This is a genomic window from Kitasatospora sp. NPDC049285 (assembly GCF_040678815.1).
In the GTDB taxonomy this organism is placed as follows: Bacteria; Actinomycetota; Actinomycetes; order Streptomycetales; family Streptomycetaceae; genus Kitasatospora.
In genome coordinates, this window is sequence record NZ_JBFAQR010000042.1 from 1 (window position 1) to 57,671 (window position 57,671).

Below are 57,671 nucleotides of genomic sequence, written 5' to 3' on the forward strand. Positions count from 1 at the left end.
ATTCACCCTCAAGACGACTACCGATATTGTTGTGTGGGTGTATGTATTTCTTTGGGGTGCTCTTCCGGGCCCTTTAGGGCCCTCCCCCCGGCCTCCGGCCGGGGCGGAGCCTCCGGCTCCGCAGGTGCGGGGTGACGGCTCCGCCGTCACTGTGGGTGGTGGCCGAGGGCCCCGGGCTCCGCCCGGGGGTGGGGGTGGCTGGAATGCGGCTCCGCCGCATTCGTGGGCGGGTGCGGCGTGGTGGGCGGGGGGTGCGTTGACGATTTCCCGCGTTTCCTTGGTTGGGTGCCTTCCCGGTCGGGGCTCCGCCCTCGAAGCGGAGAGCGTTGACGATTTCCCGGAATTCCTTGGACGGGTGCCCTGCCGTGAAATTCGGAAAAGGGCCGGAGGCCCGGGGCGCAGCGGGGCGGGGGCGGAAGCCGGCCCGGGCCCGTGACGGGCCTGGACGGGGGCAGCGCGGCCCGTACGTGGACGCGGGCACCACAGGGACCGGGCCGGGCCCGGGGGCGCGGCTTGGCCCCCTTGCGGCCCCGGGGGCGAGGGGCGGCCGGGCTCCGCCCAGGCCGGACCGGACACCACCCCGGGGGCGGGGCACGGGCCGAGCGGCACGAGGGGCGCAGGGACCGCCGGGGCGGGCACGGGCAGCCTCCGGCCACCCGCACCGCCAGGAGCCCGGAGAGCACCCTCCCCCGCCCGCACAGGAGCGCCACCGCGCCACGGCGGACACACGGGCCCGGAGAGAACACCAGGGCTCCGCCCCCGCCCAGCACCGGCCACCAGGGAGCAGCACCCGGCCACCGGGGAGCGGCGCACAGCGCGGGAAGCCGAGGGGGCCGCGCCCGAGCCGGACCCGGCCCCCCGGCCGGGACGGAGACCAGGCTCCGCCCCGCCCAGCCACCCGACGCCCCGCCACCAGGGAGCAGCTGACGGCCACCCGCCAGACACACCGTCACCCGCCACCGGCCACCGGCCGGACGCACCGGGCCGCCGAGCTGGACGCCCGCCACCAGGGACCGCCGCCGAGCAGCACCAGGCACACCGACAGGAACGGGCTCCGCCCGCCCAGCGAGCCGGACACCCGGCAGACGGGCCGACGCACCATCACCACCCGCAGGACGACCACCAGGCGCAGCAGGCACCGCCCGACCCGCACCACCACCGAGCAGCCCCACCGGGGAGCAGCAACACCAGGGCCGGACCGGACCCGGCCACCAGCGGGCACCGGCAACACCGGACCACCGAGCAGACGCACCGGGCTCCGCCCCGGCCACCCGACCCGACAGCACCAAGGCCAGCACCACAACACCCAACCCACACACAGCAGTTCACTCATAGACAGCCCAACAACCAACCCAGACAACCAAGTTCACCACCACCCGAAACAACACCGGTCGACAGACCGCCCACCAACCCCCACCCCCACCACCACCCGCCACCCCACCAAGGGGGGCGCAACCAACAACCAACAGCACGCCGCAGGCGCTGGTGAGAGATCCGCCAAGGCATTTTTACTGGACCTCCACTTTTAAATTCAAGCCCCTAACTACCCCGGGTAAATGGCGACCCGCTGGCAATTCGTGCCATTTATTCGAATAGGTAAATCGAGCTCATTTTTATGCACGGCGATTCAGCTTGATACCGAGGAGCGCGAAAAGGGCCCCCAGGGGCCCGGTTCCGGCGGCAGCCGGAATTTCGTGATCGGCGCTTTGAGTGGCAGTCAGACGAGTATGCAGATTTCAGCACTGCCTCAGCCCGGGCGGCGGAAGCGGCAAAGGAGAAAGGTTTATGACGCCCAACCCTCCTGCTTTGTCCTGCCAGTACCAAGCGGCAGACATTACAACGCCGGGCTCCAACCCACTGGAAAGGCGGGATTCGCCATCGGCGACGGCGCGGAGGGAGCCGATGCTCACAGGGGGACCGCGGACGGTGTGTGGCTGGCGGCCGGGGACGCTGGTGACCGCCCGACTGGCCCAGCTTCGGCGCCTGACCCTGACCGTGAGAGCTCGGGGGCAGCCTACGTAGAGCGTCTGTCCTAGGTCAGCCCTAGAGGGTGCAAGGGCGAATAGACCCTCTGACCTGCATAGATGCTGTTTTCTGATCCGATCCTGCGATCGGGTGACCCGTTCCTGGGCTCGGATAATATGCATGTTCAGTACATGTACTAGACACGAATGTGATCCGACCCCGAGAACGGATCGCATTGCCGTTCAGTACATGTAGGGTCAGTGCAGGCGATCCGATCCTCGGGTCGGATCATCTGCATGCATAGGCCATGCGCGTGAGGAACGGAGCGTGTCGACATGGGCCACCGGCGACCAACCGGGCTCTTCTACACCGACACCATGGAGCCGGCTCCTCATGCGGAGTTCGGCTACGGGGGCGCCTTCGGCACCTTCTCCCTGGTGAGGTTCATCGCCCTGTGCAACCGGGCGTCGAAGCGGACCGATGCCGAGATCCGCGTCATCATGTGGTACTGCGGCGCCACGCTGCTGGACCCCGGCAAGGTGAACCGCACGCTCGCCGACATCGGCGCCGAACTGGGCTTCTCGCCGGATGCCCTGTCCAGGATGATCAAGAAGCTGGTCAAGGACCGGCTGCTGCGAAAGTCCGGGTCCGTCGGTCGTAGCCCCTTCTACGCGATCACGCCGTACCTCGTGTACCGCGGGAGCGGCTACGACCACCGCGAGGCCATCAAGGGCTGGAACCCCCCGCACATCCTGGGCCTGACCCAGGAGCCGGAGTCCTACCTCCTCGTCCGGCCTGCCGAGGACGAGTCCCTCGAGGAGAACTTCCTGACCCACATCCACCGTGCGGCCCGTGAAGCGCGCACTGCACAGAGCGCCTGATCCCAGGGAGAATGGACCCGTGAGCGACAACGAACTCCGCGGCCTGCTTCGGCGCTCCAACGCCATGGGCCCGAACCAGCGGCTGCTCCTGGCCTTCTACAGCGCTCTGCCGCCGGGCGAGGACGGCACTCAGCGGACGGCCCAGAAGCTGGCTGAGGAGATGGGCTGGGCCCCCACGTTCTTCTCTCGAATCCGGAAGGAGCTCGTCGAGGCGGGCCTGCTGGAGGAGTACAGCAAGTTCAACAACATCCCGTACTACCGCCTGAGCAGCCGGGCGCTCGGCCGCAAGGGCAAGGTCGTACAGCTGCGACCGGTGGGGTAGCCCGGTCTCGACACGACCCTCGCTCTGGCCCCCATTGATCTCGATCGGCCCTCTGGACGTTGGCTCCAGGGGGCCGATCTGCTTGCCGGCGAGTCCACCAGCGCGAGCCCGGATCCGGCCTCGCTCGGTCCACGGCCTGGGCCCGCGGGTCGGTCAGGACCCGTCCACCTTCGCCAGCTAGCGGGCCCCTGGCCAAGAGCCAATCCCGAGCCCAGCAAATTGGAGGGAAGGGGCCGGTTGAGTTTCTGGGGGGAATTAAGTTGTTGGGTTCGAAGTTTTTCGGTGGACGTTCTGGAATTTCGAAGCAGAGATTTTGGTGACCGTTATGAGTTGAAACGGCTGCGGCTGGACGCTCCACGGCCGCGCTTGGGCCAAAGTCTTCACTAACTGTAACGAGCCTGCCCGTCAGCCCGCCCTGGGCGGTGAGGTGATGTTGGTCTAAACAAGGCTGGTTTTGCGGCTCTTCTCAACGTGTGGTCATGGCTAGCCCCGGCCGCAGGTCTCCGCTCGTCATTGGGTCACCGTGCTGGTGTGCGCGGCTGTCGACGGGCAGTGGCCACGGCGGCGGGGGCGACCGCGCCGATCCCGTAGCGGGCGGCGGCCTTGTCCAGTACGGGTTCGAGGGTGCGGGCTGCCTCGGTGGCCGCGTCAAAGGTCAGTTGAACCCCGTGGGTGGCGCCGACAGTGGCTAGGCCGCCGGCCCGGGCGGTGACCGCGCGGATCCGAGCCCGCTCCAGCCCCAGCGCGCCGAAGATCAAGTAGAGCACCTTGCGCAGGGCCGGGCTGTGGCCGGTCGCCTCCGACAGCGTCCTGGACCTGGTGGTGGCGGAGCGGTCGGCGTACGTGACCTGCAACTCAACGGTGCGGGCGCTCTGCCCGGCCGCGCGCAGCCGGGCTCCGAGGTCAAGGGCGAGGTCGAGGAGGGCTCGACGGACTTCGGCGGGGTCGAGGACATCGTGGTCGAAGCGGCGGATGGAGGTGATGGTGGCTGGCGGGCCGGTCGGGGTGACTATGCGGCGGTCGGTGCCGTTGGCCCGCTCGGCCAGGAGTCGTCCGGTGCTGGCTCCGGCGATGCGCTGCACGGTGGCCACTGGGACCGCGGCGAGCTCGCCGATGGTGTCGATCCCGTACCGGCGGAACTTCTTCTCCAGGGCCGGTCCGATGCCGGGGAGTAGCCGGACGTCCTGGGCGTGGAGGAAGGCCCGGGCGGCGGCCGGGTCGTCGGGCAGGACCTGGACGGTGCCGGGGCGGGCGGTGTCGGCCGCGATGGTGGCCATGAGCCGGCTGTCGCCTAGGCCTCCGGTGGTGACGAGGCCGAAGCGGGCGGCGAGCCGGGTCTGCAGCAGGTCGGCCAGCTCGGCCGGGGACTGTCCGAAGTAGCGGACCGCGCCCGCGAGCTCCAGCAGGGCGCTGTCGGGTGGGAGGGCCTGGACGACGGGGGTGATGTCACCGAGCACCCCGAAGAGCTGCCGGTAGACCTCGAAGCCGGGCCGGTGGCAGCGCAGGTGAAGGACCGTCACCGCGGCTTGGTGCGTGATCATCCTGCCGCTCCCTGGGAGGCGTGCCACATCCGGCCGGCGCCACCCGGGCCGCCGCCGGTACGGCGGTCCTGGTGGCCGCCGTCCTGCTGCGCGGGGTCGGCCGGGCCGGGGGCGGCGAGGAGCGCGCGGACGGCGGCGGTGCCGCCTTCGGCGCGTGCCCGGGCGAGCTCGGCGAGGTCCCAGGCGCGGTGGCCGACCACGGAGAGGGAGCGCCCTCGGTGCTGGAGCTGACCTCGCACCAGCAGCAGCCAGGAGTGGAACAGCGTGTGCGCGGCGGCCTCGGCGTCCGGGCCGGAGAAGAACGCCAGGTCGACCGGCAGGCCTCCGGCACCGTCGTCGAGCGTGACGAAGATGGTGCGTCGGCCGGACTTCTGCGGCGGGGTCTGGATCGCCACCTTCGCTCCGGCCACCAGCACCACCTCCCCGGCCTCGACGTCGCGCAGCTGGGTGGAGGGGGTGACGCCGAGCTCGGCGAGCAGCGCGTGGTGCTCGGCCATCAGGTGCTTGCTGGCGTCGAGGCCGATGACCTCCAGCTCGGCGTCGAGTTCCTGACGGGGGGTCATAGTGGGCAGGCCGGTCGGGGCGGGGGACTCGGCGGGGGCGGGCAGGGCGAGCTGGTCCGGGACGGCGGCCGAGCGGCGGCCGTGGTGGAGCTCGTCCAGGAGCAGCAGCAGGTCCCGGCGCGGGCGGGTGCCGCCGGGCACGGCGGCCAGGGCGCCGATCCGGGCGAGGTTCTGGGCGGTGGGCAGGGACGGGCGGGCCCGCTCCCACAGGTCCGGGACGGAGGTGAAGGGGCGGGCGGCGGTGATCCGGGCGATCTCCTCCGTCGTGATGCCCTTCACCGCGGCGAGGGCGATCCGCAGGCCGTGGCGGCCGTCCGGGCCGGTCTCGACCCGGTAACCGGCATCGGAGGCCTCGACGCACACCGGCAGCACGGGCACGCCGTGGCGCCGGGCGTCGGCCAGAAGCAGGCGCAGCGGGTACATGCCCGGCTCCGCCTCCATGATCCCGGCGTAGAAGGCCGGCCCGTGGTGCGCCTTCAGCCATGCGCTCTGGAGGGTGATGACGGCGAAGGCCGCGGAGTGCGAGGCCGGGAAGCCGTAGGCGCCCATGCCCTTGAGCTGCTCGAAGACGGAGTCGATGACCCGCTGGTCGTAGCCGGCGGCGGCTGCACGGGTGCGGAACCACGTCTCGAGTGCGGGCAGCCGCTCGGGTCGGCTGAGGGCGCGGCGGGCCTCCTCCCCCAGCGCCAGGTCGGTCTGGGTCAGGACCGAGAACGTCTTGGCGACCTGCTCGTTGAAGACGAGCACGCCGAGCGTCGGGGACAGGGCGGGGATCAGGTCGGGGTGGGGGTAGCGCACCGGCCGGCGGCCGTGCCGGGCGTCCAGCCACGGACGGATCATGTCAGCGGCCACCGGCCCGGGGCGGAACAGGGCCAGCTGCACGATCAAGTCGACGAACGCGCGCGGCTGGGCGCGGCCGAGCAGGTCCCGCTGGCCCGGGCTGTCGATCGAGAAGACCCCGAGGGACTCGCCCTCGCGCAGCAGGGCGAAGGCGGCCTCGTCGTCCAGCGGCACCTGCTCGGGGTCGTCCAGGTCGACGGTGCGGCCGGTGGTGCGCTCGATCTCGGACAGCGCGTACGACATCGCCTGCATCGTCCGATTGCCCAAAATGTCCAATTTCAAGCAGCCGAGATCCTCGACATCGTCCTTGTCGAACACCGACATCGGCAGGCCGTCCCCGGGGGTGGGGAGCACCGGGGTGCGGGCCAGCAGGGAGTCGTCGGACAGCAGCAGACCGCACGGGTGCATCGCCAGACCGCGGGGCAGCGCGTCCAGGCCCTCGACCAGGTCCCAGAACCGGGCGCCGTACCGGTCGGCCTCGGCGGCAACCTGGCGCAGCTCGGGCAGCTCGGCCATCGCCGAGCGCGCGTCCCGTGCGCGGATGTGCGGGAACGCCTTGGCGAGGGGGCCGGCCTCGTCCGGGGACAGGCCGGTGGCCAGCGCGACGTCGCGGATCGCCCAACGCACCCGGTAGGTCTCCGGCATCGCGACCGCCGCGACCCGGGAGGCGCCGAAGCGCTCCAGGACCAGGCGGTAGCAGTCGATTCGGCGGTCCGCGGGGACGTCGACGTCGATATCGGGCAGGGAGCGGCGCCGGAAGCTGAGGAACCGCTCCATGATCATGAGGCCGTGCTCGAGCGGGTTGACCGCCGAGATGCCCAGCAAGTGCACGACCAAGGAACCGGCGCCGGAGCCGCGCGCCGACACCCGCACCCCGGCCTCCTTGAAGTCGGCGACAATCTGAGCGACCGTCAGGAAGAACGTGGACCAGCCCAGGCCGGTCGCCACCTCCAGCTCTTCCCGGAGCCTCCGGACGGCCTCCGGGTCGCGGTCCATGCCGCGCTTGGCCAACGCCGCCTCGCACCGTTCGCGCAGCACCCGGGCAGAGGAGCCCGGCGCCAGGCCGAGCCGGTCCTCCTCCGGGAAGCGCACCGTGCCGATCCCCAGGTCCGACTTCGGATCCAGGCGACACTCGGCCGCCGTCCGGGCCGTCACCGCCAGCAGCCGTCGGGCGCCGCCCGGCCCCTGCCCGGCCGCCTCGGCGACCTCCTGCGCCAGCTCCGCCATCGCGGCCGGCGGCTTCAGCCACCGCTCGCCGTTGCACGTGGCGCCGGGCTGGATGGGGCGCAGGAGGCGGGCGGCATCCAGGACGTCCGCGATCGGGCCCTGGCCGGGGTCGGCGTAGCGGACGGCGTTGGTGAGCACCGCCTCCAGGTCGAGGTCCGCGGCCAAGCCCACCGTGCGGGCGGCCAGCCGCAAGCTGCCCGGGCCGGTGCCGGTGCGGCGCAGGTTCACCGCCTCCAGGCGCAGCGCCGGGCCGAACCACTGTCGCCAGGGGATGAGCAGCCGGGCAGCGCGGTCCGGGCGGCCGGCAGCCAGGGCGCGTAGCGGTTCGGAGCCGGGGCCGAGCAGCACGGTCAGGCCCTCGGCGTGGGCGGCCAGCACCTCCAGCGGCACCACCGGCTGGCCACCGCCGCGCTCGGCGCGGCCCGCCCAGGCGGCACTGATCAACGCGCACAGGTTGGCCCAGCCCTGCTTGTCGCGGGCCAGCACCGTGATCCGGGGCGCTGACTCGTCCACGAAGGCCCCGCCGCGCGCCGGGGTCCGGCGCCGCCCTGACGGGGCTGGCGGCTCGGCCAGGCCGACGGCGAGGTCCGCGCCGAACAGGGGCCGCACCCCGGCGGTGGCGCACGCCTTGGCGTGCCGCACCACCCCAGAGACGGTGTCCCGGTCGGTCAGCGCCAGTTCGGCGATGCCGCGCTCGGCGGCCCGCTCGGCCAGCGCGGCAGGAAGCGAGGCGCCGTAGCGGATCGAGTAGCCCGACGCGGAGTGGAGGTGCGCGAACACCTCGATCACCTCCGGTCAGTCAGCCCCTTCTCGTTGTCACCCGGACTCCCCTTCCGGCATCTCCAGTAGCTCATATGTTCGAATAACAGCGCAAGCCGCATTACCGCAGGTGGGGCCATCGGGACAACGCGCAACTTAGTCTCCGACCGGTCGGACCGCGGCTTGCCGCGGCCCGACGGCGTCCGAAAGAATCTTGAAATCAGCCGTGGGGTGACCCCGGGAGGGCGACCTACAAGCGGCACACCGAGCGGGGCGTACAACCCAGGCCACGGCCGGACGCAGGGTGCCGACACACAGTGCCCAGGCCGGGCCACGACCGCCGGCGGCGTGCGAGGCTGGGCCCATGTGCGGTAGGTACGTCTCCACGACAGGCCCGGTCGACCTGGCCCGGCTGTTCGATGCGAACTCGGCGGTCCCCGACGACCGGTTCGCGCCGAGCTGGAATGTGGCGCCGACCCGCGACGTCCTCGTGGTGCTGGAACGCCTGGACAAGGAGAGCGGAGAGATCGCCCGGCAGGTCCGGGCGCTGCGCTGGGGACTCGTGCCGTCCTGGGCCAAGGACCCATCCGGCGGCGCGAGGATGATCAACGCCCGGGTCGAGACCGTCCACGAGAAGCCCAGCTTCAAGCGCGCCTTCGCCGCGCGGCGGTGCATCGTCCCCGGCGACGGCTACTACGAGTGGCGCCAGGCCCCTGGCGGTCCGGACGGCAAGCCCTACAAGCAGCCCTACTACCTGGCTCCGGCCGACGGGACGCTGCTGGGGATGGCCGGGCTGTACGAGTTCTGGAAGGACAAGACCCGACCTGACGACGACCCGTTGGCCTGGCTGGCCACCTGCACCATCATCACCACCGAGGCCACCGACGCCGCGGGCCGCATCCACGACCGCATGCCGCTGACCATCACCGCGGCCAACCGCGATGCCTGGCTCGACCCCGACCACACCGACCCCGACAGCCTGCGCGCACTCCTTCACACCCCCTCCGGCACCGAGCTCACCGTCACGGCCGTCAGCACCGACGTCAACAACGTCCGCAACGACCGGGCCGACCTCCTGACCGAGGTGGAAGACCCCCTACCCGTCTGAGCACATCGGGCCACCCAGCGGGCGGGCCATAGCCCCCCGAAACCGATCGCCAAGCCAGCCGACGCGCCGCTACCGTGCCGCACGTGACCATCTTCGAGGCTGACCAGAGCCGGCCATCGGCGCACGACGTGGCGCTGCTGGCCGACGGCTCTTCCTTCGCCCAGCGTCTGCAGGACTTCGGGCCCCAGAAGGAAGGCGCGGTCGCGCTGGGCCTGCTGCGCGACATCTGCGACATGCTGTGCGAGCCGGACGGCCACCGGGAGCCGTACGTGACCGCGCAGGCGATGTGCCGGGTGGCGATCGAACGCCTGATGGAGATCGGCGGCAACGACTACAAGGCGCTGGAGGCGGCGCGGAATGCTGTCTCCAAGTCCCTCAAGGCGATCTTCGACACGGACGGCTCGCTCAAGGCCCCGACCCCCGTGGACGGCCTGCTGGACGCCCTGGACTCCCTTGCCGCCTTCCCGCCCAAGGTGGACCCGGGCAGTGATCTCGGGAAGGCCATCGTCAAGGTGCTCCGCTCCCGATCCGCGGCCACGAAAGCCGGGCACCCGCCGGTGCTGGCGTTCGGCGCGACCCAGACGGTGCTGGACGCCGTCGACGAACTCGGGGCCACAGTGCCCGAGACGCTGACCGCCGGGCACCCCCTGATGGTCGCGCTGCGTGAGCTTCACAAGATCCGGTCGAGCAAGGAGTTCCACCGTCAGGCGGTCCTCGATCGGCGGCTCGACGAGGTCGGCGCGGCCTACGCGCGGTTGTGCGAGATGGAGGCCGAGAAGGGGGTCCACCGGGTCATGCAGCTGACCACGGTGGTCCACAAGGAGACCGGACGCCTGCCGGGCAAGGCGGAGAAGGAAGCGTTCCGGCGTTGGACAGACCAGTACAAGATCGGGTCAGGGGTCGTACACCCAGGCACCGAGGCGACCGCGGTGACGGCGGTCGCGATGCTGCACGACTGCCTCGCCCTGATCCAGGAGCTCGTCGCCACCGTCGTCGACCAGGCCCCCGAGTGGGTCGCCCTCGGCGCGGTCGCCTCCCCGACCCCCGAGCAGATCCAGAAGGTCAACAACCTGCACCACCCCTCAGCCTCCCTCTACCTGTTCGAACACTTCCCCGGCTGGGAGTGGCTGGAAAAGCTGGACGCCGTCCGGCTCCTGCCGGAGGAGGACCGGTGGCCGGCTAGGCCCTACTTCGAGCGCCTCGCCGCCGAGGACCCGGCCCGCCTGGTGCGGTGGCTGGACAGGCACCTGGACACGATCTGGCGGACCGGCCCCGAAGCCACCGCCAAACTGGTCCTGCTGTGCCGACACCTCGGCGGCCACAGCGCGGCCCTCGTCACCCGGGCGCTCAAGGCACACTCCACCGACGGCGTACGGACCATGGCGGTCTACTGGGCGCAGGAGACCCTGCCGGCCCACCGGGACGCCGCGTGGGTGGATGCGACGGTCAAGGCCCTGTCGGTCGGGTCGGACGGCTCCGCTGCTGACTCCTGGAACGTCCGAACCGTGCTGGCCCAGCTGCTGGAGACCGGCCGAACGGGCGGTCCGCAGTTGGCCCAGCGGGTCCGTACCGGCCTCGCGGCCGTGCTGGCCTCTCACCTCGCGGTCGAAGGCGTCCGGGAGCAGCTGCAGATCAGCGATGACCTGCGTGCGCCGAGCCTGGCCGGGGACCGGGCGCTGACCGGGGCCCGGCTCGCGGCGGCGGCCTGCATCGAGTTCGCTCGCCTCGAGCTCAGCGAAGCGGGCACTGACCTGGCAGCGCGGACCGGTGCCTGGACGGCCAAGGCCTTGGGTGGCTGGGAGCGCGAGCGGCTGATCGCCGTCCACCTGGTGGATGCCGCGGGGATCGCTCCGGCGGACGTCTCGTGGTGGAGGGCTGCCTTCGAGGTGCTGGCCCGCCTGGGTGCCATGCCCTACCTCACCCCGGATGTCGGCCGGTTCGTCCAGGTGGCCATCGGCACCTGCGCACCGGCGGACCAGGCCGACCTCGTGGCGGCCCTGTCTACCGGCTTCGGCCCGGTCCCGGGCCAGGATGCGCTGCAGGCAGCCCGCGCCGAGCTGGCTGATGAAGACGGTCGCCTCGCCCGCACGCTCGCCTCCATGCTCGGCGGCACGGAGGCGCTGGCCGAGCTCCTCGGCGAGGATGAGGCCGACATGCCGGAGCTGGAGTGGGAGTCCGCTCTCCCTCCCGTCTGGCGGACCGTCTACTGCCTCTCCGAGGTGGCGCCCGCATCGGTGCTGGCACCCTGGCGCCCGGTGGTGGACCTGCTGGCCGAGTTCACCGGGCCGCCGCCGGCGCTCACCGAGCCGCTGATCAAGATGGTGCCGTACCCCGACCACGGCGAGGGCGCGGTGAAGGACTTCGTCACCCGGTGCGAGGAGCACGGTGTTCTTCAGGGTGCCGCTGAGCTCGCGGCCCGCATTCCCTCGCAGGGGGACTACTACAAGCGCACCGACCTGCGGATGCTGGAGACCGCCGTCCACGCAGCCCCCGCGGCCTGGGCGGCCGACATCGAAGCCGTCATGGCCGCCCTCGGCTCGTTCGACCTGCGCACGGCCTACCTGCAGACCCTGCACACCGACCAGCAGGCGGCGGGCCTCACCGATGCCGATGGACGACGCCTCGCCGACGCCTGCACCGCGGCCTGGGCCCTGAAGACCCAGCTCGAAGCAGGTAACAGCACTGCCGACCCCGACATTGAGGAGCGCGCCCGCCGCACGGTGGTCCAGCTGCTGCGCCAGGCCTGGGTACTCGGGACCGATCCCGGCGTGGACGAGGCCGCGGCCATCACCTGGCTGACGGCCGCCGTCCGCGCGTGGACCGAGCCCGCTTCGGTGCCCGACAGCCCCTACGCCACCGCGACCGACTCCTCCGGCGGCCTCGCCCTGGTCGCCGTCCTCCAGTGGGCCGTCCGCCGCGCAGCCGACCAGGGTGAACTGCCCGCCGAAGCCGCCACCCTGCTGACCGAGCTCGTCACCGACGGCCGCGACGACCGCGCCCTGGCCGCCGTCGGCGCGGCCCTCACCCCGCTGCGCCACTACGCCCTCCCCTGGTACACCGCCCACCAGGCCACCCTGCTCGACATCGCCGAGCCATCCGCCCCGATCCACACCTGGCTGCGCTCGTTGCGCTACCTCGGAGACGACGAGTACGCCGTTCTCGGCGACCTCGACCCCGGCAAGACCATGGACTACCTGCGCACCGGTGCACCTGACGAGGTGTTCGACCGATTCGCCGCCACCTTGCTCCACTCCCCCGGCACCTTCGGCCCCGACTTCCTCGCCAAGCTGATCACCGGCAACGGCGGCCCGACGGCCGTCTCGACGCTCCTCGGCGACATCGCCCGGGCACTGCCCCGCGAAGACGTCGCCAGCCCCCTCCCCCTGCACCAGCGCGCCTTCCAGTTCTGGGACCAGGTCCTGGACCTCGCCGACGGTGACCCCGACGTCGCACCCGCCCTCGCAGGCGCCGGCCACTTCGCCTTCGCCGAAGGAATCGACCAGCACCAGTGGCTGACCCGCACCCTGCGCACCGTCACCGCCACCCCGGCCATCAAGTACCCCGACCGGGTCGCCCAGCGAGCCGCGCACAGCGCCCAGGACCCGGATGCCCTGCGGATCCTGACCAAGCTGTTGTCCAACACCGGCGGGAGCAACGGCCAGATCGACTACCGGGCCCACGCCGTGGTTCGCGCCGCGCAGGACGCCGTCGACAACTCCGAACCCGGCACCGAGGGCCGGGCCGACCTCGGCCAAGCACTCGGTCACTACGCCCACGACGTGGAACGCGCCACGGCTTGGTAGCCGAGCATGTCCTGCGGCGGATTCCCACTAGCAGCCCGCCGCAGGCTCCACCTGGACGCGTCCTGGTGCTGCGCTCCGGTCCGCGCGACGCTCCGGCGTGGCGGGCGGCAGCCCACAGGGGCCCTACGCTTGTCCCCGTGCCCGACATCAGGACATCCAAGGCGTTCAAGGCACTCGCGACGCAGACCGAGGCCGAGCTCCTCACCCGCGGCCTCGACGTCGTCTCGGTCGCGGTGACGAACGTGCTTGCCCACAACGTGACCGTGGTCGCGCAGCGGCTCGGGATCCAGCCGCGGTCCGCCCTGCGATACATCGAGCCGGCCGCCGTTGCCGACCAGATCGCAAACGCCAGCGCGCTAGGAACCCCCGGCGCCGACGCCGCGCACGGCGTGCGGCCGGTCCGAGTCGACCAACGCACCGCCTTCTTGCCGCGCTGGATCTGCTCCCGCCCGCTCATGGCCCTCGCCCAGGTCATCAAGTACGCCTCCAGCAACGGCGACACCCGCACCGTGCAGCACGCCACCGATCTGGTCTTCGAGATCGGTTTGGCGATCGGCGCCGATTCCGCGAGCGAGAGCGCCGGACTCCCGATCGGGCTGCTCGACGAAGCAGCTGCCCTGATCGAGCAGGTCGCCGAACACGTCGAGGCGGACGGCTGGAGCGTGTGCCCGTGCGGAGAGGAGCACGGGCAGAGCCCCACCGATGCCCGGGTGGTCGGGGTCCTACGCGGGGACGCCGAGCTCATCCGGAAGATCCGGGCGCAGGCCGACACGAGGGGCTGACCGCTCGACTGGCCGTCCTGGGCGGGGTGGGAGCACGACCGACCCGGTCAGCGGTCGGTCACCTCCGTACCAGACCGCTCCGCGCAACCGGGGCACCCATGTCAGTCCGGGTCGGGGTAGAGCATTCCGTCCACGCCGAGCGCAGCAGCCTCGCGCCGGTTCATCGCCTGGTTGAGCAGATGCTCTCCCTGGTCCAAGTGGTCCATGACCTGCTGCGCGTGGAGCTCCTCCTCCGTCCGGTCGGTGCCGTCTGGCCTCGACCGGTAGCGGACTGCCTCACCGGCAGCGTCCAACAGCTCGGCCGCGGCTGCGGCGAAGCCCTCCTCGATCCGTCCGCCGCCGGTGTCCAAGGCGACGGCACCCGGAGCGGAGAAGTCCTGGGCGAGCACGGCCAGGTGCCCGTCCGCCCGGCCGAGGTGGCCAAGGGCCGCCGCCAGGTGATCCTCGGGCACTGGCCAGGCCAACGGCTTGGTGATGTTGGCGATCTCCACCGCCGTACTCGGTTGGGCGGCGAGCACCAGGTTGTAGCTGGCGTGGTCGGCTGCCCGGCGGAGGTGGGCAGCCAGGACGGCGGTCCGCACCTCGTCGTCCTCGTGCTCCAGAGAGGCGGGAACGTCCATGCCCAACGCAGCGAGAGCGGAGCGCAGTTGACCCTCAGTCGGGTTCAGGTTCTCGTACACGCCGTGCATCATCCCGCAGCCCGCTTCGCAGCAGGGGCACCTTCATCCGATCGGGTGGCGTCCGTTGGGCACGATGTACGGGCGCAGCAGGACGGCCAACGCCATGGTGACGCCGAAGGCCACTGGCCCGGCGAGTCCCAGGACAACCGTCCGGGCGGTTCCGTCGAGCTGGTTCTGCGCGATCAGCATCAGGGTGATGGCCAGGGCAACACCGCCGCCCAGGAGCAGCGCGAGCCGGGCGCCGACCGGCAGCCACCTCGGCCCGGGAACGCGCAGCACTTCCCGGACGTGGACAGCGTGGCCCTGCAGGTCGCCGGTCACGACTCCGCACTGGCAGACCAGGTGCGTGACGTTTTCGCCGGCGAAAGCCGAGGCGACGGGGTCGATCTCCCGGACGGGTCCGTGGCGTCCGTCGTCCATGGGGGGCCTGCGCACGGGTCCTCCTTCGTCCGGTTCGATCGGCGGTCAGCTTATCGCCACGGCCAGCCCCACTGGGGCTGGCCGGAAGAAGACTGCGTTCGGTTCAGGCGCTCGAGACGGCCCGTGGACGGGCTCGTTGTCGGGGCTCATCGGCTGGTCTCCTTGCCGGGGGTGCGGCGGGTGGTGAGCTTGGCCGCGATGCTGGCGAGCGAGGCTGGGCCCGGGGCCGTCTCCAGGATGTCGGCGGCTCGGGTCGCGTGCAGATTTGCGGCGAGGACGTAGACCGGCGTTCTGGGCTCGCCAGTCGGCAGGCTCGGGCACCGGGTGGCCACGACCACCGCTTCCGGTTTCGGCCACGCTCGCGGGTCGCCGGTGGTGGGCGCGGCGATGGTGATCACCCACTCCCGGTCGCGGTGGTCACGGGCGCGGCGCTCGTCGCTGCCGTACGGGGTAGGCCCGCCCTCGCCGCGCTCCAACTGGTCGCGCCATGGCTGGGCCAGGGCCGGGTGCTCGCGGTAGAAGCTGTCCTTGTCCGGGTAGAGCTTCGGTGGCGCGAGCGTGACGTCCAGCGTCCCGTCCAGCCACTCGTCGTAGAGCGGGTCGTGTGTGGCGTGGCTGCTTCGCCACCGGGCGAACGCCGGTTCTGCGGCGAGTTCGGAGAACAGCGTGCACGCCCGGTCGGCGAGTTCGGCGAGTTCGACGGCGAGGTAGCGTTCGCCCGCCTGGCCGACGTCGGCGGCCCCGCCGTTGGGGCTGAGGGCGGCGCAGCGACGGGTGGCCGCGTCGAGCTCGGCGCGGGCCTGTTCGACGTGGGGGTCGTCGGCGGGCCGGTCGCCGGCGCGGGCGAGGGCCTCGGCGTCCCGGAGCCGGTTCGCGGCCTGTTCGCGTCGGCGGGCCGCGGCGAGAGCCTGGTGCATGCGTTCCACGCGGTCGCGGCAGATCGCCTCCTCCGCCCGCAGGCAGCACGCGACGTGAGCCCACAGCGTGCGAGCGAGGCGCGGCTCGTCCTGCTCCTTCTTCCCCCGGCCCTTCGGCATCGAGGCGGCGGCGGTGTCGATGGCCCAGGCGAGGGCGGTGGCGGCCTGGCCGGCGCCGATGCCGACCTGGAGCATCTGGTGGATCAGGTCGCGGTCGCGCTCGGTGCCGAACTGCGCGTAGGTCTGCTGGAGGCGCTCTTCCAGGCGGCGGGCGTCCCGGAAGAGGTGCTTGATCTCGTAGTAGTGCAGGAGCGCGTCGGACAGGTTCGGCCCGTCCTGCTCGGAGGGGCGGATCTGGAGTTCCTCCGGAGCGAGCTGGGCCGGGAGCAGCCGTTGGAGGTCCCGGTCCGCAGCCGTGAAGCGCTGGGCGCTGTGGCTGAGCAGCGCCTCGATGGAGCTCTGGCGGTGCGGCTCCCGGCGGAGGGAGATCTCCAGGCGGTAGTCGGTCCGGCCGACGATGTGCTGCAGGTCCGCGAAGGTTGGCTCGCGCTTGCCGAGCTCGTAGCGGCTGAGAGCTGTCTGCCCGAGGCCCGCGGCGTCGGCCAGGTCGCTCTGGCTGAGGTCGGGAGTGCCGGCTCTGGCTCGCCTGAGCAGTGAACTCGCACTGATCACCGCGGTCGGGTCCGGATACCTGGCCATGACATCGCTCCCTCAACAGTGGTATGCCATTACGGCGTGAGCCAATGCCATATTGGCATAGAATGCGGGCGCGGTGGCTGCCAGACTGGCGGCGGTCGAGCGTGTGGGATGTCCGATGCGTCGAAGGGTGCGGGTGGCCGTGGCCGACAGCTACGAGGAGCGGCGATTCAGCGAGTTCCTCGGCGACGGAGAGAGGCGGGTCCTGCCCGCGCGCCGCGTCGACGCCTCCGAGACGTGGGAGACGTACCGCCTGCTGGGTATCGACGTCACGAGGTCGGCAGGTGACTACGTCGAGGTGACCTGGCCCGACGGCTGGCGCAAGGTGCGGGCCGGCGAGACGGAATGGCAGTTCGAGCTGCGCGATGCCGCCGACACCCCGATGGTGATCGGGACCGTTCTCGAGCACCCGGACTACCGGCAGTCCGTCATCGACATGCGGCTGACCCATCCGGCCAGACGGATCGTCCGCCGCCGCTACCAGGCGATGCCGACCTGGCAGCAGCACCTCATCAAGGTCAAGGGCACCGCCGCCTGGAGGCCGCTGTACCCGTCGATGCGCCGGAGCAAGCCGTTCGACTCCTACGAGCGCACCGTCCTGCCGATCATGGTCGCCCGCCTGCGCGCCTTGGGCTGGACGATCGGCGAACAGCTGCCGACGGGGGTGGAGATCCTGCTCTCCGACGAAGCCGCCGGCTGGGAGGAAGAAAGGGACGCTGGCGACCGCTTCTGGGTCCTGCCCTCCAGCGGCGGTCCGACGTTGGCCTACGGCGTCGCAGCCGGCGGCGAGTATCCCTGGTGCCAGTGGGATCTGCAGACGAGCATCGGAGGCAGTGCCGACGAGAAAGCCGCCGGTCCCAGCGCCATCGCCACCGAGGTCGACCAGGTCCTCCGCCGAGGCCTCCCCCCGAATGCGAAGACGTGGCCTGTCCTGGGACACCCGGAGGTACCCCGGCGAACTCGTGAGGAGCCGAGCCGCCCCGCGGGAGCGGCCGAAGCGGCCGAGATCCCCGTCCGCGACTCGCTGACACTGTGGGACCAGCCACTTGTCGACCCTCGGCGCGTCTGGTGGCAACACCGGCTCGTCCTGGAATCCCATCCGGACCTGCCACCGCCGTCCGCCAAGCGCCAGCTAGTGCCATTCTCCAAGCAGCGGCACTCCCCGGGCCTGCGGCAGCTCGCCGAGCGGTACCGCGGCCTCTACTTCCTGCCTCGCTCCCTCCCCGAGGAGTACCAGGAAGTCCTGCGGCAGGCGCGGGCCGCCGCCCGCGCCGTCAAGGACGCACCCGCCAAGATCGCAGAGGAACTCGTTCACCGGGTCGATCAGCTATCGGACGGCGACCTGCTTCTGGACGAACGTCTACTGGAACTCGCCCGGTCCCTTGAGAGGACCGCGGCCACTGAGGGTCCGCTTCCCGATGTGGACGCGAACTGGCCGCTCCTCAGAGTTCTGGAAGCGTGCGCTGGCGAGAGCTTCGACCTGGCGCTGCGTCAAGCCGAGACCGTCCAGGCGATCATCGCGTACGAGCTGAACCTCCCACTGCAAGAGGCCGTCACGGACCGGGACTCGCGGGTCTCCTACCGGTCGGTCACCGAGCACGTCGTCTGCGACTGCGGCAAGAGCCGCTGGCTGCTGGTCTTCGTGGGAGGCCACGGAGCTATCGGCTGCGCGTGCGGCCGGCTGCGCTGGGAGAGTCGGCTCCGGTGCGACGTCTTCGAGAGAAGCCACCCTGGCAAGCTGACAGAGTTCCAGCCGCCGTTCGACCTCGATGCGATTGCAGCCGAGGTTGGCTTCGGGCCCTTCCGTCACAAGTGGTGAGTACCCCTTCGATCGCCGCTGGCGGCAGAAGGGTCCGGTGACTGTAGCGGTACCCGTCCCACGATCCCCGAAGGCGGCCCCGCACGATGCGGGGTGGCCTCTCGCTATTCCGGCTGGGCTGGGAGCCTTGTCGTCCGGCAGAACGCAGTGAGCCGCCGCTGCGGGTCCGGCATGATGATGCTGCGCGGCAGGAGGCAAACCCGCCCAAGTCCGTGCCCCGCGCATTGAGCCTGCGCGGTCGGCCCAGTCACTTGGGGGCCTCGTACATCGTTCCCCTCGTGGGGAATCCCGCAGGTCGGACGGGACGGGAGTGGAGCATGGAGCAGCCGACGGGCCGCGACGGCCAGGAGAAGCGCAACTACCAGGTCGTGGCGCACCGCGTGGACGACGCGCACCCCGGGGCTGCCAGGCTCACCACCTACGCCTTCGCCAGCTCGGTGGAGGAAGCACTGCGGCTGACCCGCAGGAAGTATGAGCGGGGCGAGCGGAGCCTTTATGGGGTGGGGCTGTACCGGATCGTGCGGGTAGAGGAAGTAGCCGAGGACTTCACGTCCCTACCCGACCCGGCCGCTCCGGACGGAGTCGCGGAATGATGCCACCGCCTACAAGCAGGCGCAGCAGCGAAGCGCTCGAGTCCGAGCCGATGCTCGGTTCCGTGGGGTGTGTGCCCGGTCAGGTGGATCGCGGTGTTCGCTGCGGCGCCGCCGGGGCCGGAAAGCCTGCGGTCTCCTCCGGCTGGAACAGCCGGGGCCGGTCGGGTTCGGACCAGTCGATGCCGCGGACCACGTCATAGGACCAAGCCCGCCAACCGTGGATGCTGCTGTCGAAGTGGCCGTCGAGCTCAACGGTCTGGACCAGGACCGGGCGCTGGTCGGTGTCCCACTCCAGTACGGCGGTGACTGGTGAGCCAGCAACAACGGCGTGGCCTCGGTGGGCGATGCGGGTGGTCCACCCCCGGGGCGTGTTGATCCGGAAGTACGGAGGGTCCTGGTGCTCGGACTTCCAGGTGAAGATGACGCCCGGGGTGGTCGGGGCTGGGTCGGTGGTCACCAGGGCGGTGGGGACCGGCGGGACGGCCGAGGGGTTGTGGCCGGGCAGATCCGATCCCCGCCACAGCCGGGCGTAGACCGTCTCGATGCCGCTCCTGCGCATCCTGGCGACGTCGGCCTCGAACAACTCGACGATCCGGGCGCTGACCGCTTCCCCGATGGCCGCCCGCGCCTGGCTGACCGTCATCACTGCTGCAGCACGGGCCACGTTGGCGCTCCTGTCCTCAACCACCGAGCCGACGACTTGGCCCTCGTCCACGCTAGCGGCAGGCCCGGTGGTGGAGCAGGTGATCACCCGAATGAGTGGCCTGCGGCGGACAGCGCGCTCCCGCTCGACTCACACGACCGGAGGCCGGCCCGCGCGGGTGAGGCGCAGCACGGTGTTCCAGGTCATGGGGTGGCGTTCGCCGTGGCCGCCGCGGGGGCAGCCCGCAGCGCGGTACCAGGCGGCGTGGTCGCGCTGGTGGTGTCGACCAAGACGGTCAGGTGCCGACGCTCGGGCGGCAGGAGGCTGCGCTGCCAGGCGGCGAAGAGTCCTGCTGTTGGGCGGTGGGTGTTCAGCCACCGCTCACCTCCCGCTGCGCGTCGTGCTGGGAGACCACGGTATCGGCCCCGGCAGGGGCCGGGGACACGGTGGTGTTCGTGAGGGCGTCGAGCTCGTGGCGAAGGTGTTCGGCAATGTCCTACGCGGTGAACTCCAGAAAGGTCCTGACTTCGCGCGCCGCCGTGTGCCGTTGCAGTTTCGCCCGAAGATCAGCCAGAGCAGTGCTGCCGCGCGCGGAATTCACGCCGCCCATGTGCTCCACTGCCTGGTGGGCCACCGCCACGGCCTGCTCGACGTCCTTGAGTTCGAGGTACGCCTCAGCAGCCCGGGCCTCGTAGATCGCTGCTCCTCGGGGGAAGGAGTCGCCGTCGTAGCCGTCGTAGATCTCGGCCCGGCCGGCGGTGGCAGCCTGTTGGAAGTGGACCAGGGCGCGGGTGGGGTGGCTGAGGTTGAGTGCGGAGCTTCCGAGTAGTTGGTGGATCTCTCCCAGGTTGACCCAGTACATCGACGGCAGGTCCTCGTCGAGGGGGACGGCGCGGCTGTAGGCGTCCAGTGCTGCGTTGGCTTCCCTGTCGGAGGCTCGCAGGTCTCCGGCCTTGGCGTATGCGCGGCAGGCTCGGGCGTGGAGCATGGCGATCATGCGGGCGGAGCCGGTGGCCTGGCCGTGGGCGTGGGCCGCTGCGACGAGCGAGACCGCTGCACGGGGGTCGCCGGTCGAGTAGCACTTGATGGCCCAGAAGGCCAAGGTGTTGGCGAGTACCTCCGGCGCGTTCGCGGCAACTGCGTCTTCCGCAGCGTCGGCGAAGTGTTCCTCCGCGCGGTCGGGGTGTCCGCTGTCGTACGCGGTCCAGCCTGCGGCGCGCTGGGCGTCGGCGGCGGCTGCGAGCAGGCGCTGGCCGGTGCTCTCGTCGTAGGTGGTGGTTTTCAGCGCGCTGGCGATCATGTCGAACTCGTTGACGGCCGCGTTGTAGACGTGGCCGGAGCCGAACTTGTCGTCGAGGTGGCGCAGGGCTGCCAGGCGGTCTTCATGGAGGGTGGCGACGCTGTCGCCGACCCGGCGGCCGGCGCCAGTGCGGGTGGCGGGGGCAGAGTCGGGGGTGAGGGGGGCCAGGACGATGGCCATGCCGCTGGCCGCGGTTGTGATCATGAACCGACGACGTTCCACGGTTTCACCGGCCTTTCGGGCCTTCAGCGCGGTCGGGGTCGCGCGGTGCGGTGCGAGTAGGACATCGGGGACGGCCCTTTCCACCCAGGCAGGCCAGCCGAGCTCCAGGACATCACGGCGGGGGACGTTGAGGAGGTGGGCGAGTGCGAGTTGCGCCTCCCGGTCGGGCGTGGTGCCTGTCTTCCACCGGTGGAGCTTCTGCTTGTTGGTGGCGAAGTTGCCGAACCCCAGGCGCTGGTGCCGTTCCCCCACCCGTTTCAGGAACGCTTCCGCCTTCCCTCCGTGGTGTTTGACGAGGTACTCCAGCAGGGCCCCGACATCGCTCAACGGTGCACTCACCTCCGTTGCCGGATCGACGGTCCCAGTGTCCCTGGGCGAAGCCGTTTCCGGGAGAGGGCGGCCAAGGTGGATGACCGCTGGATGACCGCGAGGCCACCCGAGATGACGCTGGCGCCCTTCCAGTGACCTCCCGTCAGGAGTCTCCTAGGACGGCCGGGGCGCTTAGTCCGGGCCGGAACCGTAGGTCTCGGACCGCGGTCGCTCGATCGGCGCACCGGTTTGACGCACGTTCAGGTCGTTCAGCTCGTCAGGGGGAAGAGTGGCGTCTTCACGGGCAGATCAGCCCGATCTCGGGTTGTCGCGGACAGGGACGCTGAGGCGGGCCCAGGATTTCGTCGACGAAATCCATGAGCATGGCCGGTCGGCGGTCTCAATCGTCGTGTCCCCGTCCGCGGGCTGGGCAGCAATGGTGGAAGGGTGCGAGCGTGGCCTGCTCGCACGGACGGTCTTCGCGGCTGTCCTGGCGATCGCCACCGGCAGCAAGGATGTGCGGCTGGCCTGCGGTAGCGAGGAGACCGGAGAGCAGCTGCAGGTCGAGGAGCTCCAGGTCGTACCGCAGGTCTCGCTGCGGGAGCTCTCCCACCGCTGGGTGAGCGCTCCGCCGACCGGGACCGGCTCGTTGGCCGCGCTGCGGCGGCTGGTCGGTGTCGGCGGCCTGCCGGCGTTCCGCTGCACCGGAGACGGGCAGGTCCCCGTCGACCTCCTGTCCCCCCTGAGCTGCGTGGTCCGTACGTTCCCGGAGGGCCTGGAGTGGACGTTCACCGCGCGCAAGGACGTTGCAGACCCGGGCTTGCTCCACGCACTCGTGGACCGGGCCGCAACGATTCTGCGAGCGCTGGGCGATGGCCCCGACGTGACGGTGGAGCAGGTCGCCCGGAGAGTCCGGTCGTTGGCGTTCGAGGTCCGGGTCCTGGGTGCCACGGGCTCGGCCGTGGAGGCCCTGCATGCCTGGGGGCAGGCTGTCGGCCTGCCCGTGTCCGCGCGTCGTGTCGAACCCGAGGATGAGGGCCTGCCTGCGGCGGCGGAGAGCGGCCTTCAGCCGGCCAGCTGGGGTGCGAACCTCGCCGTCGTCGGCCGGGCACTGGGTGCTCTGCCGCAGCCGCACCCCGCCCGTGCAGAGCACGAGATCCTCTCTTTGGCGGCTTGGGGCACGTTGCCGGACGGTCACGTGATCGCGGAGATGCACGCGAACGAAAGTCGCGAGGTCTACGACGAGATTGTGGTCCGGAACCAGTACCTACGGCATGGCCTTCAGGTCTGCGACGGCGACGTGGTGGTCGACGTCGGCGCCAACGTCGGCGTGTTCGCACTGTTCGCCGCCGCGCAGGCCGCCCGGGTCACGGTGCACGCCTTCGAGCCGGTCCCAGCCGTGGCCCAGGCGCTGGAGGCGAACATGAGCCTCTACGGGATCAGCGGCACGGTGACCCGGGCCGCCGCCGGTGCGAGCACCGGCGTCCGCACGCTCACCTTCTACCCGCAGTCGTCCCTCCAGTCCGGCTTCTACACCGACGCCCACCGTGACCAGCACATCGTGCGCGAGTACGCCCGCCACCAGGCCGAGGCCCTACCCGGGCTTCCGGACGATCTGCGGGCGGTCGCCGCCGAGGCCCTCGTGCCAACGGCACTCGCGCGCACCGCCGACCGGCAGCAGCTCGCGGTGCCGGTGATCCGGCTGTCGGACTGGATCCGCAGCAACGCCGTGGGCCGCATCCACCTGCTGAAGGTCGACGCCGAACGCGCGGAGGAGGACGTCCTCGCCGGGATCGACGACGAGCACTGGCCCCTCATCGACCAGGTCGTCGCCGAAGTCCACGACCTCGACGGACGGGTGGAACGGCTCCGGGCCCTGCTCCAGAGCCGGGGCTTCGAGACGGTCGTCGACCAGGACGCGCTGTTCGCCGGGTCCGAGATCTACATGCTGTACGGCCTGCGGCTCGGCGTGTCACGCCCGGAAGCCCCCTGGCTGGGCCGCCAGATCGAGGCTGCCGAACGCTGGGCCGCCACGTCGGCCCTGCCGCTGTACGTGACCGTTGCGCCCGGAGCGAGCGCCGCCGAGTCGCGGCAGGCCCGCCGGGCCGTCGAGGCACGCGGCCTGACCTGGGTGGAGCCGCCGCCCTCCTGCGCCCCGGCCGGCACCGGCGCCGAGGGGTCGGAGGTGGTGCTGCCGTGGGCGGAGGCGGTGCTGCGCCGGACGACCGCCGCGCAGCGGCCGGTGACCAAGGGCGTGATCGTGGACGGCGACAACACCTTGTGGGGCGGGGTGTGCGGCGAGATCGGGCCCGAGCACGTGGACGTCGGCGGCCCCTACCGGCAGGTACAGGAGGCGTTGCGGGAGCAGTTGGAGGCCGGGCGGGTGCTGTGCCTGTGCTCGCGCAACAACCTTTCCGACGTGGAGGCGGTGTTCGCCGCTCACCCGGACATGCCGCTGGGCCTCGGGGACTTCGCGTCGGTGCGGGTGGGCTGGGGCCCGAAGTCGACCGCCATCGGTGAGATCGCCGACGAGCTCGGCTTCGCGGTGGAGTCGCTGGTCTTCGTCGACGACAGCGCGGCCGAGCGTGCCGAGGTGGCCATCGCGTACCCGGGACTCACGGTCGTCGACCTGCTGGCGGATCCGCGAGAGTTCCCCGCCGCCCTGCGCGGGACGTGGCAGCTCGACTTGGAGGGCACCGTGACCGCGGAGGACCGCGCGCGGACGGGCCTGCTCGCGGTGGAGGCCCGGCGCCGACGGGCCGCAGCGCAGACGGCGACGACAGCCGACTACCTGAAGCAGCTGGACCTCCGTGTGGAGGTGTCCCCCGCGACGGAGGACGAGGTGGAGCGGATCGCGCAGCTCGCGGCCCGCACCACCCAGTTCAACCTGGCGCTGCGCAGCCACACGCCCGGAACGGTCCGTCAGGTGCTCGCCGGCACCGGGGTGGCGCTGTCGGTCCGGGTACGCGACCGCTTCGGCGACTACGGGCTCGTCGGCTTCGTCTCGGCGGCGGCAGACGGGCGCGTGCTGCGGGTCCGGGACTTCTTCATCAGCTGCCGCGCACTGGGACGCAACGTCGAGTGGTGCGTCCTGCGGGAGCTGGCCGAGCGGGCCACCGCCCTCGACCTGGACAGCCTCGCGCTCACCGGCACGCCCGGGCCGCGCAACCGCCCGGCACTGGAGTTCGCCGACGCTGCCCGGACCCGGTTCATCCTCGCCGGTACTCCCGACCTGGTGGATGCTTCGGCCGCCAAGGCCCTGGAGTGGCGGCTCCTCACCGCGCCGGATGCCGCCGCGGCCCAGGCCGCCGGTGGGCGCCCGGCCGCCGCGGCGCCGTCGCGGGTGCGGTGGCCCGTCTCGCAGCAGGCCGCCGCGCTGGCCGCGGATGCCTACCGACGCCCCGGCGAGACGGCGTCCACCACCCCCTACGTCGCGCCGCAGACCGAGACGGAGCGCCGGATCGCCGAGGTGTGGGAGGAGACGCTCAAGGTCGGACCGATCGGAGTCCACGACGACCTGTTCACGCTGGGCTGCGACTCGCTGACCGCCGCCGTGATCTGCGCGCGCCTTCGACGCCACGGTGTGGACCTGGCGGTCCACGAGCTTCTGGCGCAGCCGACGGTTCGCGGGGCGGCCCGGCACGCGAGTGCCGGGAGACGGCCGGCCATCGAGCTGCCGGCGGATGAGGAGGCCGGGCCAGCGTCGCTCGGACAGCAACGCATCTGGGCGGCAGAGGCGGTCGGAGGCCGCGGAAACGCCCAGGTCATCCCCGTGGCGCACCGGATCGGCGGCCCGCTCGATCTCGGCCGGCTGCGCTCGGCGCTGGCGGCGGCCGTTGCCCAGCACCCGGCCCTGCGCACCGTGCTGGTCGACGACGGCGGGACGCTGGTGCAGCGGCGGCTGACCGCCCAGAAGGTCGACATTGAGGTCAGCGACCTGTCGAGCCTTCCGGAGACCGACCGCGCCGATCAGGCGGACCTGCTGTCCCGCCGGTTCTTCCAGGCACCGTTCGACGTCGGCCGGGACCTGATGGTGCGTGCGGCCGTGCTGCGGCTGGCCCCCGACGACCATGTGCTGCTGCTGATGTTTCACCACAGCGCCGCCGACGGCTGGTCCGTCGACGTCCTCCAACGCGACCTGGGCGCCGCGTACGCCAACCCGCAGGCCCTGGCCGGCGCTCCGAACGGCGCGACGTTCGCCCAATACAGTGCCGCGGCCGTCCGGCAGCGCGAGAGCGGCGTGCTCGACCAGGGCGTGACCGCCGTCCGCGCCGCGCTCGACCGGGTGGCGGCCCGGCCCTGCAGCACCCCCACCGGTCTGCCCGCCGAGCCGCGCCACCTGCGCTTTGCACTGGACGGTGACGTGGTGGCCGCGATCCGGGCGGCGGCGCGCAGCCGCTCCACCACCCCGGTCGCGATCCACCTCACGGCCTGGCAGCTCCTGCTCGCCGCCGCGGCTGGCACCGACGCAGTGGCGACGGGCTGCCCGGTCGCGGGCCGCACGGAGGAGGCGTTCACCGACACGGTCGGCTTCTTCGCCAACCTCGTCCCCATCCCGGCACGCATCGACTGGTCCGCCACCGCCGGCGGACACCTCGACACGGCGGTGACCGCCGCGACCGAGGCGCTGAGCTACGCCGAGGTGCCCTACGGGATGGTCGCCGACGGCGCCGGCGCGGTGTTCGACACGCTCTTCACCCTCCAGCCGCCCACCACGCACCCGCTGCGCTTGCCCGGCTGCACCGTCGCGTGGAGCGAACCGGCGCTGTGGCCGGTGCCGTACCCGCTGATGCTCGATGTCCAGGAGCACGCCGACGGCGCGAGCGCACTGCTGCGCTTCGACGCCCACGCCCACCACCCCGTAGACCCCCCGTGGCTGGCCGAGGCGTACCCGCTCGTCCTGGCCGCGCTCTGCACCCTGCCCGAACTGCCCCTGCAGCGGCTGCGCGACCTCCTGCAGCCCGGCGCCGCCACCGTGCACGACCTGGTCCGTGACCGACTGGCCAACCTGCGAGAGGAAGGCGACCTTCGGTGACCACCACGATCCCCCGCCCCGCCGACGGCGACACCGTGTGGCAGCTCAAAGCCGCCGACGGCCCGGCCCATCCTGCGACCGCGCCACAGCACCGCCACCTGGCCGCCCACCCCGCTGCCGCCTTCACCGAGCCGCTCCTCGAACTGCGCCTGGCCGGGCCGCTGGACACCGACCGGCTCCGCACCGCCGCCGAACACACCGTGCGTGAGCACCCCGCGCTTCGCCGCCACTTCGCCTTCACCGCCGCCGACCGCGGCGACGAGGAACAGCCGCTGGTCCGGCTCATCCGCCTCGCAGACGGCAGCCACACCCTCACGCTGAGCCCGGCGCTCGGCTCGGTGGACACCACCGGGCTGCTGCGCACCGCCGCGGCCGTCGCCGCCGGCTACCGGACCGGGATGGTGACCGGGGCGATCGGCCCGGCCCCGCAGACGGTCGACGCCTTCCTCGCCGGCCTGCTCACGGACCCGAACGCCGCTGGGGCCCGCGAGCACTGGCAGACTCGCCGTCTGGACACGGGGGCCGAGGAGCTGGCCCGCGCCCTGGTGATGCGCACCGCCGCGCCCGGCCGGCGTCTGCACCTGCCCGTGCAGCTGGACGACGCGGCCGGCACCCGGCTCATCCGTCTCGCCCAGGACCTCGAGGTCGGTGTGGACGCCGTCGTGGTGACGGTGTGGCGGCTGCTGCTGGAGCGGATCGCGCCCGGTGCGGCCGGGGCGATGGGCCTGTTCATCCCCGGGCCGGTGGAGCAGTTGCCGGACACGATCGGCCTGCTGGGCCGCTGCGTCCCCGTGCCGGTGCGCCCGGACACCGCCGAGTCACTCGCCGACACCGTCCGCGCCTGCCACCGCGAGATCGCGCTCGCCACCCGGCTCGGCGACTTCTTCACCCACCCGTCGCCGGGCGGCGAGTACACGATCGGTGTCCGGCACGTGGAGGCGCCCGGGCTCGACTTCGGTCCGGGCCTGGACGCCACCGTCGAAGCGCTCAGGGGCGCGACCGACCGCATCCGCTTCGACCTGCACTCCCTGCACACCGGCGACCGGCTGCGCCTCTCCCTGGACGCGGACGGTGCCGCGGTCACCGAGGGGGGCGCCCGGCGCCTGGCCGACTGGGTGGCCGCCGTGTGCACCGGCCTGCCGGATCTGCTCGACACCCCGGCCACGGGGGCGGCCGGGCAGATCCTGGACCCGCTCACTTCCGGCAGCCGCCTTCACGGCGCCGACCGATCGGCCAGCGGAACTGCGGCGCCCGCCAACCTGGTGGAGGCGTTCGACGCCCAGGCCGCGCGGACCCCGCTCGCCTGCGCCGCCCGCGACGACGACCAGGAGGTCACCTACCGCGAACTGCACGCCGCGAGCGCCGCGCTCGGCCGGGCGCTGGCCGAACGGGGCGTGGCCGCCGGGGACCGGGTGGCCGTGTGCATGAGCCGCCGGGTACCGCTGCTGGCCGTGCTGCTGGCCGTCGCCCGCCGCGGCGCCGCGTTCGTCCCGATCGACCCGGCCCTTCCCTCCGGCCGGGTGACCGACCTGCTCGCCGACGCTGACCCGCGACTGATCGTCACGGACCAGCACGGCCCCGACAGGCTCCCATCGGCCGACAGCACACCGGTGCTGCGCATCGACGCGCTGCTGCCCACAGGCTCCCCTGCCACCGAACCGGAGCCGGTGGAGATCCGGCCGGACACGGACGTGTACGTGATCTACACCTCCGGCTCGACCGGCCGGCCCAAGGGCGTGCCGATCACCCACGCGGCGCTGATGCACTACCTCATCTGGGCCTCGGGCCACTACGACACCGCGGGCGGCAGCGGCACCCTGGTCCACTCGTCGATCAGCGTCGACATGACCGTCACCAGCCTGTTCCTGCCACTGCTGACCGGGCAGGCCGTCACCCTGCTGCCCTCCGACGAGCCGAAGGACCTGGCCGACGCCCTCACCCGGGCCCGCGACCTGAGCCCGCTGAAGGTCACCCCCGGCGGACTGCGCCTGCTCACCTCCCTCCTGACCGGCGACCAGATCACCCGGGCCACCCGGCACCTGGTCATCGGCGGCGAGCAGCTGACCGCCGCCACCCTGGACCTCCTGGACGCGCCCGGCCTGCTCGTCACCAACGAGTACGGGCCCACCGAGGCCACCGTCGGCTGTTGCGCCCACACCTTCCGCCTAGGCGAGCACCCGGCGGACGGTCCGGTGCCCATCGGCACGCCGATCCGGGACACGACGATCGAGCTGCGCACGGCCGACGGCCAGCTCGCTCTGCCCGGCACCGCCGGGGAACTCGTCGTCACCGGGCCCGGTGTCGCGGCTGGCTACCTGGGCCAGCCCGCCGAGACCGACGCCCGCTTCACCACCGACCCGCACGCTGGCGTCCGCTCCTACCGGACCGGCGACTTCGCCGTCCTCGGCCCCGGCGGGCAGCTGGTGATGCTCGGACGCGGCGACGATCAGCTCAAGATCCACGGCTACCGCGTCGAACCCGGCGAGGTCGAGGCCGTCCTGACCGCTCACCCCGGCATCGCGGCGGCTGCCGTCGTCACCAGCAGCACCAGCCGCACTCCGGTGCTCGCCGCGTTCCTCGTCGCCGCAGACGGCGCCGCTCCGGCCGCCCTGCCGGAGGAGGTCGCCGCACTGGCCGCCGACCGGCTCCCGTACTTCGCCCGCCCCGACCGGTACGAGGTCCTCGCCCAGCTGCCGCTGCGCGGCAACGGCAAGGTCGACCGGCAGGCCCTGGCCGAACGCCCCGCGCCCGCCGCGGGCCCGGAGGCGCTGGACGTGGCCGACCCTCAGCTCGCCGTGGTCGCCGCGCTGTGGCGCGAGGTCCTCTCTACGCCGCCGACCGGCCCGGACGCCAACTTCTTCGCCGAGGGCGGCGACTCCATCAAGGCGGTCCTGCTGGCCGGCCGGGCGCAGCGGGCGGGCCTGGAGCTGACGGTGCACGACATCCTTCAGCGGCGGACCCTGCGCCGGATCGCGGCTGCCGCGCGTACCGCCGGCGCGCGGGCCTCGGTGGAGCCGGGGCCGGTGCCGCTGACGCCCCACCAGGCCGGCTTCCTCTCGCGCCAGGCGGCCCAGCCCGAGCGGTGGACCCTGCGGTGGAGCACCGCGGCGCCCGCGCCGGTCGACATCGGGCGGCTGGAGCGGGCGCTGACCGTGGCCGTGGCCGGGCACCCGGCGCTGTGGACGGCGTTCGCGAACGACGGCGGCCGGTGGACGGCCCGGCTGGGCGAGCCCGGCCCGGTGCCGATGCACGTCCTCGACCTGGACAGCGTCCCGCCCGCCGAACGTGAACGGGTCGTGGCCGACGCCCTGGAGCAGGTGGAGGACGGGATCGACCTCGCCGGCCGGCTGGTGGGCCTGTGCCTGATCCGCGGCGCCGGCCAGGCGGAGCGCATCGTGTGGGTCGTCCACCACCTGGTCGCCGACGTCGTCTCCCTGCAGAGTCTCGACCAGGAGCTGTGGCACGCCTACGCGAGTCCGGCCGCCTCCGCCGCGCAGGGCGGGGACGGGTACGCGGCGTGGCTGCACCAGCAGGACGGCCGGCCCGCGACGCCCTTCCCCGACTGGCCCGGGCGGGACGGGGCGCCGGTGTGCCGCACCGCCGTCTCGCGGCTGGACGAGGATGCCCGCCGCCACCTCGCCGACGCGCAGCAGGCCGCGCCGCGCTGGGTCCTCGCCGTCCTCGGGGCCGCTCTGCTGGGTGCGCTCGCCGAGGTGCGCCCGGACCTGCCGGCCGCCCTGTGCGTCGAGCTCCACGGCCGCAACCGACCCGGTCTCGACCTGTCGGCCGCGGTGGGCTGGCTCACCGACTTCCGCCCGCTGCGCGCCGAGCGCCACCTGCTGGCCGACCCGGCGGCACTGGCCTGCGCTCTGCACCACCAGGTCGAGGAGCACCGGGACTGGGCCGGAGCACTGCCGCTGGTCGCGCTGAACTACCTGGGCGACCTTACGGCCGGACACGGCCTCGACCTGCCCGAGTCCGGCGCGGGCCCGCTCTTCCCACTGGAGGTTATCTGCTGGAAGCAGCCGGACGAGGACGCGGTGCAGGTCCGCTGGCGCTTCGACGAGACCTTCATCCCGCCGGCCACCGTGACGCGGCTCAGCGAAGTCTTCGCCCGCCGCGCGGCCACCACGCTCACCATCCGCCCGCAGACCACCGCCGGGCCGGCCGGTCTCTCGGCCGCCGACCTGAGCCGGATCACCGCCACGTTCGAGGGATGACGATCATGACCGACCGCACGATCGCCGCAGTCCACCCCGCCACCCCCGCTCAGCAGGGCTTCCTCCTCGGCACGCTCGCCGCCCCCGACGACGCCCTGTTCGTCGAGCAGGCCGTCTTCCCGCTCGCCGGGCCGCTGGAGGTGCCCCGGCTGGAGCGCGCCGTGGCGGGGCTGATCGACGGCCACGAGATCCTGCGCACCGGCCTCGCCTGGAACCTGGCCGCCGACCCCCAGCAAGTCGTCCTCTCCCGGGGCGAGATCACGATCGGGGTCGTGGACAGCCGTGGCCACGACGACGCCCGTCAGCAGGCCGACCTGGAAGACCTGCTGCGCGCCGAGCGGGCCGAGCCGTTCGACCTGACGAGGCCGCCGCTGCTGCGCCTGGCCGTGCAGTACCTCGACGGTGAGCGGCACCGCCTGGTGTGGACCCACCACCACGGCGTGCTGGACGGCTGGTCGCACCTCGCCCTCGTCCGGGAGCTCCTGGAGCGCTACGCCACCGGCGGCGCCCCGGTCGAGCTGGCGCAGTTCGGCGCGTACGCCCGCTGGCTCGCCGCCCAGGACCGCAGCCAGCAGCGGGGGTACTGGGCCGGGCAGCTGGCCGGCTACCCGCCGCTGCCCGCACCCGCCGAGCACCCGCTGGGGGCAGGCCAGGAGCGGTACGGGCAGCACCGGATCGACGTTGACGCGGCCACCGCCGCGATCCTGGACGGCTTCGCCCACGCGCACGGCACCACGGCGGCGGCCGTGCTGATCTCCTGCTGGGGCCTGGTCGCCGCCCGCCAGCGCGGACGCGACGACATCGCCATCGGGGTCACCGTCTCCGGGCGCACTGCCGCGTTCCCCGGCATCGCGGGCCTCATCGGACCTGTCGCGACGACCGTGCCGGTCCGGCTGCCCGCCCCGGCGGGGGACGCCAGCCGCCGGGCGAGCGGCGTCCAGGACCTGCTGGCCGGGGCCGAGGCGAATAGCCTCTGCTCCACCGCGGACCTGTACGCCTGGGCCGGCCTCGCGCCGGACGGGGCGCTCTACGACAGCGTGGTGTCGATCGCCAACTACCCGCACACCGGCGACGACTCCCGGGCCAGCCTGGTGCTGGAGACGGCCGGGATCCGGTCCGAAGGCGGACGCACCCGCCACCTGCTCGCCCTGGTCGTCGAGACGTTCGACGGGGTGCGGCTGCGCCTGGTCAACGACCGCACCCGCGTCAGCGACGACGACGCCCGCGCCGCGCTGGACGCCCTGCACACGATGCTGCGCCGGCTGGCCGACCAGGCGGTTCCGGTCGCCGACCTGACCGCGTTCACGCGCGACCTCAACGCCTTCCAGCCCCGCCGGCCCGCGACCACCGACGCCGCGGCGGCCGGCCAGGTGGCCGGCGACGGCGACCCGCTGGTGCGGGTGCTCGCCGACGCCTTCGCCGACGTCCTCGGCCAGCCGGTCCGCGCCGACGACGACTTCCTCGCCGCTGGCGGGCACTCGCTGCTGGCACTGCGGCTCGCGGCCCGGCTGCGGACCGCGCTCGGCGTGGACCTGACCCTCGGCGACCTGCTCATCAGCGGCACCCCCAGGGCCCTGGCCACCCGGGTGCGCCACCTCCTCACCGCCGACACCGCCGCGCCCCACCCGCTGCCCCCGCTCACCCCCGCCCCGGACGCCGGCACCGGGGAGCCGTTCGCGCTCACCGGCATCCAGCAGGCGTACTGGACCGGGCGCAGCGCGGACTTCGACCTCGGCGGTGTCGACTCCCACCTCTACACCGAGGCCGACCTGCCCGAGGTCGACCTGGAGAAGCTGGCCGCCGTTTGGCGGGCCCTGATCGAGCGTCACCCGATGCTTCGCGCCGTCACCACCCCCGACGGCCGCCAGCAGATCCTGGCCGACGTCCCGCCGTACCGGATCCACACCACGGATCTGCGCACCGACGCCGACCCCGAGGCGGAGCTCACCCGGGTGCGCGAGCGGCTGGCCCACGCCCGCCGCGACACTGGCACCTGGCCACTGTTCACCATCGAGGCGGCCCTGCTGCCCGGCGGCACAACCCGCCTGTTCCTCAGCTTCGACCTGCTGATCGGCGACGCGCTGAGCTGGCAGACCCTGTACCGCGAGGCCCGCGCCCTCTACGAGAACCCGGGTGCCGAACTCCCGGCTCTGGAGTTGACGTTCGCCGACTACGTGGCGCACCTGCCAGCCCTGGCCGCCGGCCCGCGCTACGAACGTGACCGCGCCTACTGGTTGGCGAGGCTCCCGACCCTGCCCGGGCCGCCCGCGCTGCCGCTGCTGCCCGAACCCGCGAACCAGGCCGGCGGTCCGCGGTTCTCCCGGCTGCAGCTGCGCTTGCCCGCCGAGGATCTGGCCGCGCTGCGCCGGGTGGCCGCCGCGCACGGCGCCACCCTGTCCGCGCTGCTTCTCGGGGTCTTCGCCGAGATGGTCGGACGGTTCACCAACAGCACCGACTTCCTGGTCAACACCACCATCTACAACCGGCCCGGCGTCCATCCGCAGATCAACCAGATCGTCGGCGACTTCACCTCCACCGTCCTGACCGGCATCGACCTGGGCGTCGCGCCGACGTTCGCCGGCCGACTGCGCGCGCTGCAGCGCCAGCTGTGGGCCGACCTCGACCACGCCCGCTACAGCGGAGTCGACGTCCTGCGGGACCTGCGGGAGACCCGCGATCGCACCACGGCTGCCGCACCTGTCGTGTTCACCAGCACCCTCGACCTGGACGCGCCCGCCGCCGAGCCGGCCACCCCGTTCCCCGGCAGCATCGGCTACGGGATCGGCCAGACCCCGCAGGTCCTGCTCGACTACCAGACCTACCAGGTGGCCGACCACCTCGTGATCAACTTCGACACCGTGGACGGCCGCCTGCCAGACGGCCTGGTCCAGGCGATGCTGGACGACCACGCCGCCCAGTTGCGCACCCTGATCGACGACCCGGGCGCCCCCGAGCGCCCCCGCCTCGGCGTAGCCGCTGCGGCGTCCGAGCTCGCCGGACCGCTCGGCGGCGACCGACTCCTGCACGAGCCCGTCTTCGAGCAGGCCCGCCGGCACCCGCGGCGCACCGCGATCGTCTGCGACGGCGAACGCACCACCTATGGCGAACTCGCCGAAGCCGCCCGGCAGGTTGCGGACCGGATCACCGACGCCAATCCCGCCGGCGAACTCGTCGCTGTGCTGTGCCGGCCCGGCCGCGAGCAGGCCGCCGCCACCCTCGGTGTCCTGCGCGCCGGATACGCCTACGTGCCGCTGGACCCCGCCTGGCCCACCGAACGCCTCCACGACCTCCTGGCCTCCACCGGCGCGTCCCTCGTCGTCACCGATCAGGAGACCCACTCCCGCACCCGCCTGCCCGCCGGCCTCACCCTCCTCCTCACCGACGATTCCGCCCCCACCCCCAGCACGGGCCGGGCGCAGCGGCGGCGCACCGCCGACGACCTCGCGTACGTGATCTACACCTCGGGCTCCACCGGCCGGCCCAAGGGCGTCATGATCTCCCACCGCGGCGCGCTCAACACGATCCTGGACGTCAATGAGCGCTTCGGCATCGGTCCCACCGACGCGGTGCTCGCGGTGTCCCCGTCCACGTTCGACCTCGCCGTCTGGGACCTCTTCGGCAGCCTCGCGGCCGGCGCCACCCTGGTGGTGCCCACCGGCGACCAGCGCCGCGACCCCGCCGCCTGGACCGCCCTGGCCCGCGCCGAGCACGTCACCGCGTGGAACTCCGTGCCGGTCCTCATGGACGTGCTCCTGGAGGCCCTGCCCGCAGGCGAGACGGTGCTGGAGGGCCTGCGAGTGTGCCTGCTCAGCGGCGACTGGATCCCCCTGGACCTGCCCGGGCGGCTGCGCGAGCGCGCCCCGAAGTGCCGCATCGTCAGTCTCGGCGGCGCCACCGAAGGCTCGATCTGGTCGGTCCTCTACGAGATCGACGACGTCGACCCGGCTTGGTCGAGCATCCCGTACGGCACCGCGATGACCGGACAGAGCGTCCAGGTCCTCGACCACCAACTGCTGCCATGCCCCGCACACGTCCCCGGCCAGCTGCACATCGGCGGCCACGGCACGGCGCTGGGCTACTGGCAGGCGCCCGAGCTGACCGAGGAGGCGTTCGTCTTCGACGGCCGCACCGGCCGCAGGCTGTACCGCACCGGCGACTGGGGACGGCTGCGCCCCGACGGCACCCTGGAGTTCCTCGGCCGCCGCGACGCCCAGGTCAAGATCCGCGGCTTCCGCGTCGAGCTGCGCGAGGTCGAGACCGCTCTGCGTGCTGTGCCCGGTGTCGAGCAGGCCGCCGCCGTCGCCACAGGGGAGCGCACCAACCGACGCCTGGCCGCCTTCGTCGTCACCACCCGCCCCTTGGACGAGGTACGCGCCGACCTCGCCCGCCGGCTGCCCGCCCACATGCTCCCCGGCTCGCTCACTGCGCTGCCCGCGCTGCCGCTGAGCGCCACCAGCAAGGTCGACCGCGGCGCGCTGGAACGCCTCGCCGCCGACCTCGAGCTCCCCGCACCGCAACCCGAAACCCCACCGGCCCGCCACGGCACCGGCCTCGAGGAGAAGGTGCTGGCGGCACTCGCGGCGATCCTGCCCGACCGGCCCGGGCTGGACGAGGACCTTCTCGTCTTCGGGATCACCTCCGTCGATGTGATCCGGCTGGCCAACACCATCGAGCAGCACACCGGCCAGCGCCCCGACGTGAAGGTCTTCTACCAGGCCCCGACGCTGCGCACCCTCCTCCAGCACACCGACGCTCCCGCCGCCGAGCAGCCGACCTCGCCGGTCGTGCCGGGCGCGTGGTCCGGCTGGCCGCAGGTCACCGACCCCGCCGAGCGGGCAGCGTTCCGCGCCGCCCGGCCCGCCCGCGGGCTGGCCCCTGCCCTTCGCACCCTGCCCCAGCGGCCACCCGGCCGCGTCGACGCCCGGGCCCGGCGCCGCACCCCGCGCGGCTTCGACCCCCGCCCGGTCACCGTGGACGCACTCACCGACCTGCTGGAGAGCCTGCGCCGCACCGACACCGGAGGCCGACCCGCCCACCTTTACCCCTCGGCTGGCGGCCTGTACGCCGTCCAGGCTCACCTCCACGTACGGCCGGGCCGCGTCCAGGGCCTGCCCGGCGGCCTGTACGGCTACCACCCCGACGCCCACGACCTCGTCCCCTACGCCCCGGACCTCGACCTCGACCCCGGTGTCCACCTCGGCCCGGCCAACCGGCCCCTGGCAAACACCGCGGCCTTCAGCATCTTCCTGGCGACCGACCCCGCCGACTCCGCGCCGCTGTACGGGTCCGACGCCGAGCACCTCGCCCTGCTGAACGCCGGCTACATCGGCCAGCTGCTGTGCCAGACCGCCACCGAGACGGGCCTCGGGCTGGCCCCGGTGCACGGCGTCGACTTCGACCGCATCCGCTGGCTGCTGCCCGGCGGCGAACGCCTCGTGCTGCTCCACACCCTCCTCGGAGGCATCCCCGACCACCCCGTCACCCCGGGAGAGCCCGCATGACCACGATCGCCACCGAGCCCCTGGTCGTCACCGACAGCGCGCCGCTCTCTCCCGGCCAGGAGCGCCTGTTCGACGCCGAGTTCGTCCTGCCCGACGGCTCATGGCCCGCCCCGGGCACCCCGACGCCGCTGCGACCGATCGACACCGGCGCCATCCGCATCGACGGCCCTCTCGACGTCGCCGCGCTTCGCAACGCCGTCACCGGGCTGGTCGCCCGGCAGGCCGCGCTGCGCACCACCTTCCGCCGCCTGCCCGACGGCACGCCCGTCCAGTTCGTCACCGACCGTCTCCCGGACTCGGTGAGCCTCGAAGTACTCGACCTCGCCGCCGGCCAGGACCTGCCCACGGCCGACGACCTGCTGCTCCACGCCCCGGCCCGCCTGGTCGACCCCCGCCACGACCCGCTCTTCCGCGTCCGCCTGCTGCGCCTGGGCGAGGACCGGCACGTCCTGCTGCTGCAGATCCACCACGCCGTCAGCGACGGCTGGTCCATCGGCGTGCTCTACCGAGACCTGTCCGAGCTCTACAACGCCGCCCGGGCCGGGCGGGGCGCGGACCTGCCCGCGATCACCCGCAGCTTCGCCGCCCACAGTCGGCAGATGCGCGCCGAGCGCGGAGGCCCCGAGGAGCAGCGCCAGCTCGCCTACTGGCGCCGTCGACTCGCCCCGCCGCTGCCCGGCCGTCCGGCCGGAGCGTCGACCAACGGCATGAGCCCGGTCGACACGGAGCGGGTCCTCGTCCCGGCCGACCTCGTCCGGGACCTGCGCGAGACCGCGGCCACCAGCGCGCAGCGCGGCGGCGTGGCCGGGCCGTTCCTCGCCGCGCTCGCCCTGGTCCTGCACCACGCGAGCGGCGAGCGGGACGTGCGGATCGGCATGATGATCTCCAACCGGGCCCGGCCCGGCACCGAGCACCTGATCGGCTACTTCGTGAACACCGCCGTGATCCGCCTGCGCATCGACCCGCAGATGACCGCCGGGCGGCTGGTCGCGGAGGCGAACACCGCCGTTACCGAGGCCATCGAACACCAGGCCCTGCCCATCCAGGACCTCTACCAGGATCTACGCGACACCGGCGCCCTCGGACAGGGCCCTCTGTACCGGGTGACCCTCGCGCTCAACACGATGCGCACCACCTCACTGGTCCTGGACGGCCTGCACTGCGAGGACATCGACCTGGAGCGGCTCGGCCCCCGGCTCGCCCCGACCAGCATCGAGCAGCGCTGGGTCCTGGACGAGAGGGCCGGTCACCTCGCTGGAACGCTGACCTACCGCACCGACACCTTCACCCGGCCCGGCATCGCGGCCACGCTCACCGGCCTTGACCAGGCGCTTCGCGCCGTCACCAACCCCCACGCCACCGTTGCCGACATCACCGCCGCCCTTCCCCCGGCGACGCTGGAGGCCCGGTGAGCACCGCCCAGGCCGACGTGCCGCTCGCCGAGCAGGACGCCGCCGGCCTGCTCGACGCCTACGGCCTGACGCTGCGGCAGGCACGGTCACTGCCGGGCGGCATGGAGAACACTCACCTCAAGGCGCGGACGGCCACTGGCACGGTCGTGGTGACCGTGCTGAAGAAGAAGACGGTCGAGCAGGCCGAGGAGTACGCCCACTTCCTGCGGCACCTCGAGCTCACCAGCGCCCCCGCACCGCGGCTGCGACCGCTGCGCGACGGCGGCTGGGTCACCCAGCACAACGGCCGGCCCGTCATCGTCTGCGACTTCATCGCCGGGCGCAGCCCCGTCCGGCTTCCGGCCCGCCTCGTTCACGAGGCCGGGTTCCTCCTAGGGCGCGTGCACCAAGGCGCGGCGGCCGACTTCGACAGCGCGCTGCGCCCGCACCTGCGACTGCACGACGCCGACGCCGCCACCCTGGCCTCGCTGCCCGACGGGCCGTTCGCCCGGTGGGCACGCTCCACCTGGCAGGCCGTCGGCCACGTCCCCGAGCACGACGGACCCCTCGTCCCGGTCCACGCCGATCTGTTCCCGGACAACATCGTCGTCCGAGGCCGCGGCCGGAGCCTCATGTTCCTCGACTGGGAGGACGGCTCGCTGGACCTGCCCCACCTCGACGTGGGAATGGCGCTGCTGGGCCTCTGCTGCCGCAACGGCTTCTCCCCGCGTCACGCCCGCCACCTCCTGGCCGGCTACCAGCAGGGCAGCGGAACCGCGCTGAACGGCGCCCTGGTGCGCGACGCGGCGCTGTACGCGGCCGTGCTCGTCGCGCTGCGCCGCTACCGCTGGCAGCAGGAGCACCGCCAGCTTCCCACTGGCCGGTCGGCCGCCGCCATGCACCACCTCGCGAACTCCCTGACCGACCGCTGGCCGCAGCTCGAGCTGTGAGCCCGGCCGGCCACCTTCGACCCGCGCGCCCCGCCGGCGCGCTCCCCGACCCTGCAGAGAGCAGACCGCCATGCCTCGTGATCTTGTCCTGGTCGTCGTCCCGCCGAACTCCAACACGGTCATCAAGGGCCGGCTGCTGACCGTGACCCGCCCCGAGGAGCACTCCGACTGGAGCGACTTCCTCTGCTTGGGCGCACTGTCCCTCGTCTCCTCCCTGGCGGCGAACCCGGCGCTGACGCCGGTCTACGTCGACGGCACGATCACGCCGCTGGACGACGTCCTGGAGTACATCACCGCCCACGCCGACCGGATCCTGGCCGTCTGCCTGGGCATGCTGACCGCGAACTACGAGGCCGGCGTCCTGCTGGCCAAGCACGCCAAGGCCGCCGACACCCGGATCACCACCGTGGCGGGCAACGACCACTTCAGCTCCCTGGCCACGGCGTGCATGAACGCCTCCCCCAGCCTGGACTACGGCTTCGTCGGCAACGAGGTCGTGCGCCCCTTCACCGACCTGATCGGCGCCCTGCGCACCGGAGCGCCGATCGACCCGGCGGCCTTCCCCGGTCTGGTGTACCGCGCCGACGGCCGCGTGCACACCACCACCCCGCGACCCGAGCCGGTCTTCTCCGGCTACGACTACACCCTGGTCGACCGGGCCTTCCCCCAGACGCCGCTGTACACCAGGCAGTTCGGTCACCGGATCGCCCCGCGGATCCGCGAGCTGCTTAGCCGTACGGTGACGGCCGGCGTGCCGGTCGATATCGGGCGCGGCTGCGTGAAGTTCGCCTCCGACGACGCCTGCTCGTTCTGCTCCATCCACCCCGGGCAGCTGTGGCGCAACCAGCTCACCCCTGTCCAGGCGTGGGACGCCATCGAGGCCGCCTTCAACGCTGGCTACGACTACCACTACCTGACCGCCGACGAACTCCCGCTCACCTTCGCCCAGCTGCTGACCGGCATGGCCGCCGACAGCCCCGCCTGGTGGTCCGCCCTCGGCGAGGACGAGCGGCCCCTCCTGGTGGGCTACGGCCGCGCCGACGGCATCGCCGACCCCCGCCGCACCGCGCTGCTCACCTCCCTCGGGGTGCGCCAGATCATGATCGGTATGGACGCCGGCGCGCCGCTGTCTCTCGCGGCCATGAACAAGCCGGTCGGCGGGCGGCGCCGCGACGTCCTCGCGGAGGCCGAGAAGCTGTACGAGCTCAACTCGACGGCGATCACGGTCGCCCGCGACCACGGCATGCTGATTCGCGCCGGGTTCGTCGTCGGCCACATCGGGATGACCCGGGCCCTGCTGACCGAGAACCTCGAGCGGATCCTGGCCCTTATCACCGAGGGCGGCAAGCACGGGGTCTTCTCTGCGGTCGACGTGGAGGTGCTCTCCCCGCAGCCGGGCGCCCGCGACTACACCTACCTCACCACCCCCAACGCCGCCCGGCAGGCCGCCGCGAAGCTCGGCCTCACCGTCGCCGACGACGCCACCCTCGCCGCGGTATCGGCCCGCTGGGCGCACCAGGACGTGGTGATGCCGGAGGACGCGATGCGGGACTACACCCTCGCGCTGATGCCCGAGATCACCTTCGACGACCTCGCCCAGGCCCGGGCCGCGATCCGCTTCCACGCCAAGGCGTGCGGCGTGGTCATCGGCGAATGACCCCGCCCGCCCCCGTCCGGAAGGAGTTCCCGTGCATCTGACCCCCGCCGAGCAGGGCCGGCTGCTGCTGTACACGGCCACCCTGCTGGCCCGCGAGCGCCACCAGCGCGGCGTGAGGCTGAACGTGCCCGAGGCGACCGCGCTCATCTCCCACGCCGCGTGCGAGGCCGCCCGGGACGGCGGCCGGCTCGAGGACGCGGTCGCCGCCGGGCGCGCGGCCCTAACACCCGCCGACGTGCTGCCGGAGGTTCCGGGCATCCTGACCGAGATCCAGGTCGAGGCCGTCTTCCCCGACGGCTCCAAGCTCATCGTCATCACCCACCCCCTCGGCCCGGCCACCGACCCCGCGGCGGCGCCCGGCGCCGTCCTGCCCGCCGACCAGCCGCTGGCCGCGTACGCCGACATCGTGCGGATCGAGGTCACCAACACCGGCGACGTACCGGTCGCCGTCACCTCGCACTTCCACTTCTTCGAGGCCAACCGAGCCCTCGCGTTCGACCGCGTCGCCGCCTACGGCCGCCGCCTCGCCCTGCCCGTCGGCACCAGCGCCCGCTTCGAGCCCGGCACCCCCCTGGAGGTGGAGCTGACCCCGATCGGCGGCGACCGGATCGTCATCGGCTTCGCCGGCCTGGTCGACGGCCCCCTCGACACCCCCGGCGCCCGCGAGGCCGCGCTCACCCGCGCCCACGTCGCCGGCTACCTCGACAGCGGCTCCACCACCGACCAGGAAGGCGACCTGTGAGCAGCAGCCACCTCACCTACGCGCAGCAGCACGGCCCCACCACCGGCGACCTCGTCCGCCTGGCCGACACCGGCCTGACCCTGCGCGTCGAAGCCGACGCCCAGCGGCGGGGCGAGGAGTTCCTGGTCGGCTACGCCAAGACCGGCCGCGACGGCATCCACTACCAGGCCTGCCTCACCGACCGGACCTGCGACCTGATCGTCAGCAACGTCCTGCTCGTCGACCCCGTCCTCGGCGTCCGCAAGGCTTCCATCGGCATCAAGGACGGCCGGATCGCCGCCGTCGGCCGCGCCGGCAACCCCGACACCCTGGAGGGCGTCGACGTCCTCGCGGGCACCGGTACCACCGTCATCCCCGGCGAGGGCCTCATCGCCACCCCCGGCATCGTCGACACCCACGTCCACCTCTGCTCCCCGGGCATCATGGGCGCAGCCCTGGCCGCCGGAGTGACCACCATCGTCTCCCAGAACTTCGGCCCGACCTGGGGCTGCGGCGTCACCACACCCGCCGAACTGCGCCACGCGCTGCGCGCCTTCGACGCCTTCCCGGTCAACCTCGCCATGCTGGCCCGCGGCTCCTCCTCCGACCCGGACCCGCTGCTGCGGGCCCTGGAGCAGGGAGGCGCCTCCGGGTTCAAGGTCCACGAGGACATGGGCGCCCACGCCCGCGCCCTCGACACCGCCCTGACCGTCGCCGACGACCACGACGTCCAGGTCGCGCTGCACAGCGACACCCTCAACGAGGCGATGTTCGTCGAGGACACCCTCGCGGTCATCGGCGGCCGTACGCTGCACGCCTTCCACGTGGAGGGCTGCGGCGGCGGCCACGCCCCGAACGTCCTGCAGCTGGCCGGCCTGGCGAACATCATCGGCTCCTCCACCAACCCGAGCCTGCCCTACACCCGCGACACCGCCGCCGAGCACCTCCACATGATCGCCACCGTCCACCGGCTCGACCCCGACGACCCCGACTGCCAACGCATGGCCTGCGACCGGATCCGCACCAGCACGCTCGGCGCCGAAGACGTCCTCCACGACCTCGGCGTCATCCCCATCACCTCCTCCGACTCCCAGGCCATGGGCCGCATCGGGGAGACCGTCCGCCGCACCTTCCAGGTAGCTGCCAAGATGCGCGCCCTGGACACCGAGCCCGGCGGCGACGACAACGAACGCATCCTGCGCTACATCGCCAAGCTGACCATCAACCCGGCCATCGCCCACGGCATGGCCCACGAGATCGGCGCGCTCACCCCCGGCCGCCTCGCCGACATCGTCCTGTGGAACCCCGCCTACTTCGGCGCCAAGCCGCAGCTCGTCCTCAAAGCCGGCTACCCCGCCTGGGGCGCCACCGGAGACCCCAACGCCTCCACCGAGACCAGCCAGCCCCTCGTCCTCGGCCCGCAGGTCGGCGCGTACGGCGCCACCGCGGCCGACCTGTCCGTCGCCTTCGTCAGCCGCGCCGCACACGACAGCGGCACCGACACCCTGCCGACCCGGCGCCGCCGCGTCGCCGTCCGCGACACCCGCACGATCGGCCTAGCCGACATGAACCGCAACGACCGGATCAGCGACGTCCGCGTCCACCCCGGCACCGGGCAGGTCACCCTCGACGGCGACCCGATCAGCTCCCCGCCCGCTGAGGTCACCGCGCTCAGCCAGCTCTACTTCCTGTAATCCCAGGCCCGAGACACCCAGGAGCACCGTTATGTCCCCCACCAGCCCGGCCCGCGACCTTCTCGACCGCGGCCACGCGACGATCCCCCTGCCTACCGCAGACGCCGAGGTCCTCGCGGAGCTGCGCACCCAGGCGGCGCGGTTCTTCACCCAGGACGAGGAGACCAAGCTCCGGCACGGCAGCGACGACTTCAACTTCGGCTACCGGCCCTACGGGCGGCAGTACTCCGTCACCCCTGACCGGCCCGACATGAACAGCAGCTTCACCTACTGGGCCGACGACCCGGCCAAGGTCCCCGGGCACGAGGCCGACTCCGTCGCACCGTTCCTCAAGGCCCTGGGCGCGTACTGGCAGGTCGCCGCCGAGGCTGCGGACCAGGTGCTGGCCGGCCTGGCCGACCACTACGGCTACCGTGACAACCTGCAGTTCCGCGCCTCGTCCTACCTGGAGATCAACTGGTACCTCCGCGACCCGAAGCGAGACCTGCTCCAGGACCGCCACGAGGACGGCCACCTGTTCACCCTCGCCACCTCGGACGGTCCCGGACTGGAGATCGAAACCGACGGGGACATGCAGGCGGCGGCCGTCGGTGACGGCCGCCTGCTCGTCATGCCCGGCAGCGTGCTCACCGCGATGACCGCCGGTCAGGTCCCGCCGCTCCACCACCAGGTCCGCAACCACCACCTGGAGCGGCGCATCACGGTGCTCTACCTGGTGAACCCGCCGCTTGGCCAGCCCGTCGCCCCGTACGTGGCGGAGGACGGGCAGGCCGTGGACGTCGCGGCACTGGCGCGAACCAGCGGGGCGATGTTCGGGCTCCCGCCGGCCCCAGTTCTCACGGCGCCGAAGGCGTAGGTATCGGGGCTGCAGGTCAGGCGAGTGCGGCGTCGAAGACCTCGCGGTTCGCGACGACGAACGCGAGCTCGCGTCGGCTCCACGCGATGCTCTGAGCGATGGCGTCGGGCCTGGGGGTGCCTGTTCCCGACGCCTCCACCTCGGCCCAGAACCGGGCGTTGCGCGCCTGCTGCTCGATGATGGCGTCGACCAGGACCGCCCGCTCGGGCCCTTCGAGGCCGTAGGCGTCCGCAAGGATCCGAACCTGGTCAGCCTGCCGCGCCACCTGGTCCCCCCGCTTCGATGCCACGCACCAGGTCCAGGAGGCGTAGCCGAGGTCCTCGAGCGGCGAGCCCGGGGACGCGGTGTCGAAGTCGATGAAGGCCACCGGCAGACCTTCCAGGCCGTCGACGAAGACCGCGTTGTTCGGTGCGGCGTCGCGGTGGCAGACGACCTGGGAGCGGTCGGCGAGTTCGCTCCCCCGCGTCGCGTCGTGCATGGACCGCAGCAGTCGCCCGGCCGCGGCCACCTGCTCGTCCGCCCACAACTGGAAGCGCGCCGGGACATCGCCGGGAAGATAGCTGAGGATATCCATCCCGTCGGCCTGGCCGAGGTACCGCGGCGCACCCTCGAATTCCTGGTGCTCGAATACCTTGAGAAGAGCCGCAACGAATTCCGATGATTCCTTTACGGGCCTGCGCACAGAATTGTCGACCCGGACGACACCGTCGGTCATCCGCCCGCCGGAAAGCGCGATCGAACCACCAGGCGCATCAGCCATTTCAGCCGCTCCCATACCTAGATCCCGAATCGGCCCATGGGTCTACCAGCAGCACAAATCAACGCTAGGACACCAGGGCTCGCCATGCGACCCAAGCGATGTTATACGAGTCGCCCCGCACAACGGCCACGGGGTGACCAACTCGCCGCGCCGCGAGTACAGTTCGGCATTTCCAAGATCGCATTCAGTGATCGCCGGTCGCGTAATTGATCAAAGTACACCGGGCGTGGCCTGCGGCGATGTCGGCGGTGGACATCAGCGGCATGGCACTCCCGCTGCCGGCCACGTTGCGAATGTCACCCCAACGGATGACGAGGCATCGACGCGCTGCCCCGCGCGGCGGCCGGACGTGCTCACGCAGCTGCGCCCGCGGTCCTCCGGATCGCGGGCGCAGCTGGGCGAGTCTGATCAGGCGAGCAGGTTGGAGCGCAGGGCGTCCAGGTCGGCCGCTGTGACCCCGTGGGGTGCCAGGTAGGCGGGGATAGAGCCGTGCGCGGTCAGGATCGTGTCCATCGCGGAGGCCAGAAGGGCTTCGCTGACCGGGTGGGAGTAACGGGTGACCCCTGCCTCGTCCAGAAAGGATGTCGGGCCGGCCGTCAGCGCGAGTTCGACATTGGACTGCACGAAGTCCCCGACGACCTGGTCCCGCGGGGCGCCCAGCAACGACTGGATCACCGCCACCGCGAGGCCCGTCCGGTCCTTGCCCACCGCGCACTGCACGACCGCTGGCAGCGAGGCTGGCTCGGCCAGCCGCCTTACCAGCGCCGCGATCGCCGGGGCCGCGTAGGTGGCCATGAACGGGTACAGGGCAGCGGGATCCACGGGCCACGGCTTGCCGTCGAAGCCGGAGAAGTCGGAGAAGCCCATTTCCTTCAGGGCATCCAGATCGGGCAGCGCCGGAATCGAAACCCATTCGATAGTGAGCCCGTGGATCTGCCCGGGCCAGACATTGCTCTCGACATTGCTGCGCAGGTCGATCACCGTGCGAACGCCCAGGTCTCGCAGGCGCTCGGACCCCACTTCGGTCAGCCGGTTCAAGGAACCGGATCGGTACAGGACCCCAGGGCGCAGGGGAGAAATTCCCGCATCCCGGAAGTTGCGCACGTTCGGTACGTCCGGCTGGTTTCTCTGTGCCGGCACGAGGCGACTTACTGACTTTGCTCCACCGTCAGGCTTCGTCATGAGAAAAGAATAGGGCCTTTGCCCCTCTTCCGTTCCCCCATTGCAGAAAAAGTTCCGCTCCCTTCGAGAGACTGAAAATCATCACTCAGGTGGCCTCAATATGCCCCCAGGCGCACCGAATTGCACCACGGCGGTCGCACCGGAGCCACCATCGTGGAGGGACGCACGAAAGGGCTGCGTAGCGTGACGTGGAGGCGTCATACCGGCCGGTACGGGGCGGATTCGTGACGGCTTGACGTCACGCTGCCGCCTGGGCCCGGCGACGCCAGGCGCGGGACCGGCACCGGCCGGAGCAGTAGACGGCATCGCGCCGCCGGCCCGCCCTGGCCATGGTCGCGCGCCCGCAGACCGGACAGGTCAGCGCCCGGATCAGCCGTCGGTGGCTGGCGTAATGGGCCTGCCCGAGCAGGGCCAGGAAGTCCAGGCGGCGCTGTTCCACCTTGCGGTTGCGGTACGCCTGGGCCCGGCAGGCGTCGTTGCAGTACCAGCGCCGGGACGAGGCTCCCCGGGGGAGCCGGCCTCCGCAGCTTGCGCAGTACCGAACACGTGCCACAACTCCAGGGTGGCGCGCTCCTCCACGCCATCCGCAACGTGGCCGGACCATCCTGGAGGCAAGGGCGCAAGGAGGTAAGGGTGCCGAAAACACGGAGGGCGGCGGCGGGCCGGGGCCGGACGCCCTTCGACCTGCCGGTGGAGCTCGCGCTGGCCCGCCCGGTCGCCGCTTTGCCTGCGGCACAGAGCCACCGGTGGTTCGAACCCAAGGCCGACGGTTGGCGGGTGTGCCTGCGCACCGGTGAACGCCCGGCCGTGTACAGCCGCCACGGTACCGACCTGACCGCGGCGTTCTCGGACATCGCGGCCGTGGCCGCCGGTTTGCCGGAGGCGGTCGTGGACGGCGAACTGCTGGCCGTCAAGACCGACGGTTCACTGGCCTTCGGCCTGCTGCAGACCCGCGCGGGCGGACGCGGCCCCCGCGCCGGGGAGACCTTCCACGTCCAGGTCGCCGCGTTCGACCTGCTGGCCACTGGCGCGGTCGACCTGCGCCCCCTGCCTCTCGAAGAACGACGCTCCGGCTTGCTCGACCTGCTCCCCGCGGGCGGGCGAATCTGGCCGCTGCCGACCACCGCCGACCCGGAGCAGGCCAAGGGCTGGTTCGGGTCACTGGGCGGCGGCATCGAGGGCTGTGTGGTGAAGGATTCCTCCCAGCCGTATCGGCCGGGACGCCGCTCCGACTGGCTGAAGTACCGGGTGAAGGACAGTACGAGCGCCGTCGTCCTCGGCATCACCCCGGGCGCGACCCCCGCCTCCCAGGGCGCCGTCCTCGGGCTGCCCAGCAGCAGGGGCCATCTGCGCCCGGTCGGGGTCAGCCTCCCCCTGCCACCCGCAGTGCGGGCGGAGCTGGCTTCCCGCCTGCAACCGGCCGCCGCCGAGCTGGCCGAGCTGCCCGGCACCGTTGGCGGTCTTCCCGGCAGCCCCCCAGTTCTCTACCGGCCGGTCGTGCCGACCATCGTCGTCGACATCGAGGTCGACGCCGGCCAGCTCGAATTCGGGCGCTGGCGCCACCGGCCCCGAGTCCTGCGCACCCGCCCCGACCTGGAGGTGGACGACCTCCTCCCGGGTTGACATACGCCGTCCTCGATCGAGTGACCCGGGCGCTGCAGAGCCCAGTCGTTGTCGGGCCCTGCGCCTACCTTCCTATGCATGACCTCCGTGACCACCACCTCACCGTCCAATACCACCGTCCTGCCCCACCCGGACTCCGCCGGCCACCCCGCTCTCAACGGCGCGCAGATCACCCACGTCACCAGCGCGCTGCGCACCGCCCTGATCGAACTGGGGGCGTACCTGGACCCGCCCGGTGCAGCGCTCGACCCCGACGGTGCGGCGTGCGAGGCGCTGCGCCTGGTGGTCGCAGCTGCCTACGACACCGCCGAGCCGGGCGAGGAGCTGGGCCTGCTCTTCGTCACCCCCTCCGTCGCCCAGCTGGGGCACCGCCCGGTGTGGCTGCGGCGGCGCCGCGACGGGTCGATGACCGCGGGGTTCCCGGCCGACCACCGCTGAACAGCCGTGGCGCCCAGCCGCTCGCCCCATGCGGTCTGAACCACCCTGCCGAATCTGGCGGAGCGAGTGCCGGGGCAGCCCCTGCCGCGGCCACCGCGCGGAGGATCCCGAAGCCGATCGGCTTCGCGGAAAGCGGTCGCCGACCGGTTCTCACGGGCGGCATCCTCGGGGAATGCCTCCTACCGACGACCCCACGGTCTACTTCGATGAGACCGGCAACTCGGGCCAGAACCTGCTCGATCCCGGGCAGCCGGTCTTCGCCCTGGCGGGAGTTCATCTCGACGACCGGGCAGCTGCCGACCTCGTCGCCGAGGTACGGTGCCAGCTGCCGTCGACGCAGGGCGAGCCGAAGTACGGGTCGCTGGCGAAGGCAGCCCGAGGCCGGAAGGCGCTGCTGCGGGCATTCGAGCAGCTGCCCGAGGGCGCCGTCCGCGCACAGCTGATGCACAAGCAGTTCATGGTGATGACCAAGATGGTTGACCTGCTGATGGAGCCGATGGCCCACGCTATGGGCTACAACCTCTACAACGGGCAGGAGACCCTGGCGCTGGCCGAGATGATGCACTTGGCGGGGAGGCGGCTCGGCGACCGGGCAGCCTACGACCGGATGCTGCAGGCGTTCGTGGACTGGGTGCGGCAACGGGCAAGCACGGACGACCTGTACGCCTCGATCACCTCGTTCAGGGCAACGGTCCCGCACAACGAGGCAGCTGGCCTGTTCGAGCTGATGGAGCACTGCCGACCTGTAGCGGACGAGGCGGTAGTGGACCTCGGATCGGGAGACCTGCGGGACACGCTAGATCCGGCTGTCCCGGCCCTGTACGAGCTGTGCCTGGACTTCGGGCGGTCGATAGGCCGGTTCCGGCTGGTCCACGACTCGTCGAAGGTGATCGCCCAGTGGGCGGTGACTCTGCGCACGGCACACCTTTTCCCTGACCCGGCCAACCCCGGGGGATTCGTGCAGCAGCTACCGGCGTCTCGGATCGAATTCGCCGACAGCAGGGCGCACCCGCAGCTGCAGCTGGCTGACTGGGCGGCGGGGGCGGTGCGGCAGTGGGCGGCTGATAAGGCGGCGGGCAGTGGCGATCCGTTCTGCAAGCGGCTGGCGCCACTGGTGTTCCCCTGGGTCTCGGGCGCGGTCTGGCCGTTCCCTTAAGGGAGCGGTACCGGAGCCGACGGCGCGGGGCCCCTCCCTGTCGGGAACGGACTGCCGCGCCGTGCCGCTGCAGCTAGAACAGCTCGTCCGCGGTGGCCAGGCAGTAGCGGCCGGCGTGCCAGAACAGCGGGACCTCGAGCGGGCCGTGCTCGGGGCAGTCGTCCCGTACGGGTGCCAGTCCCCCGCACGGCGCGCTGCCGCAGGTGCACTCCGGTCCGGGCGGCGTCAGGCCGGTGGCGTGGGAGTGGACGGTCTGCGGCTCGAGTTCGGGTAGGTCGGTGCAGTCGGTCTGTTGCTGCTGGCGGGGCGTCTCGGTGGTGCGATCGCGCAGGCCGTAGGTGCCGTAGCGGTCTCGCCCGGCCGGGCCGGGCGCGACGCGGGCGCGGACGCTACGGCCGTAGCCGTCCAGGCCGGGGTACTCGACCTGCGGCGGGTCGGCGAATACCGTGCCGACCCAGTCGGGGCCCGGGCCGCAGTCCGAGCCGACGGTGAACGGGCCCAGCCGCAAGGTGCCGTCCGCCGCCCGCATCTCGGAGAGTTCGAGCAGCATCTCCAGCACCCGGGGCACGGACAGGCCGCGACTGCCGGCGAACCGGGCGAGCCGGGCCGCCATGTAGCGGTCGACGGTCACCTCCAGCCGCATCGTGCCGGTGCGCATCGTGTCCTCGTCAGGCACCGGGCACCGCCACCGGGTTGAGGTCGAACCCCAGGCGGGCGTCCACCGAGGCCGTGGCCTCGTCCAGGCGGCCCTTGTGCGGCTGCTCGGAGATCCGGCCGGTGGAGGTTCGGCAGTGATCGCCCCGCTCGGCTCCGCACTTTGGCGACGGGCACGCCGTCTCCAGCACCTCCTGCCGGATCGCCCGCTCCCGCTCGGCCGCGCGCCGGGCCCGGGCGGCCTTCGACTCCACGAAGGTGACCCCGAGCATCGCCTCCGGGAACGTGATCCTCTTCGTCTCCTGGCCGAAGCGGTCCTGCCGCCACCCTGGAGCGTCCGGATCGTGGGCGGCCACCCGGTCAGCGAGCATCTCCAGCTGGCGGATCGTCGGCACGACGGCCGGCCCGCCGAAGGACTCCCGCCGCTCCTCGCCGCGGGCGGCTGCTCCCCAGCGCGCCCCGTCGGGCATGGTCGCGGCCAGCGGCACATCCCCGGCGACGATCGCCGTCAGGTGCCTCGCCATCTTCGCGAAGGCGGCTAGCTCCTTGGCGTGGCGGTTCAGCGGGTCGATCAGGTCGGCGAGCTCCACCGGCTGGTCGGGGGTCTCCGCGGCACGGGCCAGCTGGGCGAGCAGCACGCCGGCGCCGGACAGGTGGAGCGTGATCTCCTCCAGGGTGATGCGCTTGCCCGCGCGCAGGTGGGCGGTGTCGGCCGGGTCGGTGCTGGTCTGCACGGCCTGGGGTACGAGGTCAGCGGACACCGGCGCACAGCTCCTCGGTCAGCGCCTGCTGGCGGGCGGCGGGCCAGCCGGACGCGAACGCGGCGATGCAGAACAGCATCCTCAGAACACCGCCGAGCTCGGCGTCGACCTCGTCTCCGTCGAGGAAGTGCTCGGCGCCGGGGCGGCCGGTGCCGATGTACGTGGCCAGCAGCAGGTGCATGACGGTCAGCGCAGGGGTCTGGAGGTCAGCGGCAGGCTGCTGGCGGTAGTACCGCACGGAGGCCTCGCTCCCTGCCCCGTACGTCCCGCCGGAGAGCAGGTACTGGGCCAGCAGCAGCACGGCTTCGCGGATCGCGGCCGGGCCGCGCTCGTTCAGCGTGTCGAAGAGGTCGTGGGCATGCTCGGTGATCTGGTCTTCGACGGTGCCGGTCAGGGCGGACTGCAGCAGCAGCGGCAGCGGGATCCCGGCGGCCAGCTGGTCGGCGCTCAGGTAGACCAGGCCCTCGCCGGTGAAGGGATTCTCAGGGGGCGCGGTGGCCTCCGGCAGGTCGTCCTCGTCGGTGTCGTGCTCCGCCCGCTCGTCGGCGGGCGTCGCGGCGGACTCCTCGGGACCGGCTCCGAATCCGGCCCACATGTCGAGGGCGTCCTCCAGGATGTCGCGCAGTTCTTCCTCCGGCAGGCTCTCCAGGAGGGCGAGCATCGGCGCGGCCGGGGCCGGGCCATCGAAGCCGCTCTCCCGCATTCGCCGACCGACCTCCCACAGCTTCACGGAGGCGGGCGACAGCAGCCCGGTGGACGGCAGCAGGCTGAACGGCGTCCCCGCCAGGGTGGCCACCATGAGGCGGTCACTGGCGAGCACCGCCGGGATCGCCGACTTCTGGCACGGTCGGCAGCCGGCGCGGGCGGCACCGACCAGGGCGGCGGCGGGGGCGAGGTTGACCTGCCTGGTGACGCCGTAGGGGCGGGAGTCCATGACTCCGAAGTCGGGGGCGGGGTGCCGGTGGGCGGCGCCGTTCACGATGGCGGCGTGAGGGGCGCCGGTGGCCTTCCCCTTCCGGCGGGCGGCCTGCTTCTTGGAGCGCTTGTCCTTGGGCACGGGATGCCTTCCAGCGCGGTGCGCGGTCCCGCGACCCGGCCCGCGCGCAGCATCAGCGCAGAGCACAAAGGGTGGACCTGACGAATGATCACCTCGCGCGGTGCGGGAGCTCTTTCGACTCCTACCACCTTGACCGCTGTGCCGCCCCTCGCGGGCAGGTCGGCGGGACTCGGGCTCGGCGCGCTAGCCCATACCTCTCAATAGGTACCGGAACACAATAGCGGCATCGCGGGCCTAGGGGTAGCGGCTTCGTAGCCACCCGGACACATGGCGCTACGCCTCCGCTCCGGCGCGTACGAAGGGGAGCGTGCCGTGGGCCACCGGCAGCCAGTGGCCCACGGAGCAGCGGCGGCTGGTCAGGCCGGGGCGGGTGTCCACCTGGTGGCGTCGCGCTCTCTGCGCGGGCGGGCAGGACCTGCTCAGTTCTCGGTACTGGTGCCGAGCTGGTAGGTGTCGTCGTGGCCAGGGGTGCCCGGGACGATGTGCCCGACGTCGGCGAGGTGGCGCAGCAGGACCGCGGCGCCCTCGAAGTCGGTGGGGAGCTTGAGGAGGCCGAGGGCGGTGCTGGCGCGGGCGATGTTCCAGTTGCCGCCGCGTTCGGTGATCTCCTGGGCGAGGGCGGTGCGGCGCTGGCAGGGCAGGGCGAGGACAGTGTCGCGGAACAGGTCGAGCTGGTCGGTGTGGACGCGGTAGCCGAGGACCTTGCCGTAGCCCGGGCCGACGCCCTGGACAGGGGACTCGATCCCGCTGGGGAGCCACCTTTCCTGGATCGCGCGGGTGATGGTGCGGGTTAGGCCGGCGGCGTGGCCCTTGAGGCTGGCGGTGGCGTCTTCACCGCGAAGGTCGTCGGCGGCGACGGTGCCGCCGCGCGCGACGGCTTCCTCCAGGATCCGCTGGGCGCGGGGCGGCAGGGCGAGGTAGTAGCGGCTGGCCCGCTCGGACGTCCAGCCGGTGTCGACGACGACGTCGGCGGCGTGCTTGGCGAGCAGAGTGCGTAGGTCATCCAGGAAGCCATCGGTCGGTTCCTCGGCGATCAGGGTGATTTTCAAAGCGGCTCCCGGTGCAACGGACGTGGATAGAAGCACTTCTAACGAGGGGGAGCTTAGCCCCTTGACGTCTCGTTAGGAATTCCTCTATCCACGTTCACTCTTACGGGTGACCTCACCTGCTAGGGCCGGGCTGGGCGTCCTGGCCTTCTGTCAGGCAGCGGTAGCCAGAAGGGCGCTGGCTTCTGCAACCAGGGCGTCGCAAGCTGCCTTCGCCCTGGCGCGCAGGCGGTCGACCTCGGCGAGCGAGGCGGCGCCGCGCAGGGCGAAGGTGGCGGTGACGGCGGCTTCCGCTGCGGCGGCAAGGGCCGGACAGGTCATCCGCAGGGCGAGGCGCGGCGGGGTGACGGCGCTGCGGGTGTCGTGGACGGCCGGGGAGTGCTCGTGGTCGACCTGCTCGGGAGCGCTGGGGTTGAGAGCCAAGGCGCGGGTCCGGACGATCTGGGCGCGGCGGTGGTTGTCGAGGGCACTCACCAGGGCGGTCACCGTTGCGAGGATCTCGGCGCGGCGGGCCTCGGAGGTCTGGATCTTCTGTTGGGCGCGGGTGGCCCGCTGCTGCATGAGGTGGCCCAGTAACGTGCCCCCGAGCGCGGCTGCGGCGGCGATGACGGTGCTGCCGATCGTGACGACGGTGTTCGCGTCCATGCTGGTTCCCTTCGGTGCGGTTCGGGCTCGGCTGGTGTCCGGCCGGAGCTGGGTGGCCCCGGCCGGACAGAAGGTTGTTCTCGGCCGTCAGGGCGTTGGGGTGGAGCGGTCGCCGGCGCCGACTTCGGCGTCGAGGTCGTCGGCATAGTCCTCCAGGGACTGGCACAGTCGCGCGGTGGTGTCCAAGTCCAGCGGCGCTCCGCCGCCGCGCTGGTGCCTCCAGAGGTGGGCAATGCCCCTCACCATGGCGGTCACCTGCTCGGCCGGGATCAGCAGCTGGCCGTCGACGTGGTGGACGGCCAGGCGGACCGGCTCCCCGTCTTCGTCCAGAGGCTGCCTGTACTCGTCCTCGACGTACGGCCGCCCTTCCGGCCGGGCTGGCAGCCGGGCCGTCCGGGGCGTCATCGCTCGAGCGAGCGAGCCCTGCCGCTCGGCGACGCGGGCGGCGGCCCGCTCGGCCAGCTCGGGGCGCAGCGACGGCGACTCCGGCGGGACGGTGATGCCAGCGGCGGCTGCCTCGAGGCGCGCCCGTTCGGCTTCTACGAGCAGCCGCTCCTCGGCGGCGGCTGCTCCGTCCATCCACCCCTTGTTGTAGTCGTCGCTGCGGCCGTGGGGGCCATCAAATGCCGCCGCTTCCGCGGCGCTGGCGGCCCAGTCGAGGACGTCGAGCTCGTCCCGGGCGATGGCTCCGTCGGCGTAGTCCAGGGAGTGGCCGGCGCTCGTCAGCAGTTCCGCCAGCAGGATGCGGCCGTAGCCGTTCATCCGCGGTGCTCCGATCCGGACGTGGCAGCAGCCGGGGACGTGTCACCGTGCTGCTCGTGCAGGGCGTCCAGCAAGCTGATCTGCTGGGTCGTCAGCGCGCCTTCGGCCCGGGCCTTGTCCTGCTTTCGCAGCCACGAGCCGGGGCGGAAGGTGGGGTCGGTCTCCACGCCGGTGCGGTTCACCGGGCCGGTGAGCGTCCCGCCGCCCGCGAGGTAGGCGACCATGCGCCGGTAGGAGCGGTTCCAGTCCGGCTCCAGCCGCCACAGCGGGTCCAGCGCGTCGAGTGAGGCGTTCTGCTCGGGGTTGAGTTCGGCCTTGCGCTGGCGCTCCAGCCAGCGGCCGATGTTGTACCCGTCGAGCTGCTCCTTCGTCTTCGCGGCCAGGTGGTCGTGGGTCTTCTGGTAGGCCGTGGCGTAGGCCGCGCCGCGCGCCCAGGCGTGGGCGTGCTTGTCCCAGATCATCCCGATGGCGTTCAGCTCCGAGACTCGGGCCGCGTCCAGGGTGCCCTTCTCGTGCAGGTAGCGCTGGTTGCCGAGCCAGGTGATCAGCTCCTGGTGCTGGTCCGTGTCGGTGACGTCGAGGTGGTGGTGCTCGATGTAGAACTCTGCGGCGCGGGCCCACATCCGCTCCCATTCCTGGGTGCGCGGGCTGAACATCCTCAGCTTCAGCGAGCGCAGGATCTCGGCCGCGTGGGCGCTGGCCTTGATGCGCAGCCACTCGATCGGGGACTGCTCCGCCGGCTGCGCCACCGCGGCCTCGGTCTCGGTCTCCGTGGCCTCGGTCTCGGTCTCCGTGGCCTCGGTCTCGTCCTTCGGGCCTTGGTCGTCGGCGTCGGCCTGCGGGGCGCTGGCCGTGAGTCGAACGGGGCCGGTGTTGAAGGTGGTGCCGGGCTGGGAGCGGTGGGTGCGCAGGTCGGCGATGCGGCCGACGACCCGGGAGTCGACGGAGGCGAGCGCGCGCAGGACGTGCAGGACGGAGCGGAAGGCGGAGGACTGGATGGCGGTGTCGGCCTCCTCCTGGACCTGGGGGCCGGCCGGGGTGACGATCGCCGGGTCAGCGACGGGGAGGTCGTCGGCCTCGTCGTCACCGGCTTCGCGGTCGGGGGACGCGATGTAGACGGGGATGATGACGTAGGCGGTTTTGCCCTCGTTGGGGGCTTGGCGCACGGCCCGGCCCAGGGCCTGCACGATGTCCACCGGGCTCGTCTTCGGGTCGGCGAAGACGATCGCGTCGACCGTGGGCATGTCAATTCCCTCGGCCAGCAGGCGAGCGTTGCACAGGATGCCGCACTCCTCGCCCTCGTCCCCTTCCCGTACTCCGGTGTGGGCACGGAACTCGTCGAACGCGGCCTGGCGGATGCGGCGCGGGTCGGTGCCGGCCACCGCCTTGGCCCAGATCCGCTCAGGCCGGTCGTAGTCCGGCAGCAGGTCGGCGGTCTCCACGAGGGAGGCCGCGAACTTCCGCGCGTAGTCGATCCGGGCGTGGAAGGAGATGACCCGCCGAAGGCCCAGATCGGCGATCGCACGCAGCACCGCGACCTGCAGCGCGAGCCTCTGCAGGTCCTCGTTCGTGCGCTGGGAACGCAGGTCGGAGACGGCCGGGAGCGACAGCAGCAAGCGCAGGTCCTCGTCGGTGACCACCGGCACGATGATCTGGTAGTCCGCGATCCAGCCGCCGGTCACCCCCTCCTCGAACGTCCACCGGAACACGGTGCGCCCGAAGACCTCCTCGTCGTCCATCGAGTACAGGCTGCGGGAGCTGCCCAGCACCAGGTCGGACAGGTCGCCCTCGGCCGGCTCGTCGGCGATGCGCGGGGTGGCGGTGAAGTACAGCCGCCGCTCGGCCGGGACCTTGGCGTCCTCGTGGACGGCGGCCCAGGTCTTGTCGAGGGCACCCGCGGTGCGGTGGGCCTCGTCGATGATCACGAGGTCCCACCCGGGGAGGCGGAACTCGTCGTGCGCCTTGACGATCCTCTCCAGGGAGGCGTACGTCGCGTACACGGTGACGGGCTTGCCCGCGGGCACCCGGGCGACCAGGTCGGCCAGCTCGGCGGCGTCCGTGGTGACAAATCCCTCGACATGCCCGCCGGCCTCGGCGCTCTCCAGCGCCTCCTCCTTGGAGCAGGCGGCGATCGCGGTGCCCGTCCGGCCGCCGATCGTGCTCCAGGACCGGGCGGTCTGCTCCAGCAGCTCGATCGTCGGCATCAGCACCAGGACGCGCCCGTACCGCGCGAGGCGCTTGGCACAGTTGGCGGAGACCAACGTCTTGCCCGCGCCGCACGCCATCTCCAGGATCGCCCGGCCGCCGTGCCTGACCTCACGGTAGGCCGCCGAGACGGCCCTGCGCTGGTAGTCGCGCATCGGCGCGATCCGGACCTTCGGCGGCACCGGGCGGCGGCCCGGGATCACGGCTTCGGCCAGGGCCCTGGCCCCGGCCAGGTCGGCGGCGGCCTGCTCGGACAGCTTGTCGCCCTGCTGGCCGACGGTGGGGTTCACGACGGATGTCCTCGTCTCTGTGGAAGCGGTGCAGTGGGCTGAGGGAGCAGGGCGGCGGCGCCCAGGCGCGGGTGGGCCGGGTCAGGACCGGGGTACCCAGCCGCGGACCTCCAGGTACTCGACCTTGGCGTCCGGAACGGCCCGGCCGGTCTCAACCAGCCACTCCTGCATGGCCTCAGTGACGTCGCCGTGGTGCCGGTCGACCCGCTCGGTCCACTCCGCCGCGTCGAAGCCCTGGTTGACGGAGTCCCCGTAGGCCCTCTCCTCGGTGCCGTCGGAGCGGGGCAGGAACCCGCGGCGAAGGCCCGCGGAGTCCCCGTCGTCACCGGCGGACATGGTGAACTGGTCGGCTCGCATCCGTACGGTGAACGCCAGGCGCCCGCTGACTGCGCCGGTGGAGCGTACGACCTTCGCCAGGTGGGAGGCACCCGTCCCGATCGCCTGCTTTCCGGCGCGGCCGATCATGCTGCGCCCCTCCTGGCCGATGATGTCCTTGCCCCGGACCCGGGCCTTCTGTCCGCTCTTGGTCGTGCGGCGCTTGACGTTCTGGGCCGCGATGACGGAGAGCGCCTCGGTGTCCCGCTCGCCACCGCGCACCGCCTGGAGCAGCTCACGCAGAGCGCCGACCATGCTGGCGCCCTTCCCTTTGGACCAGAACTGGCTGATGTAGCTGGCATCGCGGTCGAGCATGGTGCCGACCTGGCGCTTGGTGTAGCCCTCGTCGAGGAGCTCTTGGGTCAGGCGGGCGGCCTCGTTGGGGTTGGCCGGGTCGGCGGGGCTCATCGCGTGCCTCCCTGATCGTCGGTGTGCTGAGCGGCCTGGCGGGACTGGGCGAGGTGGATGCGGCCCTGGTTGCGCAGGGCCAGCAGGCCGTCCTCGGTGACGGGGGCGTCGACCGGGCCGGGCAGGTGGCCCTTGAGCAGGTACTCGCCGGGGCGGCCGAAGTACGGCCAGTGGCCGATCGGCTCGGTGGTGTAGATCGCGTCGGTACGCAGGGCCACGACCGAGCGAGCAGGCAGGTGCAGCGCGCCGACCCGGCCGATGGTCTTCTTGTTGGCCTCGTCCTTGACGGCCATGTCGAGCAGCGCGGCGCGGGCGTCCGACCAGAGCCCGGCGCTCCACTCCGGGTGCGCCCAGGGGTCCTTGGAGTTGGGGGTGGCTCGCTCCCAGAGGAATCGATCCTCGGCCTGACCGATGATCATCGCGCCGTCGGGGACCGTCTGGTCGACGGGCGTGCTGCCGTGGTTGACGCGCGGACGCTGGGCGAAGGCCCCGATTCCGAGCAGCTGGATCGAGCGGATACCGCGAGACGCGAGGTAGGCGGCGCGGCGGGTGCGCTCGTCACCGTGCATCTGGGACAGGCCCAGCAGGTACGACCAGGCGGCCTTGAGCTTGTTCGACCACTCGTCCAGCGGGTCGCCTTCCTGCCAGACCAGGCCGTCCAGCACCTCGATCCGCCACGGGAGCTTCTGCGGGTTCTCCAGCGCGAGGAGGACTTCGCGGCCACCCGCCCAGGTGGTGAACGTGGCACCCGGAGTGGCCGGGTACTCCCAGGCACGCTCGCCGGGCACCGGCGCGGGCAGGACTCCGACGTGCTCCCAGCCGCCGGGGACGGTCGCGCGGATGTGCCAGTGCGAGGGGTCGTAGAGGGCGCTGCGCCGCTGCTTGGCGTCCATC

39 protein-coding genes (1 of these 39 running past the window's edge) are annotated in these 57,671 nt (G+C 72.3%); 19 read left to right on the forward strand and 20 right to left on the reverse strand.

Annotation, left to right across the window (positions count from 1 at the left end):
• Positions 1 to 949: 949 nt before the first annotated feature.
• The gene (locus AB0K51_RS23865) at positions 950 to 1,159 is read right to left on the reverse strand and encodes a hypothetical protein (protein ID WP_363458803.1); all 210 of its coding nucleotides are present in this window, start codon (positions 1,157 to 1,159) and stop codon (positions 950 to 952) included.
• 1,183 nt (positions 1,160 to 2,342) lie between these two features.
• Here AB0K51_RS23865 and AB0K51_RS23870 point away from each other — a divergent pair.
• Both AB0K51_RS23870 and AB0K51_RS23875 read left to right on the forward strand, forming a co-directional pair.
• Positions 2,343 to 2,846 carry a MarR family transcriptional regulator gene (locus AB0K51_RS23870; protein ID WP_363458805.1) on the forward strand — a complete coding sequence of 168 codons (504 nt, stop codon included), beginning with the start codon at positions 2,343 to 2,345 and terminating at the stop codon, positions 2,844 to 2,846.
• A 19-nt stretch (positions 2,847 to 2,865) separates the two neighbouring features.
• On the forward strand, positions 2,866 to 3,168 hold the full coding sequence (locus AB0K51_RS23875) for a replication initiation protein, RepL2 (protein WP_363458806.1): 303 nt from the start codon (positions 2,866 to 2,868) through the stop codon (positions 3,166 to 3,168).
• A 518-nt stretch (positions 3,169 to 3,686) separates the two neighbouring features.
• Here AB0K51_RS23875 and AB0K51_RS23880 read toward each other — a convergent pair.
• Both AB0K51_RS23880 and dnaE read right to left on the reverse strand, forming a co-directional pair.
• Positions 3,687 to 4,709: a hypothetical protein gene (locus AB0K51_RS23880; protein ID WP_363458807.1), complete on the reverse strand. Its 1,023-nt coding sequence runs from the start codon at positions 4,707 to 4,709 to the stop codon at positions 3,687 to 3,689.
• Positions 4,706 to 8,119: a DNA polymerase III subunit alpha gene (gene dnaE / locus AB0K51_RS23885; protein WP_363458809.1), complete on the reverse strand. Its 3,414-nt coding sequence runs from the start codon at positions 8,117 to 8,119 to the stop codon at positions 4,706 to 4,708. The genes AB0K51_RS23880 and dnaE overlap by 4 nt, the downstream gene beginning before the upstream one ends.
• Before the next feature lie 343 nt (positions 8,120 to 8,462).
• On the opposite strand from dnaE, the gene AB0K51_RS23890 reads away from it, so the two are divergent.
• From AB0K51_RS23890 to AB0K51_RS23900, 3 genes are all read left to right on the forward strand, one after another.
• A complete protein-coding gene (locus AB0K51_RS23890; protein WP_363458811.1) occupies positions 8,463 to 9,206 on the forward strand; it encodes an SOS response-associated peptidase in 744 nt (247 codons plus the stop codon).
• An 83-nt stretch (positions 9,207 to 9,289) separates the two neighbouring features.
• Complete coding sequence (locus AB0K51_RS23895) at positions 9,290 to 13,009, forward strand: hypothetical protein (protein WP_363458813.1); 3,720 nt, start codon at positions 9,290 to 9,292, stop codon at positions 13,007 to 13,009.
• Between the two features lie 137 nt (positions 13,010 to 13,146).
• Entirely contained in the window at positions 13,147 to 13,791 is a 645-nt protein-coding gene (locus AB0K51_RS23900; RefSeq protein WP_363458815.1) for a hypothetical protein, read from the forward strand.
• A gap of 101 nt (positions 13,792 to 13,892) precedes the next feature.
• Here the strand turns inward: AB0K51_RS23900 and AB0K51_RS23905 are convergent, their stop codons facing one another.
• The 3 genes from AB0K51_RS23905 to AB0K51_RS23915 all read right to left on the reverse strand — a co-directional run bounded on the left by AB0K51_RS23905 (position 13,893) and on the right by AB0K51_RS23915 (position 16,507).
• Complete coding sequence (locus AB0K51_RS23905) at positions 13,893 to 14,471, reverse strand: hypothetical protein (protein ID WP_363458817.1); 579 nt, start codon at positions 14,469 to 14,471, stop codon at positions 13,893 to 13,895.
• Between the two features lie 42 nt (positions 14,472 to 14,513).
• Positions 14,514 to 14,906 (reverse strand): hypothetical protein, encoded by a 393-nt coding sequence (locus AB0K51_RS23910; RefSeq protein ID WP_363458819.1) that lies wholly within the window; start codon positions 14,904 to 14,906, stop codon positions 14,514 to 14,516.
• A 131-nt stretch (positions 14,907 to 15,037) separates the two neighbouring features.
• On the reverse strand, positions 15,038 to 16,507 hold the full coding sequence (locus AB0K51_RS23915) for a helix-turn-helix transcriptional regulator (protein ID WP_363458820.1): 1,470 nt from the start codon (positions 16,505 to 16,507) through the stop codon (positions 15,038 to 15,040).
• A 139-nt stretch (positions 16,508 to 16,646) separates the two neighbouring features.
• On the opposite strand from AB0K51_RS23915, the gene AB0K51_RS23920 reads away from it, so the two are divergent.
• Positions 16,647 to 18,323 (forward strand): hypothetical protein, encoded by a 1,677-nt coding sequence (locus tag AB0K51_RS23920; protein WP_363458822.1) that lies wholly within the window; start codon positions 16,647 to 16,649, stop codon positions 18,321 to 18,323.
• A gap of 317 nt (positions 18,324 to 18,640) precedes the next feature.
• On the forward strand, positions 18,641 to 18,916 hold the full coding sequence (locus AB0K51_RS23925) for a hypothetical protein (protein ID WP_363458824.1): 276 nt from the start codon (positions 18,641 to 18,643) through the stop codon (positions 18,914 to 18,916).
• A 79-nt stretch (positions 18,917 to 18,995) separates the two neighbouring features.
• Here the strand turns inward: AB0K51_RS23925 and AB0K51_RS23930 are convergent, their stop codons facing one another.
• Both AB0K51_RS23930 and AB0K51_RS23935 read right to left on the reverse strand, forming a co-directional pair.
• The gene (locus tag AB0K51_RS23930) at positions 18,996 to 19,580 is read right to left on the reverse strand and encodes a hypothetical protein (RefSeq protein ID WP_363458825.1); all 585 of its coding nucleotides are present in this window, start codon (positions 19,578 to 19,580) and stop codon (positions 18,996 to 18,998) included.
• A gap of 475 nt (positions 19,581 to 20,055) precedes the next feature.
• Positions 20,056 to 21,408 (reverse strand): transcriptional regulator, encoded by a 1,353-nt coding sequence (locus AB0K51_RS23935; RefSeq protein WP_363458827.1) that lies wholly within the window; start codon positions 21,406 to 21,408, stop codon positions 20,056 to 20,058.
• A gap of 391 nt (positions 21,409 to 21,799) precedes the next feature.
• Here AB0K51_RS23935 and AB0K51_RS23940 point away from each other — a divergent pair, with 391 nt between their 5' ends.
• From AB0K51_RS23940 to AB0K51_RS23980, 9 genes are all read left to right on the forward strand, one after another.
• Entirely contained in the window at positions 21,800 to 26,425 is a 4,626-nt protein-coding gene (locus AB0K51_RS23940) for an FkbM family methyltransferase (RefSeq protein WP_363458829.1), read from the forward strand.
• The gene (locus AB0K51_RS23945) at positions 26,422 to 30,645 is read left to right on the forward strand and encodes an amino acid adenylation domain-containing protein (protein ID WP_363458831.1); all 4,224 of its coding nucleotides are present in this window, start codon (positions 26,422 to 26,424) and stop codon (positions 30,643 to 30,645) included. Before AB0K51_RS23940 ends, AB0K51_RS23945 begins: the two co-directional genes overlap by 4 nt.
• A 5-nt stretch (positions 30,646 to 30,650) precedes the next feature.
• Entirely contained in the window at positions 30,651 to 36,146 is a 5,496-nt protein-coding gene (locus AB0K51_RS23950; protein WP_363458833.1) for an amino acid adenylation domain-containing protein, read from the forward strand.
• The gene (locus AB0K51_RS23955; RefSeq protein WP_363458835.1) at positions 36,143 to 37,558 is read left to right on the forward strand and encodes a condensation domain-containing protein; all 1,416 of its coding nucleotides are present in this window, start codon (positions 36,143 to 36,145) and stop codon (positions 37,556 to 37,558) included. Before AB0K51_RS23950 ends, AB0K51_RS23955 begins: the two co-directional genes overlap by 4 nt.
• Positions 37,555 to 38,487, forward strand: coding sequence for a phosphotransferase (locus AB0K51_RS23960; RefSeq protein WP_363458837.1), 933 nt, complete (start codon positions 37,555 to 37,557; stop codon positions 38,485 to 38,487). Before AB0K51_RS23955 ends, AB0K51_RS23960 begins: the two co-directional genes overlap by 4 nt.
• A gap of 70 nt (positions 38,488 to 38,557) precedes the next feature.
• Positions 38,558 to 40,144 carry a hypothetical protein gene (locus tag AB0K51_RS23965; RefSeq protein WP_363458838.1) on the forward strand — a complete coding sequence of 529 codons (1,587 nt, stop codon included), beginning with the start codon at positions 38,558 to 38,560 and terminating at the stop codon, positions 40,142 to 40,144.
• Positions 40,145 to 40,175: 31 nt separating this feature from the next.
• Positions 40,176 to 40,886, forward strand: a complete 711-nt coding sequence (ureB, locus tag AB0K51_RS23970) for an urease subunit beta (RefSeq protein WP_363458840.1) — start codon at positions 40,176 to 40,178, stop codon at positions 40,884 to 40,886.
• A complete protein-coding gene (locus AB0K51_RS23975) occupies positions 40,883 to 42,559 on the forward strand; it encodes an urease subunit alpha (protein WP_363458842.1) in 1,677 nt (558 codons plus the stop codon). Before ureB ends, AB0K51_RS23975 begins: the two co-directional genes overlap by 4 nt.
• A 31-nt stretch (positions 42,560 to 42,590) precedes the next feature.
• Positions 42,591 to 43,415 carry a hypothetical protein gene (locus AB0K51_RS23980; RefSeq protein ID WP_363458844.1) on the forward strand — a complete coding sequence of 275 codons (825 nt, stop codon included), beginning with the start codon at positions 42,591 to 42,593 and terminating at the stop codon, positions 43,413 to 43,415.
• Positions 43,416 to 43,431: 16 nt separating this feature from the next.
• On the opposite strand, the gene AB0K51_RS23985 is transcribed toward AB0K51_RS23980, so the two are convergent.
• From AB0K51_RS23985 to AB0K51_RS23995, 3 genes are all read right to left on the reverse strand, one after another.
• On the reverse strand, positions 43,432 to 44,175 hold the full coding sequence (locus tag AB0K51_RS23985) for an aminoglycoside phosphotransferase family protein (protein ID WP_363458846.1): 744 nt from the start codon (positions 44,173 to 44,175) through the stop codon (positions 43,432 to 43,434).
• 408 nt (positions 44,176 to 44,583) lie between these two features.
• Positions 44,584 to 45,357, reverse strand: a complete 774-nt coding sequence (locus AB0K51_RS23990) for a tyrosine-protein phosphatase (RefSeq protein ID WP_363458848.1) — start codon at positions 45,355 to 45,357, stop codon at positions 44,584 to 44,586.
• Between the two features lie 238 nt (positions 45,358 to 45,595).
• The gene (locus tag AB0K51_RS23995) at positions 45,596 to 45,910 is read right to left on the reverse strand and encodes a hypothetical protein (protein ID WP_363458849.1); all 315 of its coding nucleotides are present in this window, start codon (positions 45,908 to 45,910) and stop codon (positions 45,596 to 45,598) included.
• 80 nt (positions 45,911 to 45,990) lie between these two features.
• On the opposite strand from AB0K51_RS23995, the gene AB0K51_RS24000 reads away from it, so the two are divergent.
• The 3 genes from AB0K51_RS24000 (at position 45,991) to AB0K51_RS24010 (ending at position 48,574) form a co-directional block, all read left to right on the forward strand.
• Complete coding sequence (locus AB0K51_RS24000) at positions 45,991 to 46,980, forward strand: ATP-dependent DNA ligase (protein WP_363458850.1); 990 nt, start codon at positions 45,991 to 45,993, stop codon at positions 46,978 to 46,980.
• 78 nt (positions 46,981 to 47,058) lie between these two features.
• Positions 47,059 to 47,418: a hypothetical protein gene (locus tag AB0K51_RS24005; RefSeq protein ID WP_363458852.1), complete on the forward strand. Its 360-nt coding sequence runs from the start codon at positions 47,059 to 47,061 to the stop codon at positions 47,416 to 47,418.
• Positions 47,419 to 47,590: 172 nt separating this feature from the next.
• The gene (locus tag AB0K51_RS24010) at positions 47,591 to 48,574 is read left to right on the forward strand and encodes a DUF3800 domain-containing protein (RefSeq protein WP_363458853.1); all 984 of its coding nucleotides are present in this window, start codon (positions 47,591 to 47,593) and stop codon (positions 48,572 to 48,574) included.
• Between the two features lie 73 nt (positions 48,575 to 48,647).
• On the opposite strand, the gene AB0K51_RS24015 is transcribed toward AB0K51_RS24010, so the two are convergent.
• The 9 genes from AB0K51_RS24015 to AB0K51_RS24055 form a co-directional block, all read right to left on the reverse strand.
• Positions 48,648 to 49,250, reverse strand: a complete 603-nt coding sequence (locus AB0K51_RS24015; RefSeq protein WP_363458854.1) for a hypothetical protein — start codon at positions 49,248 to 49,250, stop codon at positions 48,648 to 48,650.
• Entirely contained in the window at positions 49,243 to 49,989 is a 747-nt protein-coding gene (locus AB0K51_RS24020) for a hypothetical protein (protein ID WP_363458855.1), read from the reverse strand. The genes AB0K51_RS24015 and AB0K51_RS24020 overlap by 8 nt, the downstream gene beginning before the upstream one ends.
• Entirely contained in the window at positions 49,979 to 51,046 is a 1,068-nt protein-coding gene (locus AB0K51_RS24025) for a hypothetical protein (RefSeq protein ID WP_363458856.1), read from the reverse strand. The genes AB0K51_RS24020 and AB0K51_RS24025 overlap by 11 nt, the downstream gene beginning before the upstream one ends.
• 419 nt (positions 51,047 to 51,465) lie before the next feature.
• Positions 51,466 to 52,095, reverse strand: coding sequence for a hypothetical protein (locus tag AB0K51_RS24030; protein ID WP_363458857.1), 630 nt, complete (start codon positions 52,093 to 52,095; stop codon positions 51,466 to 51,468).
• A 150-nt stretch (positions 52,096 to 52,245) separates the two neighbouring features.
• Positions 52,246 to 52,737 carry a protein kilB gene (locus tag AB0K51_RS24035; RefSeq protein ID WP_363458858.1) on the reverse strand — a complete coding sequence of 164 codons (492 nt, stop codon included), beginning with the start codon at positions 52,735 to 52,737 and terminating at the stop codon, positions 52,246 to 52,248.
• Between the two features lie 87 nt (positions 52,738 to 52,824).
• Positions 52,825 to 53,499 (reverse strand): hypothetical protein, encoded by a 675-nt coding sequence (locus AB0K51_RS24040; protein ID WP_363458860.1) that lies wholly within the window; start codon positions 53,497 to 53,499, stop codon positions 52,825 to 52,827.
• Complete coding sequence (locus AB0K51_RS24045; RefSeq protein WP_363458861.1) at positions 53,496 to 55,994, reverse strand: Helicase associated domain protein; 2,499 nt, start codon at positions 55,992 to 55,994, stop codon at positions 53,496 to 53,498. The genes AB0K51_RS24040 and AB0K51_RS24045 overlap by 4 nt, the downstream gene beginning before the upstream one ends.
• 81 nt (positions 55,995 to 56,075) lie before the next feature.
• Positions 56,076 to 56,777 (reverse strand): helix-turn-helix domain containing protein, encoded by a 702-nt coding sequence (locus AB0K51_RS24050; RefSeq protein ID WP_363458863.1) that lies wholly within the window; start codon positions 56,775 to 56,777, stop codon positions 56,076 to 56,078.
• Positions 56,774 to 57,671, reverse strand: the final stretch of a protein-coding gene (locus AB0K51_RS24055) for a hypothetical protein (protein WP_363458865.1). The gene runs 1,295 nt beyond the window's last position; the window shows 898 of its 2,193 coding nt (coding positions 1,296-2,193); its start codon lies off the right edge, out of view — the gene reads right to left on this strand; its stop codon occupies positions 56,774 to 56,776. Before AB0K51_RS24055 ends, AB0K51_RS24050 begins: the two co-directional genes overlap by 4 nt.

Excerpts from the sequence above, each read along its gene's own strand:
- AB0K51_RS23870 (WP_363458805.1), top strand. The coding sequence starts at position 2,343 with ATGGAGCCGGCTCCTCATGCGGAGTTCGGCTACGGGGGCGCCTTCGGC.
- AB0K51_RS23880 (WP_363458807.1), bottom strand. The coding sequence starts at position 4,709 with ATGATCACGCACCAAGCCGCGGTGACGGTCCTTCACCTGCGCTGCCAC.
- AB0K51_RS23890 (WP_363458811.1), top strand. The coding sequence starts at position 8,463 with ATGTGCGGTAGGTACGTCTCCACGACAGGCCCGGTCGACCTGGCCCGG.
- AB0K51_RS23915 (WP_363458820.1), bottom strand. The coding sequence starts at position 16,507 with ATGGCCAGGTATCCGGACCCGACCGCGGTGATCAGTGCGAGTTCACTG.
- AB0K51_RS23925 (WP_363458824.1), top strand. The coding sequence starts at position 18,641 with ATGGAGCAGCCGACGGGCCGCGACGGCCAGGAGAAGCGCAACTACCAG.
- AB0K51_RS23950 (WP_363458833.1), top strand. The coding sequence starts at position 30,651 with ATGACCGACCGCACGATCGCCGCAGTCCACCCCGCCACCCCCGCTCAG.
- AB0K51_RS23955 (WP_363458835.1), top strand. The coding sequence starts at position 36,143 with ATGACCACGATCGCCACCGAGCCCCTGGTCGTCACCGACAGCGCGCCG.
- AB0K51_RS23965 (WP_363458838.1), top strand. The coding sequence starts at position 38,558 with ATGCCTCGTGATCTTGTCCTGGTCGTCGTCCCGCCGAACTCCAACACG.
- AB0K51_RS23980 (WP_363458844.1), top strand. The coding sequence starts at position 42,591 with ATGTCCCCCACCAGCCCGGCCCGCGACCTTCTCGACCGCGGCCACGCG.
- AB0K51_RS23985 (WP_363458846.1), bottom strand. The coding sequence starts at position 44,175 with ATGGCTGATGCGCCTGGTGGTTCGATCGCGCTTTCCGGCGGGCGGATG.
- AB0K51_RS23990 (WP_363458848.1), bottom strand. The coding sequence starts at position 45,357 with ATGACGAAGCCTGACGGTGGAGCAAAGTCAGTAAGTCGCCTCGTGCCG.
- AB0K51_RS24005 (WP_363458852.1), top strand. The coding sequence starts at position 47,059 with ATGACCTCCGTGACCACCACCTCACCGTCCAATACCACCGTCCTGCCC.
- AB0K51_RS24010 (WP_363458853.1), top strand. The coding sequence starts at position 47,591 with ATGCCTCCTACCGACGACCCCACGGTCTACTTCGATGAGACCGGCAAC.
- AB0K51_RS24035 (WP_363458858.1), bottom strand. The coding sequence starts at position 52,737 with ATGGACGCGAACACCGTCGTCACGATCGGCAGCACCGTCATCGCCGCC.
- AB0K51_RS24040 (WP_363458860.1), bottom strand. The coding sequence starts at position 53,499 with ATGAACGGCTACGGCCGCATCCTGCTGGCGGAACTGCTGACGAGCGCC.
- AB0K51_RS24050 (WP_363458863.1), bottom strand. The coding sequence starts at position 56,777 with ATGAGCCCCGCCGACCCGGCCAACCCCAACGAGGCCGCCCGCCTGACC.